General features: G+C 74.1%; 50 protein-coding genes (1 of these 50 cut by a window edge). 32 read left to right on the top strand and 18 right to left on the bottom strand.

The genetic code is table 11. The annotated features are described in order from the left end of the window. Positions 1–3 precede the first annotated feature (3 nt). Together ACYVID_RS02215 and ACYVID_RS02210 are read right to left on the bottom strand one after the other, a co-directional pair. Positions 4–480, bottom strand: a complete 477-nt coding sequence (locus ACYVID_RS02215; protein WP_460733979.1) for a GDYXXLXY domain-containing protein — start codon at positions 478–480, stop codon at positions 4–6. A 16-nt stretch (positions 481–496) separates the two neighbouring features. Next, positions 497–1,651, bottom strand: coding sequence for a DUF2157 domain-containing protein (locus ACYVID_RS02210; protein ID WP_460733977.1), 1,155 nt, complete (start codon positions 1,649–1,651; stop codon positions 497–499). A gap of 112 nt (positions 1,652–1,763) precedes the next feature. Here ACYVID_RS02210 and ACYVID_RS02205 point away from each other — a divergent pair, with 112 nt between their 5' ends. Together ACYVID_RS02205 and groL are read left to right on the top strand one after the other, a co-directional pair. After that, complete coding sequence (locus ACYVID_RS02205) at positions 1,764–2,633, top strand: ATP-grasp domain-containing protein (RefSeq protein WP_460733975.1); 870 nt, start codon at positions 1,764–1,766, stop codon at positions 2,631–2,633. A gap of 204 nt (positions 2,634–2,837) precedes the next feature. After that, complete coding sequence (gene groL / locus ACYVID_RS02200) at positions 2,838–4,466, top strand: chaperonin GroEL (RefSeq protein ID WP_460733973.1); 1,629 nt, start codon at positions 2,838–2,840, stop codon at positions 4,464–4,466. 289 nt (positions 4,467–4,755) lie between these two features. On the opposite strand, the gene ACYVID_RS02195 is transcribed toward groL, so the two are convergent. Next, entirely contained in the window at positions 4,756–5,793 is a 1,038-nt protein-coding gene (locus tag ACYVID_RS02195; protein WP_460733971.1) for a DUF2786 domain-containing protein, read from the bottom strand. 593 nt (positions 5,794–6,386) lie between these two features. On the opposite strand from ACYVID_RS02195, the gene ACYVID_RS02190 reads away from it, so the two are divergent. Then, the gene (locus tag ACYVID_RS02190) at positions 6,387–6,950 is read left to right on the top strand and encodes a nucleotidyltransferase family protein (RefSeq protein WP_460733969.1); all 564 of its coding nucleotides are present in this window, start codon (positions 6,387–6,389) and stop codon (positions 6,948–6,950) included. Between the two features lie 86 nt (positions 6,951–7,036). After that, on the top strand, positions 7,037–8,056 hold the full coding sequence (locus ACYVID_RS02185) for an aminoglycoside phosphotransferase family protein (protein WP_460733967.1): 1,020 nt from the start codon (positions 7,037–7,039) through the stop codon (positions 8,054–8,056). Between the two features lie 189 nt (positions 8,057–8,245). Here the strand turns inward: ACYVID_RS02185 and ACYVID_RS02180 are convergent, their stop codons facing one another. Next, a complete protein-coding gene (locus tag ACYVID_RS02180) occupies positions 8,246–8,611 on the bottom strand; it encodes a DUF3253 domain-containing protein (RefSeq protein ID WP_460733965.1) in 366 nt (121 codons plus the stop codon). Positions 8,612–8,721: 110 nt separating this feature from the next. Between ACYVID_RS02180 and ACYVID_RS02175 the strand changes: the two genes are divergently transcribed. The 12 genes from ACYVID_RS02175 to ACYVID_RS02120 all read left to right on the top strand — a co-directional run bounded on the left by ACYVID_RS02175 (position 8,722) and on the right by ACYVID_RS02120 (position 24,511). Then, positions 8,722–9,654: an AAA family ATPase gene (locus ACYVID_RS02175; RefSeq protein WP_460733963.1), complete on the top strand. Its 933-nt coding sequence runs from the start codon at positions 8,722–8,724 to the stop codon at positions 9,652–9,654. A 10-nt stretch (positions 9,655–9,664) separates the two neighbouring features. Next, positions 9,665–10,786, top strand: coding sequence for a vWA domain-containing protein (locus ACYVID_RS02170; RefSeq protein WP_460733961.1), 1,122 nt, complete (start codon positions 9,665–9,667; stop codon positions 10,784–10,786). Further along, positions 10,779–11,903, top strand: a complete 1,125-nt coding sequence (locus tag ACYVID_RS02165; RefSeq protein ID WP_460733959.1) for an XdhC family protein — start codon at positions 10,779–10,781, stop codon at positions 11,901–11,903. Before ACYVID_RS02170 ends, ACYVID_RS02165 begins: the two co-directional genes overlap by 8 nt. A gap of 550 nt (positions 11,904–12,453) precedes the next feature. Continuing rightward, a complete protein-coding gene (locus ACYVID_RS02160) occupies positions 12,454–13,293 on the top strand; it encodes an alpha/beta hydrolase family protein (protein ID WP_460733957.1) in 840 nt (279 codons plus the stop codon). A 177-nt stretch (positions 13,294–13,470) separates the two neighbouring features. Then, entirely contained in the window at positions 13,471–14,703 is a 1,233-nt protein-coding gene (locus ACYVID_RS02155) for a sigma-54-dependent transcriptional regulator family protein (RefSeq protein WP_460733955.1), read from the top strand. 323 nt (positions 14,704–15,026) lie between these two features. Then, positions 15,027–15,515 carry a (2Fe-2S)-binding protein gene (locus ACYVID_RS02150; RefSeq protein WP_460733953.1) on the top strand — a complete coding sequence of 163 codons (489 nt, stop codon included), beginning with the start codon at positions 15,027–15,029 and terminating at the stop codon, positions 15,513–15,515. Continuing rightward, positions 15,512–17,977, top strand: coding sequence for a xanthine dehydrogenase family protein molybdopterin-binding subunit (locus ACYVID_RS02145; protein ID WP_460733951.1), 2,466 nt, complete (start codon positions 15,512–15,514; stop codon positions 17,975–17,977). Before ACYVID_RS02150 ends, ACYVID_RS02145 begins: the two co-directional genes overlap by 4 nt. Then, positions 17,974–18,828, top strand: a complete 855-nt coding sequence (locus tag ACYVID_RS02140; RefSeq protein ID WP_460733949.1) for an FAD binding domain-containing protein — start codon at positions 17,974–17,976, stop codon at positions 18,826–18,828. Before ACYVID_RS02145 ends, ACYVID_RS02140 begins: the two co-directional genes overlap by 4 nt. Before the next feature lie 7 nt (positions 18,829–18,835). Beyond that, on the top strand, positions 18,836–19,630 hold the full coding sequence (locus ACYVID_RS02135; RefSeq protein ID WP_460733946.1) for an SRPBCC family protein: 795 nt from the start codon (positions 18,836–18,838) through the stop codon (positions 19,628–19,630). A 128-nt stretch (positions 19,631–19,758) separates the two neighbouring features. Then, positions 19,759–21,489 carry a DUF2207 domain-containing protein gene (locus ACYVID_RS02130; RefSeq protein ID WP_460733944.1) on the top strand — a complete coding sequence of 577 codons (1,731 nt, stop codon included), beginning with the start codon at positions 19,759–19,761 and terminating at the stop codon, positions 21,487–21,489. A gap of 74 nt (positions 21,490–21,563) precedes the next feature. After that, positions 21,564–22,124, top strand: a complete 561-nt coding sequence (locus tag ACYVID_RS02125) for a LemA family protein (RefSeq protein WP_460733942.1) — start codon at positions 21,564–21,566, stop codon at positions 22,122–22,124. Between the two features lie 455 nt (positions 22,125–22,579). Further along, the gene (locus ACYVID_RS02120) at positions 22,580–24,511 is read left to right on the top strand and encodes a PA domain-containing protein (protein ID WP_460733940.1); all 1,932 of its coding nucleotides are present in this window, start codon (positions 22,580–22,582) and stop codon (positions 24,509–24,511) included. An 85-nt stretch (positions 24,512–24,596) separates the two neighbouring features. On the opposite strand, the gene ACYVID_RS02115 is transcribed toward ACYVID_RS02120, so the two are convergent. Beyond that, positions 24,597–25,223, bottom strand: coding sequence for an alpha-ketoglutarate-dependent dioxygenase AlkB (locus ACYVID_RS02115; protein WP_460733938.1), 627 nt, complete (start codon positions 25,221–25,223; stop codon positions 24,597–24,599). Between the two features lie 177 nt (positions 25,224–25,400). Between ACYVID_RS02115 and ACYVID_RS02110 the strand changes: the two genes are divergently transcribed. Continuing rightward, positions 25,401–26,120 (top strand): GntR family transcriptional regulator, encoded by a 720-nt coding sequence (locus ACYVID_RS02110; RefSeq protein WP_460733936.1) that lies wholly within the window; start codon positions 25,401–25,403, stop codon positions 26,118–26,120. 157 nt (positions 26,121–26,277) lie between these two features. On the opposite strand, the gene ACYVID_RS02105 is transcribed toward ACYVID_RS02110, so the two are convergent. After that, complete coding sequence (locus ACYVID_RS02105) at positions 26,278–26,628, bottom strand: hypothetical protein (RefSeq protein WP_460733934.1); 351 nt, start codon at positions 26,626–26,628, stop codon at positions 26,278–26,280. A gap of 37 nt (positions 26,629–26,665) precedes the next feature. Here ACYVID_RS02105 and ACYVID_RS02100 point away from each other — a divergent pair, with 37 nt between their 5' ends. Continuing rightward, complete coding sequence (locus ACYVID_RS02100) at positions 26,666–26,947, top strand: DUF4031 domain-containing protein (protein ID WP_460733932.1); 282 nt, start codon at positions 26,666–26,668, stop codon at positions 26,945–26,947. Positions 26,948–26,999: 52 nt separating this feature from the next. Here the strand turns inward: ACYVID_RS02100 and ACYVID_RS02095 are convergent, their stop codons facing one another. Further along, positions 27,000–27,680 carry an HD domain-containing protein gene (locus ACYVID_RS02095; protein ID WP_460733930.1) on the bottom strand — a complete coding sequence of 227 codons (681 nt, stop codon included), beginning with the start codon at positions 27,678–27,680 and terminating at the stop codon, positions 27,000–27,002. Positions 27,681–27,776: 96 nt separating this feature from the next. On the opposite strand from ACYVID_RS02095, the gene ACYVID_RS02090 reads away from it, so the two are divergent. Then, positions 27,777–28,154 (top strand): nuclear transport factor 2 family protein, encoded by a 378-nt coding sequence (locus ACYVID_RS02090; RefSeq protein WP_460733928.1) that lies wholly within the window; start codon positions 27,777–27,779, stop codon positions 28,152–28,154. A gap of 45 nt (positions 28,155–28,199) precedes the next feature. Here ACYVID_RS02090 and ACYVID_RS02085 read toward each other — a convergent pair whose 3' ends face one another. From ACYVID_RS02085 to ACYVID_RS02055, 7 genes are all read right to left on the bottom strand, one after another. Beyond that, complete coding sequence (locus ACYVID_RS02085) at positions 28,200–29,129, bottom strand: hypothetical protein (protein ID WP_460733926.1); 930 nt, start codon at positions 29,127–29,129, stop codon at positions 28,200–28,202. A gap of 205 nt (positions 29,130–29,334) precedes the next feature. Then, positions 29,335–30,642 carry a carboxypeptidase-like regulatory domain-containing protein gene (locus ACYVID_RS02080; protein WP_460733924.1) on the bottom strand — a complete coding sequence of 436 codons (1,308 nt, stop codon included), beginning with the start codon at positions 30,640–30,642 and terminating at the stop codon, positions 29,335–29,337. Positions 30,643–30,744: 102 nt separating this feature from the next. Next, positions 30,745–32,832: a HelD family protein gene (locus ACYVID_RS02075; protein WP_460733922.1), complete on the bottom strand. Its 2,088-nt coding sequence runs from the start codon at positions 32,830–32,832 to the stop codon at positions 30,745–30,747. A gap of 41 nt (positions 32,833–32,873) precedes the next feature. Beyond that, on the bottom strand, positions 32,874–33,767 hold the full coding sequence (locus ACYVID_RS02070; RefSeq protein WP_460733920.1) for an oxygenase MpaB family protein: 894 nt from the start codon (positions 33,765–33,767) through the stop codon (positions 32,874–32,876). A gap of 99 nt (positions 33,768–33,866) precedes the next feature. Continuing rightward, positions 33,867–35,066, bottom strand: a complete 1,200-nt coding sequence (gene serA, locus ACYVID_RS02065; RefSeq protein ID WP_460733918.1) for a phosphoglycerate dehydrogenase — start codon at positions 35,064–35,066, stop codon at positions 33,867–33,869. 267 nt (positions 35,067–35,333) lie between these two features. Further along, entirely contained in the window at positions 35,334–36,989 is a 1,656-nt protein-coding gene (locus tag ACYVID_RS02060) for a DNA repair helicase XPB (RefSeq protein ID WP_460733916.1), read from the bottom strand. 88 nt (positions 36,990–37,077) lie between these two features. Further along, positions 37,078–39,333 carry a helicase-associated domain-containing protein gene (locus ACYVID_RS02055; protein ID WP_460733914.1) on the bottom strand — a complete coding sequence of 752 codons (2,256 nt, stop codon included), beginning with the start codon at positions 39,331–39,333 and terminating at the stop codon, positions 37,078–37,080. Between the two features lie 69 nt (positions 39,334–39,402). On the opposite strand from ACYVID_RS02055, the gene ACYVID_RS02050 reads away from it, so the two are divergent. The 5 genes from ACYVID_RS02050 to ACYVID_RS02030 all read left to right on the top strand — a co-directional run bounded on the left by ACYVID_RS02050 (position 39,403) and on the right by ACYVID_RS02030 (position 46,050). Next, positions 39,403–40,221, top strand: coding sequence for a PP2C family protein-serine/threonine phosphatase (locus ACYVID_RS02050; protein WP_460733912.1), 819 nt, complete (start codon positions 39,403–39,405; stop codon positions 40,219–40,221). After that, positions 40,218–41,528, top strand: a complete 1,311-nt coding sequence (locus tag ACYVID_RS02045; protein ID WP_460733910.1) for an FHA domain-containing protein — start codon at positions 40,218–40,220, stop codon at positions 41,526–41,528. The genes ACYVID_RS02050 and ACYVID_RS02045 overlap by 4 nt, the downstream gene beginning before the upstream one ends. Then, entirely contained in the window at positions 41,525–42,829 is a 1,305-nt protein-coding gene (locus ACYVID_RS02040; protein ID WP_460733908.1) for an RDD family protein, read from the top strand. The genes ACYVID_RS02045 and ACYVID_RS02040 overlap by 4 nt, the downstream gene beginning before the upstream one ends. A gap of 223 nt (positions 42,830–43,052) precedes the next feature. Beyond that, a complete protein-coding gene (locus tag ACYVID_RS02035; RefSeq protein WP_460733906.1) occupies positions 43,053–45,428 on the top strand; it encodes an immune inhibitor A domain-containing protein in 2,376 nt (791 codons plus the stop codon). Between the two features lie 172 nt (positions 45,429–45,600). After that, complete coding sequence (locus ACYVID_RS02030) at positions 45,601–46,050, top strand: SRPBCC family protein (protein ID WP_460733904.1); 450 nt, start codon at positions 45,601–45,603, stop codon at positions 46,048–46,050. Between the two features lie 176 nt (positions 46,051–46,226). On the opposite strand, the gene ACYVID_RS02025 is transcribed toward ACYVID_RS02030, so the two are convergent. Next, positions 46,227–48,362 carry a S8 family serine peptidase gene (locus ACYVID_RS02025; RefSeq protein ID WP_460733902.1) on the bottom strand — a complete coding sequence of 712 codons (2,136 nt, stop codon included), beginning with the start codon at positions 48,360–48,362 and terminating at the stop codon, positions 46,227–46,229. A 139-nt stretch (positions 48,363–48,501) separates the two neighbouring features. Between ACYVID_RS02025 and ACYVID_RS02020 the strand changes: the two genes are divergently transcribed. The 3 genes from ACYVID_RS02020 (at position 48,502) to ACYVID_RS02010 (ending at position 50,421) form a co-directional block, all read left to right on the top strand. Then, entirely contained in the window at positions 48,502–49,155 is a 654-nt protein-coding gene (locus ACYVID_RS02020; RefSeq protein WP_460733900.1) for an HAD family hydrolase, read from the top strand. Continuing rightward, complete coding sequence (locus tag ACYVID_RS02015; protein WP_460733898.1) at positions 49,152–49,883, top strand: M50 family metallopeptidase; 732 nt, start codon at positions 49,152–49,154, stop codon at positions 49,881–49,883. Before ACYVID_RS02020 ends, ACYVID_RS02015 begins: the two co-directional genes overlap by 4 nt. 142 nt (positions 49,884–50,025) lie before the next feature. Further along, positions 50,026–50,421 carry a cold-shock protein gene (locus tag ACYVID_RS02010; RefSeq protein WP_460733896.1) on the top strand — a complete coding sequence of 132 codons (396 nt, stop codon included), beginning with the start codon at positions 50,026–50,028 and terminating at the stop codon, positions 50,419–50,421. A 126-nt stretch (positions 50,422–50,547) separates the two neighbouring features. Here ACYVID_RS02010 and ACYVID_RS02005 read toward each other — a convergent pair whose 3' ends face one another. After that, the gene (locus ACYVID_RS02005) at positions 50,548–52,008 is read right to left on the bottom strand and encodes an MFS transporter (protein ID WP_460733894.1); all 1,461 of its coding nucleotides are present in this window, start codon (positions 52,006–52,008) and stop codon (positions 50,548–50,550) included. A gap of 136 nt (positions 52,009–52,144) precedes the next feature. Here ACYVID_RS02005 and ACYVID_RS02000 point away from each other — a divergent pair, with 136 nt between their 5' ends. Next, positions 52,145–52,924 (top strand): DUF3027 domain-containing protein, encoded by a 780-nt coding sequence (locus ACYVID_RS02000; RefSeq protein ID WP_460733892.1) that lies wholly within the window; start codon positions 52,145–52,147, stop codon positions 52,922–52,924. An 80-nt stretch (positions 52,925–53,004) separates the two neighbouring features. Here the strand turns inward: ACYVID_RS02000 and ACYVID_RS01995 are convergent, their stop codons facing one another. Then, a complete protein-coding gene (locus ACYVID_RS01995) occupies positions 53,005–53,622 on the bottom strand; it encodes a class I SAM-dependent methyltransferase (RefSeq protein WP_460733890.1) in 618 nt (205 codons plus the stop codon). Further along, on the bottom strand, positions 53,619–53,915 hold the full coding sequence (locus ACYVID_RS01990) for a DUF2530 domain-containing protein (protein ID WP_460733888.1): 297 nt from the start codon (positions 53,913–53,915) through the stop codon (positions 53,619–53,621). Before ACYVID_RS01990 ends, ACYVID_RS01995 begins: the two co-directional genes overlap by 4 nt. A gap of 71 nt (positions 53,916–53,986) precedes the next feature. On the opposite strand from ACYVID_RS01990, the gene ACYVID_RS01985 reads away from it, so the two are divergent. The 4 genes from ACYVID_RS01985 to rpsG all read left to right on the top strand — a co-directional run. Then, complete coding sequence (locus ACYVID_RS01985) at positions 53,987–55,444, top strand: NCS2 family permease (protein ID WP_460733886.1); 1,458 nt, start codon at positions 53,987–53,989, stop codon at positions 55,442–55,444. A 97-nt stretch (positions 55,445–55,541) separates the two neighbouring features. Next, the gene (locus ACYVID_RS01980; RefSeq protein WP_460734029.1) at positions 55,542–56,831 is read left to right on the top strand and encodes an MFS transporter; all 1,290 of its coding nucleotides are present in this window, start codon (positions 55,542–55,544) and stop codon (positions 56,829–56,831) included. A gap of 217 nt (positions 56,832–57,048) precedes the next feature. Further along, positions 57,049–57,423, top strand: a complete 375-nt coding sequence (gene rpsL / locus ACYVID_RS01975; protein ID WP_028636428.1) for a 30S ribosomal protein S12 — start codon at positions 57,049–57,051, stop codon at positions 57,421–57,423. A gap of 1 nt (position 57,424) precedes the next feature. After that, positions 57,425–57,671 carry the 5' portion of a 30S ribosomal protein S7 gene (gene rpsG / locus ACYVID_RS01970; RefSeq protein ID WP_300641672.1) on the top strand. It continues 224 nt past the right edge of the window, so only the first 247 of its 471 coding nucleotides appear in the window; the start codon lies at positions 57,425–57,427; its stop codon lies beyond the right edge, outside the window.

Raw genomic sequence — 57,671 nt, 5'->3', positions numbered from 1 at the left:
TGCTCATCCCGCGACGAGGTCGACCAGCACGGCGTGGCCCCGGGAGTCGATCCTGACCGTGGCGGTCCCGGTGCCCGCGGCGAGCGCCGCCTCGAGCCGCCTGGCCTCGTCGTCGGAGGTGAACCACGACTCGATCCCGCACGAGAGCCGCCACCCGCCCTCGCACGCGAGGTAGGGCCCGTGGTCGGGGCGCTCGGTCACCATCGCGGTCGAGCGCCAGGTCCCGTCCTCCTGCTGCTCGAGCAGCAGGAAGACCTCGCCCTCGACCGTGCGGCGGGTCTCCAGCTGCAGGTCGGGGTAGTCCAGTTGGGTGTAGGCGCCGCGGAACGGGTCGACCGGGTCCAGGCCCGCGACCCGGAGGAGGTACTCCTCCCCGGTCGCGTACGCCGAGAGCCGCGGCGCGACCGCGACGCCGACGAGCACGAGCTGGACCACCGCCACGAGGGCGATGCGGGTAGGCCTGCGCTGGGTCGTCGTCATCGCTGTCCTCCGATCCTCACAGCGCCTCGGCCAGGCGGCGCCGGCCCCGGTCGACGGCCAGGCCGGTGCCGACCAGCACCACGCCCAGCACCAGGAACAGCCAGGCGCCCTCGAGCACCGGCGCGAAGACGGTGAACGCCTGCAGCGTGGTCACGACCACGAGCGCGGCGGTGGCCAGGACGGTCAGGCGGCCGCTCGGGCGCACCGTCCCGTCGACGGCGAGGGCGATCGCGGCCCCGGCGCAGAGGGTGATGCCCAGGACGGCGTGGGTGACGTCGGCACCGTTGAGGTCCGCCGTCCCGTCGGCACTTGCCTCCCACAGCACCAGGCCGACCGACCCGGCGAGCGCGGCGGCGCCGATGCCCAGCTCGGCCCGGTCCAGGGCCGTGCCACGCGCCAGCCCCGCGGCACCCAGCAGCCCGGCCGCCGCGAGGAGCCCCCAGGTGCCGGCGCCCGGTTCCCAGTCCTCGGCCACGACCGGCGGGAAGGCGCCCACGGTCACGGCGACCAGCACCAGCAGGGCGCCGACCTCGCGCCAGGCGGTCGCGAAGGCCGGCAGCCACCGGGCGTGCAGGGCGGCGACGGCCAGCGCCGCCAGCCCGTACCCACCCAGCGAGACCACGAACGCCAGCCCGGACCAGGCGGTCTCCAGGCTCGCCCACAGCACGTAGACCGTGCCCGCCGTGACACCGACGAGCAACGGGAGCAGCGCCTCCACGGCGTACGCGTGGACGAGTGCGGCCGCCGCCCAGCAGCCCACCAGCAGCGGCTCGTACGCCGGCACCTGCAGGGTCTGCGCGGACTGGAAGACCAGGGCGCCGACCAGGAGCGCGGCGAGCAGGCGCACCGTCCCGACCAGGGGCGGCGGGGCCGACCGGCTCGCCAGCACCTCGGCCCCGACCAGCGCGGCCAGCCACACGAAGGCGACCGCGACGACGCGTACCGTCGGCGACAGCGACTCGATGTTCGCCGCGACCAGCCAGATCACGCCGACGCCCACGAAGAGGCCGCCGATCGCGGTCAGCAGGCGCACCACCGGCAGGCGGCGGGTCGAGGCGGCGTACCGCCCCAGGATGGCCTCGGACTGCCGCGCGTCGATGGTCCCGTCGCCCTGCCACAGCCGGACCTGGTCCTCGAGCCACTCCAGGCGCGCGGACGAGATGGTGGTCATGGGTACAGCATGGCGCCGGAGGGCCTCCCGGTGCGGGAGTCGTCGTGCTCGGGTCGGGGGGACCTCGGTCCCCAGCAGGGGGCGGGTCGAGCCGGCTCCTAGGGTGGCGCGCATGCCCACCGTGCTGCTCGCCACCTGCTCGCTGCTCCCCGACGGCGAGGAGGCCGGGCACCTGCTGGTGCCGGCGCTGGCCGAGCACGGGATCGACGCCCGCTGGGTGGTCTGGGACGACCCGGCCGTGGACTGGGCCAGCGCGGACCTGGTGGCGGCGCGCTCGACGTGGGACTACCACCGCCGCCTGCCGGAGTTCCTGGCCTGGGCGCGGGCGGTGGAGGCGCAGGTGCCGCTGCTCAACGGGGCCGACGTCTTCGCCTGGAACGCCGACAAGTCCTACCTGCTGGACCTCGCCGACGGTGCCCTGGCGGTGCCGGTCGTGCCGACCCGGTTGCTCGAGGACCGGGACCTGGTGCCCACGCTGCGGGCCACGATCGAGGAGCTCGGCACCGTGCTGGTCAAGCCCCGCACGGGTGCCAACGGGCTGGGCGTGGTGCTCGCGGAGTCCGTGGCCGACCCGCGGCTGGAGCACCTCACGGCCGGGCCGTGGGTCGTGCAGCCGGTCGTCGAGTCGGTGCGTACCGAGGGGGAGACCTCGGTCTTCGTGCTGGGTGGTCGCGCGACCAGCCAGGTCGACAAGGTCCCGGCCGACGGCGAGGTGCGCGTGCACGAGGCGTTCGGGGGGCGCTCGCGCCCGGTCGAGCTGCGCGCGGAGGCGGTCGAGGTCTCCCTGGCGGCGGTCGCTGCCGCCGTACGTCGGCTGGGACGGGAGCTTCCCTACGCCCGGGTCGACCTGATGCGGCTGGCCGACGGCACGCTCGCGGTCAGCGAGCTGGAGCTGATCGAGCCCGGGCTCTACCTCGACGTGCACCCGGACAACGCGCAGCACTTCGCCGCCACCGTCGCGGAGGCGCTGGCCGCCCGCTGAGGCGGGGGAGGCGTTTGCACTCGCCGGGTGCGAGTGCTAAACATGACGGTGGCACTCTCCTCATGAGAGTGCCAAGACACCCCGGTCCGGGGAGTCGAGGTCGCACCCCATCGGCGGGAAGGGTCCGTCGGTGGCGCGGCCGTCCGTCGCGGGCGACTGACCGGACCTCCACAACTCTTATGTTGCGAGGAGATCGCAGGAGTTATGCCGAAGCTGATTGCATTCGACGAGGAGGCCCGCCGCGGCCTCGAGCGGGGCATGAACACCCTCGCCGACGCCGTCAAGGTGACCCTCGGTCCCAAGGGCCGCAACGTCGTGCTCGAGAAGAAGTGGGGCGCCCCCACGATCACCAACGACGGTGTGTCCATCGCCAAGGAGATCGAGCTCGAGGACCCCTACGAGAAGATCGGTGCCGAGCTCGTCAAGGAGGTCGCGAAGAAGACCGACGACGTCGCGGGCGACGGCACCACCACCGCGACCGTGCTGGCCCAGGCCATGGTCCGCGAGGGCCTGCGCAACGTGGCCGCCGGCGCGAACCCGATGGGGCTCAAGCGCGGCATCGAGGCCGCCGTGGCCGCCGTCTCCGAGAAGCTCCTCGGCATGGCGACCGACATCGAGACCCGTGAGCAGATCGCGGCCACCGCGACCATCTCCGCCGGTGGCGACACCACCGTCGGCGACGCCATCGCCGAGGCGATGGACAAGGTCGGCAAGGAGGGCGTGATCACGGTCGAGGAGTCGAACACCTTCGGCATCGACCTCGAGCTCACCGAGGGCATGCGGTTCGACAAGGGCTACATCTCGGCGTACTTCGCGACCGACATGGAGCGCATGGAGGCCGTCCTCGAGGACCCCTACATCCTCATCGCCAACCAGAAGGTCTCCAACGTCAAGGACCTGCTGCCGATCCTCGAGAAGGTCATGCAGTCGGGCAAGCCGCTGCTGATCATCGCCGAGGACACCGACGGCGAGGCGCTGTCGACCCTGGTCGTCAACAAGATCCGCGGCACCTTCAAGTCCGTCGCCGTCAAGGCCCCGGGCTTCGGTGACCGTCGCAAGGCCATGCTGCAGGACATCGCGATCCTCACCGGCGGCCAGGTCATCTCCGAGGAGGTCGGCCTCAAGCTGGAGAACACCGGCCTGGAGCTGCTCGGCCAGGCCCGCAAGGTCGTCATCACCAAGGACGAGACCACCATCGTCGAGGGTGCCGGCGACGCCCAGCAGATCGAGGGTCGGGTCAACCAGATCCGCGCCGAGATCGAGAAGTCGGACTCCGACTACGACCGCGAGAAGCTCCAGGAGCGCCTCGCCAAGCTGGCCGGCGGCGTGGCCGTCATCAAGGTCGGCGCGGCCACGGAGGTCGAGCTCAAGGAGCGCAAGCACCGCATCGAGGACGCCGTCCGCAACGCGAAGGCTGCCGTCGAGGAGGGCATCGTCGCCGGCGGTGGCGTGGCGCTCATCCAGGCCGCCGCGGGTGCCTTCGACAAGCTCGAGCTCGAGGGTGACGAGGCCACCGGCGCCACCATCGTGCGCCTGGCCACCGAGGCCCCGCTCAAGCAGATCGCGATCAACGCCGGCCTCGAGGGCGGCGTCGTGGCGGAGAAGGTGCGCAACCTGACCCCGGGCCACGGCCTGAACGCCGCCACCGGCGAGTACGTCGACATGCTGAAGTCCGGCATCATCGACCCCGCCAAGGTGACCCGCAGCGCGCTGCAGAACGCCGCCTCCATCGCGGCGCTCTTCCTCACCACCGAGGCGGTCGTCGCGGACAAGCCCGAGAAGGCTGCCCCGATGCCCGGCGGCGACGGCGGCATGGGCGGCATGGACTTCTGAGTCCCGCCGCTCGTCCTGGCTGACGAGCACAGCAGCACCAGAGAGGCCCCGGCCGCGTGAGCGGTCGGGGCCTCTCGGCGTCAATGCGTCCGCGTGTCGTGGGGTTGTGCCCCTGGGCGAGCGCTCCGGCGCCCGCCCAGGGGCACGACCCGGACTCGTCACGGACCTCGGGCAATGCGCGCAGCAGCTCCTCGGGAAGCGTCAGCACCGGCTTGCCCGGCTCCTCGGACATCCGGGGTGCGTGGGGGCGACGCGGGCCGGTGGGAGCGGGGTGCCGCCGCGCCCTTGCTCAGCTGTCCCGGAGCCGACCCGACGTGAGCTCTGCCTGATCGGCCGCAAGACGGCCACTGGTCGCGCCGGCATGGTCGTACCCACCGCGGAGGCGACCGCTCGACAAGGTGCCGTACTCGCGAGCGACGTGCGCGTCGATCGCCTCCTCCTGCGACCGCAGCACCGGCAGGTACCGAGCCGAGTCGGCGCGGGTGCCCGCCATGACGTGCGCGTTGGTCTCCTCGAGCCGCTCACCGATGCGGATCGCGTACGAGCGGAGAAAGGTCGCTCGGAAGCTCGGGGACCGCGTGCGCGCGTTGGCGCCGCCCGCGCTTCCCGCTTCTGTGAGCGCTCGTTGCGCCTGGACCAGCAGCGAGGTGAAGAGGAGCTCGACAGCCGTTAGGTCTGCCGGGAAGCCGACGACCTCGCTCATGTCGAGACCGCTCAGGGCGACGGTCCGGCACCGGGTCTGGGTGGCGACCATCTGCAGCAGGAGGGACTTGGCGTCGACGTACGGCGCCTCGATGGCGATCCTGACGGTGGCGGGCGAGCCGACGGGCCGCCCGATGTCGAGCGCCGCCTGGTCGATCGCGTGCCGGGTCATCAGCTCCTGGGCCTTGGCGGTCAGTGCCGCTGCCTCGGCCTCGAACTCGGTGGACTCAGCCTTCGCCAGGAGGCCGCGGACCTTGTGCAGCGCGGGGTCGGAGGCGCTCTGACCCAGCTGTGCTGAGGCAGGGCTCCCGGGCGGCGGGATCAGCGCGCGGAGGGCTGGCAGGGCTCCCAGCCTGATCAGGAGCTCGCCGGTGCGGAGGTAGGCCGTCGCGCGGTCCAGACGGCACCGGTCGCGCCACGACGCGAACCACCGGGAGTGCGGCGCCGCCTCGCCGAGCTCGTCCACCTGGTCCTGCCAGCGGGGGTCGACCAGACGCGTGCCGTGCTGGCGGAGGTGGTGGTCGAGATGACGGCGCAGGTGGATCGCGACGAGACGTCCGGCGACGTGGTGCTGCCGTCGGGCGATCCGATGGATCTCCGCGGGCTGCCACCCGTGCGCCACCATCGCCTCGACCTGGTCCGCGACCAGGAGCTCGGCGACCTCGTCGGCTGCAGCGACCGGCAGCTCCGCCAGGGCTGCCAGGAGCTGGGGTCGAGGCGTCGAGCGACCGAACGAGCTCGCGTCCCCGAGGATCCGTGTCCAGAGGTGCAGCGCCTTGTCTCGTGCGTCCGGCGACCCGGAGGTCGGTCCCGACCGCGGCGCACCGTGCGGGTCGCCGAAGGGTGTTGCAGGCGCGTCCTGGCCCGCGGAGGGCGAGGGTCCCCGGGGGGCGCCGAAGGGGGACGGTGGCCCGTCCTGGTTGCTCGGCCGTGATCGCGCGGCGTGCTGGTCCCGCGCGCGCTGTCGTGCGCGGTCCTTGCTCCTCGCGGCCCTGCGCGACTGGCTGTTCCTGCCCATCTCGGCTCCTCCCGACCGGACGAGCCTAGGGATGGTCGAGGCCCTCGGGTGGCGCTCGTCCACAGGTCCTCTGGCTTCGGCTGCGAGGAGAGCGCGGTCCCGGGGTCGAAATGCGGGTCGAGGTGGGAGTCGAGGCCCCAGGACGCGGTGGGGCGCGAAGCTGCACCTCGACCTCCACCTCGACCCGGCATGATCGGGGCGTGCCCGCCGGACTGCTGCTCGCCGCCGGGGCCGGTTCCCGGATGGGGCGGCCCAAGGCGCTGGTGCACGACCAGCGCGGATCCTGGCTGCAACGGGCCGTCGCGGTGCTGCGCGAGGGCGGCTGCCACCCGGTGGTCGTCGTGCTCGGTGCCGCACCGGAGGCGGCCGACCTCCTGCCCGACGGGGTGCGGGCCGTCCATGCTGCCGACTGGTCCGAGGGCATGGGTGCCTCGCTCCGAGCAGGGCTCGCCGAGCTCGAGGACGGCACCGCGACGCAGGTCGTGGTCACCCTGGTCGACCTGCCCGACTTGGTGCCGGCCGTCGTACGACGACTGGTGGACGCCGCGGGGCAGGTCGGTCCGGCGGCGCTCGCGCGGGCGGCGTACGACGGGGAGCCGGGCCACCCCGTGCTGATCGGCCGCGACCATTGGGCGGGCGTGCGGGACGTCGCCCGGGGCGACCGGGGCGCGCGCGACCTGCTCGCGGCCGGCGACGTGCTGCTCGTCGAGTGCCGCGACCTCGCCGGTGGCCAGGACGTCGACGCCCTCCCTCCCGCGCCGTGACCGGTCCCGCCGGTGCCGGCCCGGCCGGTGGCCGGCCGCGGGCGGGCCGTGGTCCTGGTGCTGCCCAGGGCGGTGACGAGCCGCTGGTGGGCGCCCGCGTCACGGTCGCCCGCGGGCCGCGGTTGCAGCCGCTGACCCGCGGCCGGGTCGAGCGCCTGGGCGAGGCCGGTCGGGCCTGGGTCGCCGACCTGCCCCGCGTCCTCGACGAGCTTGCCGGGCGCTGGGGTCTCGAGCTGGGCCGTGGCCTGCCGGGCGGCTCGGCGTCGTACGTCGTCGGGGCGACCACCGCGGACGGCGAGCGACGCGTGCTCAAGGTGCCCACGCCGGACCAGGCGCGCGAGAGCCAGGTGGCGGACGTGCTGGTGCGGGCCGAGGGCCGCGGGTACGTCCGGCTGCACGCCCACGACCCCGGCACCGGGGCGCTGCTGCTCGAGCGGCTCGGGGACCAGCTCGAGCGGACCCCGCTCCCGCCCGAGGAGAAGGTCCTGCTCCTCGCCGACACCCTCCGCCTCGCGTGGGCCGTGGGTGAGACCGAGCGGGCAGGACGTGCGCCGGACGTCCCCGTGCCCGACCCGGAGGAGGCCGAGCGGGCAGGACGTCCGGGAAGGACCTGCCCGCTCGGCCTCCCGGAGCCAGTGGACAAGGCCGCCAGCCTGTCCCAGCAGGTGCGGCAGCTCGACCAGAGGCTCGGGCACCCGACCGACCCGCTAGTGCTGCGGGCCGCCCTCGACCACGCCGAGCGGTTGGCCGGGTGGACCGGGCCGACCGTCGTCGTCCACGGCGACCCGCATCCCGCCAACCTCCTGCGCGCCCCCGACGGCCGGGGCAGCGGCTGGGTGCTGGTCGACCCTGACGGCTTCCGCTGCGACCCGGCGTACGACGGCGGCGTGGTGCTCCGCGACTGGAGCACCCACCTGCGGGGTGCCGACGCCCGGCGCACGCTGCGCGCCTGGTGCGGTCTGGCGGCCGACCGCACCGGGCTCGACGCCGACCGGGTCTGGGCCTGGGCCTACCTCGAACGTGTCTCCACCGGGCTGTTCGTCACCTCGCTGGGCGCGGAGCGGCTCGGGCGGCCGTTCCTGGAGTCGGCGCGCGGGCTGCTCTGACGGCGTCGATCGACCACTGTGGGGCGTCCTCGTTCAACCAGGTTGAACCGGAACACCACACAGTGGTTCCGGCGCGGCGCCGCGCCGTGCCGGCCCCGCCACCGACCCGCCAGCAACCTGCTCGACCAGCGCCGAGTGAGCGTCGAACCAGCGCCGAGTGAGCGCCGAACCAGCGCCGAGTGAGCGGGCTCAGCGCACCCGGCGCACCCGGATCGGCCCCTTGGCGGTGGAGGGGTCCACGACCTTCCCGCCCTGGGTGATCTCGACCTCGCCGGCCGCGACGAGCCGGCGGGCGGCGCGGCGGGCGGGCTCCATCAGCTCGCGCCAGTCCTCGCCGCCGACGGCGCGGGCCGCCTCGGAGGGGCAGATCGTCGCGTCGGCGGCCCGGCGCGAGAGCAGGTCGCGGATGGAGGTCTCCAGCGCACGGTCGGTGTCGGAGACCTTGTGCCGGCGGCAGGCGTCGGAGCAGTAGCGGACCTGGTCCCAGTCGCGCTCCCACTTCTTGCGCCACTCGATGGTGCGGCCGCAGGAGACGCACACCTTCGGCTCGGGCACGCCCGCCGACGTACCGGCTCCCTCACGCCCACCGCCTCGCTGCCTGCCCACGCCTCGAGGATGCCGCGCACCCAACCCCCGACCAACACCCCGATGTCTAGCCTGAGCCCATGCAGGTCGACAGCAGCCCGGGCGACAGGCCGGTGGGCAGTCCGGTGGGCAGTCCGGTGGGCGGCCCCGCGAGCAGCGCGGAGGTCGCCGAGCACCTGGCCGACACCGGCTACCTCTGTGACGAGGCGCTGGCGACCGTGGTGTTCCTGGCCCGGCGGATGGGGCGGCCGCTGCTGCTCGAGGGCGAGCCCGGCACGGGCAAGACCGCCCTCGCCGAGGCGCTGGCCCAGGTGCAGGGCGTCCCGCTGCTGCGGCTGCAGTGCTACGAGGGGATCGACGCCAGCCAGGCGCTCTACGACTGGGACTTCCCGCGCCAGGTGCTGCACCTGCGCGTCCTCGAGGCCGCTGGCGGCGCCGACGCCGAGCAAGCCGAGAAGAGCCTGTACGACGAGCGGTTCCTGCTCGCGCGCCCCGTGCTCGCCGCGCTGCAGCAGGCGCCGTCGGTGCTGCTGGTCGACGAGGTCGACCGGGCCGACGACGAGTTCGAGGCGTTCCTGCTGGAGGTGCTCTCGACCTACCAGGTCTCGATCCCCGAGCTGGGCACGATCCGCGCGGCCGAGCCGCCGCTGGTGGTGCTGACCTCCAACCGCACCCGCGAGCTGCACGACGCGCTGAAGCGCCGCTGCCTCTACCACTGGGTCGACCACCCCGGCCTGGAGCGCGAGGTCGAGATCGTCCGCACCCGCCAGCCGCAGGTGTCCGAGGCGCTGGCCCGCCAGGTGGTCGGAGTGGTGCAGCAGCTGCGGGGCGACATCGGGCTGCAGAAGCCACCGGGCGTCGCCGAGACCCTCGACTGGGCGCGGGCGCTGCACGAGCTGGGCTGCACCGAGCTCGACCTGGCGACCGCGGCCCGCACGCTGGGCGCGCTGGTGAAGTACCGCGAGGACGCCGACCGCGTGAAGCACGCCCTCGACCGCATGCTCGTGGCCTAGGCGCGCGACGATGACCCAGGTGGTGCACGACGCCGACGAGGTGCTGCTGGCGTTCGCGCGCGCGGTCCGGGCAGCCGGGGTGCCGGTGACCCACGACCGGTCCGCGTCCTTCCTCGAGGCCACCTCGCTGGTCGGGCTCGGCGACGTCGCGGCGGTCCGGACGGCCGGGCACGCCACGCTCTGCGCCGGGCCCGACGACCTGCACCGCTTCGACCAGGTCTTCGAGGCGTTCTTCGACGCCCGGGCCGGTCTGCCGCGCACCCGGCCGGCCACGCCCGGCGCGACCAGCACCGCGACCCTCCCCGAGGCCGAGGACGAGCAGGACGGCGACGGCGGGGCGGAGGACACCGACGCGGTCGTGCGGGCGCGGGCCAGCGCCGAGGAGGTGCTGCGCCACCGTGACGTGGCCTCGCTGGACCCGGCCGAGAAGGCGCGGCTGGCCGCGATGTTCGCCGGCCTGCGCGTGCGGGCCCCCCAGCGGCGTACCTCCCGCCACCGGAGGTGGCACCGCGGCCAGGTCGACGCCCGCGCCACCGTCCGCTCCAGCCTGCGCCGCCTCGGCGAGCCCGGCAAGATCGTCCACCGCCGACGCGCGACCCGCCCGCGTCGGGTGGTGCTGCTCGTCGACGTCTCCGGCTCGATGAGCGGGTACGCCGACGCCTTGCTGCGCCTGGCGCACCGGCTGACCCAGGCGCCCGGTGCCAGGGTGGAGACCTTCACGGTCGGCACGCGGTTGACCCACCTGACCCGTGCCCTGGCCACCCGCGACCCCGAGCGCGCGCTGGTGGCGGCGGGCGAGGCCGTGCCGGACTGGTCCGGCGGCACGCGGCTGGGGGAGACCCTCCAGGTGTTCCTCGACCGGTGGGGCCGTCGCGGCACCGCCCGGGGCGCGGTGGTCGTGGTGTTCAGCGACGGCTGGGAGCGTGGCGACCCGACGCTGCTCGCCGAGCAGGTCGCCCGGCTTCACCGGGTCGCCCACCGGCTGGTCTGGGTGAACCCCCACCGGGGCAAGACCGGCTACGAACCCCTGCAGTCGGGGATCGTGGCGGTGCTGCCCCACGTCGACGACTTCCTCGCCGGGCACAGCCTGGCGACCTTTGCCGAGCTGTGTGAGGTGATCGAGCGTGCGTGAGGTCCTGCCCGAGCTGATGCGCTGGTGGGAGGCCGGCGAGACCGTCGGCGTCGCCACGGTCGTCGCGACCTTCCGCTCCGCCCCGCGCCCGGCGGGCGCCTCGATGCTCCTGGGCCCCGACGCCTCCGCGGTGGGCTCGGTCTCCGGCGGCTGCGTCGAGGGCGCGGTCTACGAGCTGGCCGGCGAGGTCGTCACCTCGGGCGCCCCGGTGCTCGAGCGCTACGGCGTCTCCGACGACGACGCGTTCGCCGTCGGACTGACCTGCGGCGGCATCCTCGACGTCTACGTCGAGAAGGTCTCCCGCGAGACCTTCCCCGAGCTCGGCGAGATCGCCGCCGACATCGAGGCCGGCCGCCCCGTCGCCCTCGCCACCGTCATCGAGCACCCCGACCCCGCGGTCCTCGGGCGCCGGCTGGTCGTGCGCCCGGGCGAGCCGCTGTCGGCCTCGCTCGGCTCCTCGCGGATGGACGACGCGATCCACGACGACGCCCTCGGCCTGCTCGCCACCGGCTCGGCGGCGACGCTCACCTACGGCACCGACGGCGAGCGCCGCGGCGAGGGCATGCGGGTCTTCGTGTGGGGCTTCGCCCCGAAGCCGCGGATGCTGGTCTTCGGCGCCATCGACTTCGCCGCCGCGGTCGCCCGGGTCGGCTCCTTCCTCGGCTACCACGTCACCGTCTGCGACGCCCGCCCCGTCTTCGCCACCGCCTCCCGCTTCCCCGACGCCGACGAGGTGGTCGTCGACTGGCCGCACCGCTACCTGCGCGCCGAGGTCGAGGCCGGCCGGGTCGACGCCCGCACGGTGCTGACGGTGCTGACCCACGACCCGAAGTTCGACGTACCCCTGCTCGAGGTCGCCCTCCGCCTCCCCGAGGTCGCCTACGTCGGCGCCATGGGCTCGCGCCGCACCCACGACGACCGGCTCGAGCGGCTCCGCGAGGTCGGCCTGGGCCCCGACGAGCTCGCCCGGCTGCACAGCCCGATCGGCCTCGACCTCGGCGCCCGCACCCCCGAGGAGACCGCCATCTCCATCGCCGCCGAGATCATCGCCGGGCGCTGGGGCGGCAGCGGCGAGCCGCTCGCCGCCACCACCGGGCGGATCCACGGCGAGGAGTGAGGTCGCGCGGCGTGGCCGGGTTTGTCGGCTACCCGACGAACCCGGCCATGCGACGACGGAGCTTCGCCGTGGAGCTCCCGGGTCCCGACGTCACCCGACAAACCCGGTGTGGCCGGGTTCGTCGGGTCCCCGACAAACCCGGCCATGCGACGACAGAACTTCGCCGTCGAGCTCCCGGGTCCCGACGTCACCCGACAAACCCGGTCGGACGTCCTTGACCCCACCCGCCACAGTGGACCCATGACGCCCAGCTTCGGGCCACGCCGGCGCGCCGCGCACCGGCGGAGCACGTACGCCGCCGCGCTGCTGTTCCTCGCCCCGCTCGCCGCCTGCAGCACCGGCGGGGGGCGAGCCCGCGGCGGAGCCGCCGGCGCCCGCGCGCACCAGCACCACGACCGGCCCGTCCCAGTCGCCGACCGGCGGCCCCATCCAAGACGCCAGCGACGACTCCTCCACCGGCTCCACGGACGCGGACGGAGGACAGGTCGACACCGATCCCGACACGACCAGCCTCCCTCCCGTCCGCGACCGGACGAGCCTGCCTACCCTCATGCGCGAGGACGTCCGCGGCGGCGGCTTGAGGACCACCCGGCAGCTGGCGGAGACCGACCGCTGGACCGGCTTTGCCGCGACGTACCAGGTCAACGGGGCCACCGTCTCCGGCGAGCTGCTGGTGCCGAAGGGAGAGGGCCCGTTCCCGGCGCTGGTGCTCAACCACGGCTACATCGACCCCGACGTCTACGTCCTCGGCCAGGGCATGAGCCGCGAGCAGGAGTGGTTCGCCGCGGCCGGGTTCGTCGTCCTGCACACCGACTACCGCGGCCACGCCGGGTCCGACCCGGTCGCCGACCAGGACCGCGAGAGCCGGCTGGTCTACACCCGCGACGCCATCGGCGCGGTCAAGGCACTGCAGCGGATGGCGTACGTCGACGCCGACCGCACGGCGTACGTCGGGCGCTCCATGGGCGGCGGCGTGACCCTCAACGCGCTCGTCGCCGAGCCCGACCTGGTGGACGCGGCGGTCGTCTTCGCCTCGGTCAGCAGCAGCTTCGTCGACAACCTGCGGCAGTTCACCGAGCCCAACCGGCCCGACGGGGCCCGGGCCTTCTACGCCCGGCACGGCACCCCGCAGGGCAACCCGCGCTTCTACGACGGGCTCTCCAGCCGCACCTACTTCGACCGGGTCGAGGTCCCGGTGCTGCTCCACCACGGCACCGCCGACGACACCTGCCCGATCGCCTGGTCGCGCGAGACCGACCGGCTGCTCACTCGCGCCGGCGCCGACTCCACGCTGGTGGAGTGGCCGGGGGAGGGGCACGCCTTCGGGCCGCGGTTCGCCGACTCCATGCGCCGCACCGTCGCGTTCCTGCGCCGTCACCTCGACGGCTGACCCGGCCGGCCCTCGCGCAGCTTCAGCGGCCGGCCGCTGAAACTGACGGTGGGACGATGATGTTTCAGCGGCCCGCCGTCACATCCAGCGGCCGGCCGATGAAACTTCCGCGCAGCGGACCTCGACCGCCCGCACGAACTGTGACGCCCATCACCGACCCGGTGCTACGTTCACGCCATGGAAGCGGACCTGCGGGCTCGCCGCGTCGACGCCGTGCGGGCGTGGACCTCGTTCGTCGAGCGCGGTGACGGTGCCGAGAAGCTCGTGCGCCCGGAGATCTGGTCGAGCTGGACCCGCTCGGAGCAGACGATCAGCCCCGAGGTCGCCTACGCCCCGCTCGACGACGAGTCCGAGACCGAGGCCTACTGGCGCGAGTCGCCCCTGCAGACCGCCGTGGAGCGGGTGGAGGAGGACCTGCGCCGCACCTGCGAGGACGGCGACCTGGTCGTCGCGGTGACCGACCCCCAGACCCGCATCCTGTGGACGTACGGGGGCCGCACGATGCGCCGCAAGGCCGAGTCGGTCAACTTCGTGGCCGGGGGCCGCTGGGACGACCGCTCCGCCGGTACCAACGCCCTCGACCTGGCCAACCGGCTCGACCGGCCGCAGATGGTCTTCAGCGCCGAGCACTACGCCTCGATGGTGCACAACTGGGTCTGCTGGGCCGCACCCGTCCACGACCCCGCCACCGGTGTGCAGCTCGGCGTCCTCGACCTCTCCACCACCTGGGACCGGACCCACCCGATCGGCCTGGCCACGGCCCAGATCATGGCCCGCCTCATCGAGCAGGCCCTGCCCGCCAGTGCCGCCCCGCTCGGCAGGACGCCCGGCCTCGACGGCAGCCAGCCCGGCCTGGTCCTCTCGGTGCTCGGCACCGCCGAGGCCCGGCTCGACGGGCAGCGCCTCCTGCTCAACCGCCGCCAGTCCGAGATCCTCGCGCTGCTCGCCCTGCACCCCGAGGGCCTGTCCCTGGACCGCCTCCACGCCGCGGTCTACGGCGACCACGCCGTCACCTTCTCCACGCTCAAGGCCGAGGTCTCCCACCTCCGCGCCGCCCTCGGCGGCCAGCTCTCCTCCCGCCCCTACCGCCTCACCATGCCGGTGGCCACCGACGTCGACCACGTGCTGTCGATGCTGCGTCGCGGTCGGGTCAGCCAGGCCGTCGAGGCGTACGGCGGCGACCTGCTGCCCGGCACGGACTCACCGGCCCTGCAGGAGCTCGGGGAGTACGTCGCCGTCGCGGTCCGCGAGGCCCTCCTGGCCGACCCCGAGCCCGAGGCCGTCGCCCGCTACAGCGACCTCGCGCCGTACGACACCGAGGTCGTCGAGGCCGCCCTCGCCCGCCTCGGCGGCCGCGCCCACCCCCTCGTCCCCCTCCTCAAGGGCCGCCTCGCCGCCGCCCGGACCTGAACCACACCCACCCCAGCGTCCCCGCACGCCGCAATCCGAGCCGGGTGCCGAGGACACATCCGAGGGACGCGGACGGACGACCACGCCCCCACCCCGGCGGTGGATGGATGGGCCTGGCCCCCCTGGAGCGACGAAGGAGCGGAAGGGGTGGATCTCCGCCGCCGGGGTGGGGGCGTGGGCGGTAGTCCGCGACCCTCGACCCCGACCGGGAGTACGCGGAGAGGACCCACCAACCGAGCCCCACCCCCACACCAACCCACCACCAACCGTCCGCTCCTAGCGTGAGCCGGGTCACACCCATCCACGTTCCCCTTGGAGAGTCCATGACCCGGATCAGCCTCACCGTCGACGGCGCCAAGGTGGCCGACGACGTGGAGCCGCGCATGCTGCTGGTGCAGTACCTGCGCGAACGTCTCGGCAAGACCGGCACCGTCGTCGGCTGCGACACCAGCAACTGCGGCGCGTGCACCGTCCACCTCGACGGCACCAGCGTGAAGTCCTGCAACGTCCTGGCCGTGCAGGCCGACGGCTGCGAGGTCACCACCATCGAGGGCCTGGCCCAGGACGGCGAGCTGCACCCGGTGCAGGAGGCCTTCCGCGAGTGCCACGGCCTGCAGTGCGGCTTCTGCACACCGGGGATGATCATGCAGAGCGTCGCCCTGCTGAAGGACAACCCGAACCCCTCCGAGGAGGAGATCCGGCTCGGCCTCGAGGGCAACCTGTGCCGCTGCACGGGATACCACAACATCGTCAAGGCCGTGCAGCACGCCTGCGGTCAGGGCGCCGGTGCGCAGCAGGAGGTGACCGCATGACCGCCGTCCAGGAGCCCACCGTCGAGCGCGAGATCGGCCGCGAGCGCCGCCGCAAGGAGGACCAGCGCCTCATCACCGGGCGCACCCGCTGGACCGACAACATCAACCTGCCGGGGATGCTGCACCTGGCGATGGTCCGCAGCCCCTTCGCGCACGCCAAGATCGTCTCGATCGACACCACCGCGGCCAAGGACGCCACCAACGTCGTCGACGTGCTGACCGGCGCCGACCTGGGCGAGGCCCAGGGTGCCTGCATCAACGCCTGGGCGATCACCGAGGACCAGGTCACCCCGCCGCACCTGCCGATGCCGAGCGACCGGGTCGCCTTCGCCGGCGAGGTCGTGGCGGTCGTCGTGGCCCGCACGGCGGCCGAGGCCCGCGACGCCGCGGAGCTGGTCGACGTCGAGTACGAGCAGCTCCCGGCCGCGCTGGACCTCAAGGAGGCCGCGACCGACGCGGTGCTGGCCCACCCGGACCTCGGCACCAACAAGTCGGCGTTCTGGAAGTTCGACTCCGCCGAGGCCGGCACCGGCGGCGACGTCGACGCCGCGATCGCCAGCGCCCGCGACGGCGGCATCGTGATCGAGCGGGAGTACCGCCAGCAGCGCCTCATCCCCGCCTTCATGGAGCCCCGCTCCGTGGTGGTGGACCCGACCGGCGAGCAGATCACCGTCTGGTCGGCCACCCAGATCCCGCACATCCTGCGCTTCGCGATCGCCGCGACCACCGGGGTGCCGGAGTCGAAGATCCGCGTGATCGCCCCCGACGTGGGTGGCGGCTTCGGCGGCAAGCTGCAGCAGACCCCGGAGGAGATGATCGCCTTCGCGGTCGCCCGTCGGATCGGCAAGCCGGTGAAGTTCACCGAGACCCGCAGCGAGTCGCTCATGACCGCCCACCACGGGCGCGACCAGTGGCAGAAGCTGACGCTGGCCGCCGACAAGGACGGCAAGGTCACCGGCCTCAAGGTCGAGCTGCTGGCCGACCTCGGCGCCTACGTCGCGATCGTCGGCGGCGGCGTGCCGGTCCTCGGCGCGTTCATGTTCAACTCGATCTACAAGTTCCCGGCCTACCAGTTCAACTGCCAGACCGTCCTCACCAACAAGACCTGGACCGACGCCTACCGCGGCGCCGGGCGGCCCGAGGCGACGTACGCCATCGAGCGGATGATGGACGAGCTGGCCGCCGAGCTCGGCGAGGACCCGATCGAGGTCCGCCGCCGCAATTGGATCGACGCCTCGGAGTTCCCCTTCACCACCGTCGCCGGCCTGGAGTACGACTCCGGCGACTACGAGAAGGCGACGCGTCGCGCCATGGAGATGCTCGGGTACGACGAGCTGCGGGCCGAGCAGCAGCGGCGCCGTGACGCGGGCGACCGGGTGCAGCTGGGCATCGGCGTCTCGACGTTCACCGAGATGTGCGGCCTGGCCCCGAGCCGGGTCCTGGGCCAGCTCAACTACGGCGCCGGGGGCTGGGAGCACGCCAGCGTCCGGATGCTCGCGACCGGCAAGGTCGAGGTCGTCACCGGCGCCTCGGCGCACGGGCAGGGCCACGAGACGGCGTTCAGCCAGATCGTCGCCGACCGCCTCGGCGTGCCGTTCGACGACGTCGAGGTGCTGCACGGCGACACCCAGATCTCCCACAAGGGCCTGGACACCTACGGCTCGCGCTCGCTGGTCGTGGGCGGCGAGGCGCTGGTCAAGGCCGTGGACAAGGTGATCGAGAAGGCCAAGCCGCTCGCGGCGCACCTGCTCGAGGCCAACGTCGAGGACCTGGAGTACGTCGGCGGGCGCTTCGGCGTGCGCGGCACCGACCAGGGCGTCACGATCCAGGAGCTCGCGGGGGCGGCGTTCGCCGCGCACAACTACCCCGAGGACATGGAGCCGAGCCTCGACGCCGAGGCGACCTACGACCCGGTGAACTTCAACTACCCGCACGGCACCCACCTGTGCGCGGTGGAGGTCGACACCGAGACCGGTCAGGTCAGCATCCGCAAGTACGCCTGCTGCGACGACATCGGCAACATCATCAACCCGCTGATCGTCGCGGGGCAGGTCCACGGCGGTCTGGTCCAGGGGATCGCGCAGGCGCTGTGGGAGGAGGCGGTCTACGACGACTCCGGCACGCTGGTGTCCGGGTCGTTCACCGACTACCTGCTGCCCACGACGGCCGACACGCTGTCCTTCGAGGTCGACCACACCACCTCGCCCTCGCTCACCAACACCCTCGGCACCAAGGGCGTCGGCGAGGCCGGCACGATCGCCTCGACCCCGGCCGTGGTCAACGCGGTGGTCGATGCCGTGCGCCACCTCGGCATCAACGACATCCAGATGCCCTGCACCCCGCAGCGGGTCTGGAAGGCCATCCAGGGCGCCGGCTCCGGCGGCGCGACCCCGGGTGCGGCGATGCCGCACTTCAGCGAGGACCAGCCCGGTCAGGACAGCACGGAAGGAGCGGGCGCATGATTCCCGCACAGTTCGACTACCTCGCCCCGACGACCGTCGACGAGGCGCTGGCCGCGCTGGCCGAGCACGGCGACGACGCCAAGATCCTGGCCGGGGGGCAGTCGCTGCTCCCGGTGCTGCGGATGCGGCTCAACGCCCCCGAGATGGTCATCGACCTCAACAAGATCCCCGAGCTGCGCGGGGTCCGTGACGACGGCGACCACCTGGTCATCGGCGCGATGACCCGGCACAGCGACATCGCCATGGACCCCCAGATCGGCGAGCACGCGGCGCTGCTGCAGAAGGCCGTGCACCACCTGGCCGACGAGCAGATCCGGCACCGCGGCACGTTCGGCGGGGCGCTGGCCCACGCCGACCCCGCCGGCGACATGGGTGCTCCGGCGCTGGCGCTGGGGTGCGAGTTCGTCATCGCCGGGCGCGACGGCGTCCGCAACGTCGCGGCCGACGACTTCTTCGTCGACCTCTTCGAGACCGCGATCGGCGAGGACGAGATCCTCACCGCCGTCCGGGTGCCCAAGCACACCGGGTGGGGCGCCCACTACGAGAAGTTCGTGCGGGTGGCGCACCAGTGGCCGATCGTCGCGGTCGCCGCGGCGGTCAAGGTCGACGGGGGCACCATCACCGAGGCACGCGTGGGCCTGACCAACATGGGCTCCACGCCGCTGCGGGCCCGCGCGGTCGAGGACGCGTTGCGGGGCCAGCCGGCCACCGAGGACGCCGTCCGCGACGCGGCGGCCCGGGCGGCCGAGGGTGCCAACCCGCCCTCGGACCTCAACGGTGACGCCGAGTACCGCGCCCACCTGGCCACGGTCCTCACCCGCCGCGCCGTGCTCACGGCGGCGGGGGTCTGAGGCCGGCGTGGAGCTCCAGCACCGCTTCACGGTCCCCCTCGGCGTCGAGGACACCTGGACCCACTTCGAGGACATCGCGGCCCTCGCCGAGTGCTTTCCCGGGGCGGTCGTCACCGGTGTCGAGGGGGACTCCTTCTCCGGCACGGTCAAGGTCAAGCTCGGCCCGATCGCCCTGCAGTACGCCGGGTCCGGGACGTTCGTGGAGAAGGACGACTCCGCCCACCGCTTCGTGGTCGAGGCCAAGGGCAAGGACAAGCGCGGCAACGGCACGGCCGGGGCCACGGTGACCCTCGTGATGAGCGGGGACGCCGCCTCGACCGACGTGCAGGTCGACACCGACCTCAACGTCACCGGCAAGCCGGCGCAGTTCGGCCGCGGGGTGATGCAGGACGTCTCGGACAAGCTGCTCGGGCAGTTCGTCTCCTGCCTGGAGCAACGGCTGGCCGCACCCGAGCCGGCCGCTGACACGGACGGGGACGCGGCCGCGGGGCCGGCCACGACGGCTGCGGGGGCGCCGTCGGTCGTGGCCGGCTCCGGGTCGGCTCCGGCCGCCGACGAGACGCCCATCGGCTCCAGCGCCGCCGCTGCGGTCGCCGGCGCCGGGTCGGGGGCGGGCTCCGGGGCGGCCGCCGGCGTCCGTCCGATCGGGAGCGCGCCGTCGCGATCGGCTCCTGCCGGCGACGACGCGCTCGACCTGGGGGCCACGGTGCTACCGGTGCTGCTGCGCACCTACGGCCCCAAGATCGGCGCGGGCCTGGGGGTGCTGCTCGTGCTGGTGCTGCTGCGGCGCCTCCTCCGCTGACCGGAGGACCCGGGGGTGGCGGGACCGCGGTGGACCGCGGTCCCGCCCGCCCCTGGCCGTCCGTCCCCGTCGTCGGCCCGCGTCACGGAGCGCTGACGCGCAGTCCCGCCGCCCCCTAGTCTGCGGACGTGACCCGCATCGTCGCGTCCCTGCTGGGCCTGCTGCTCCTCGCGGGCGTCGTCGCGGCACCGGCGCTGGTCTACGGCGCCGAAGACGGTGGTGGCGGCGACGAGCCGACCTCGATCAGCTCCTACGACGTCGCGATGACCGTGCGCGCCGACGGCACCGCCTCGGTGCGCGAGACCATCGTGCTGCAGGTCAGCACCTCGGACCGCCGCGGTATCTTCCGCTTCTTCGACCGCGCCGACTCGCCGGTCGACGGCGGCCGGGTCCGCCCCCGCGACGTCGAGGTGACCCGCGACGGCGCCGAGGAGCCGTGGGTCACCGAGTCCTCGGGGGCCGGTCGCTACCTGGTCTGGCGGATCGGGGACGAGGACGTCTTCCTGACCCCCGGGGCCCACACCTACCGCCTCACCTACGAGCTGGCCGACGTGCTGGGCGAGGGCCCCGACGGGCGCGCGCGGCTGTCGTGGGACGTCGTCCCCGGCGGCTGGGCGCAGGCGATCCAGCGCGCCCGGATCCGCGTCGACCTCCCCGCGGGGACGGTCGGCGCGGTGTCCTGCGACCAGGGCCAGGGCCTGGCCGGAGGGTGCACCGCCACCGGCGGGCAGGGCGGCGACACCCTGTCGGTGGTCACCGGCCCACTGGCCCCCCGCACCCCCGTCACGCTCACCACCGACCTCGACCTGCCGGCGCCGGCGCTGCAGGAGGCACTGCCCTGGGCGCCGCGCTGGGACCCCGTCCTGGGCATCCGGCCCTGGCTGCTCGTCCTCGTCGCGCTGGCCGCGCTGGCCGCGCTCGCACTGGGAGCGGTGCTGGCGCAGCGTGCCCGCGAGCTGCGTCCCGGGCTCCCGCTGGTCTACGCCCCGCCCGAGGGCCTCGGACCGGCCCAGGCCTACTTCGTCGCCCACGAGCAGGTCGGTCGTCAGCGGTTCGTGGCCTCGTTGCTGCACGCGGCCGAGCAGGGGGTGGTGCGGCTGGTGCCGCACGAGGACGGCTGGACCGTCCACCGGGACGGCACCGACGCGGAGGCCGCCCTGGACCCGGTCACGCAGCAGGCGATCTCGGTCGTCCCCCAGGGCGGGTCGTTCACCTTCCGGAAGAAGGACGTCTCCGCGGGTCGCACCCTGAAGTCCCACCTCGACACCTTCGAGGACGCCGTCCGCGACTGGGGCCGGGACTCCGGTCACGTCGTGCCCGCAGGGCTCGGTGGGCTGGGCGTCCTCCTGGTCCTCTCCGCCGGAGCGGGGGCGGTGGCCGCGGCGTGGTTCGCCCCCGGCCCGGCCGTGCTCGGGCTCGTGCCGGGCGGCTTCGCCGCCGCCGCGCTCCCGCTGCTGCTGCCGGGCTCCGGCACCCGGCGTACGTCGTCGGGCCGGGCGCTGTGGTCGGCCGTCGGCGGCTTCGAGCGGGTCCTGTCGACACCGTCGAGCAAGCAGCGCTTCGACTTCTCCGGCCGTCGCGACCTCTACACCGCCTACGTCCCGTGGGCGGTGGCCTTCGACTGCGCGGAGGAGTGGTCGCAGAAGTACCGCGTCGAGGTCGGCGAGGACCCACCCGCGCCGTCCTGGGCGGGGTGGTACGCCGGGAGCGCGGGCTCGACCTGGACCGACCGGATCGTCGACGACCTCGACGCCAGCATCGGCTCGGCCATCTCGGCGTACGACGCCACCCAGTCCTCCTCGTCCGGCGGGGGCGGGGGAGGAGGCGGCGGTGGCGGTGGGGGCGGCGGCTCCTGGTAAGCCGTGCCCCGACCGCGCGTGCACGTCGGTCGGGGCGCCGTGACAGCGCCCGTCGACCGCGGCAGGATGGCGACGTGATCGTGCTGCTGGTCCTCCTCACCCTGCTCCTGGCCCTGGCCGCCCTGGTGGTCGTCGGCTTCAACCGGCTGCGCACCGCCGACGTGGCCGCGCAGGAGGCGCTGGGCGGGATCGACGTCCAGCTCACGCGCCGCGCCGACCTGGTGCCGAACCTCGTGGAGACCGTGAAGGGGTACGCCGCGCACGAGCGCGAGGTGCTCGAGGAGGTGACCCGCGCCCGGGCCGGGCTCGCGGCCGCCGCCGGCTCCGACGACGTCGCGGCCCGCGCGGCCGCCGACAACCTGCTCGAGCAGGCGCTGGGCCGGCTCAACGTCGTCGCCGAGGCCTATCCCGACCTCAAGGCCGACCAGACCTTCCTGGAGCTGCAGCGCCAGCTGGCCCAGACCGAGGACCAGGTCGCCTTCAGCCGGACCTACTACAACGACGCGGTGGGCACGCTCAACACGCTGGTCGCCACGATCCCGTGGATGTTCTTCACCGGCATCGCCTCGGTCGGCAAGCGGGAGTTCTACGACGCCCCGGCCTCCCACGACGCGCCGCCCGCCGTCAGCTTCTGAGCCCGCCCCTTCGGCGGCAGGCCGCCCGCACCGGGCTCAGTCGAGTACGGCCTCGAGGGTGACCAGCAGCAGCGTCACGGCGATGACCCACAGGGCGATGACCCACAGCCGGCCGTCGCGGGCTCGCCGACCCGGCGCTCGTACCTGGTGCACGGCCCCTCCCTCTCCGGGCACGTGGCCCTGAGGGGTCTTTTTACTCCTTTACCTTCCCCGTGGCGAGCGGTTTCGCCACGGATCCCGTCCTGCCACTCGCCGCGAGGTCACGCAACGGTCACGGCGCGTCCGGCTTCATACCGTTCCTGCCGCGGATCGTCCTGGTTCGGGGCCCGACCCGAGGACGACCCTGGCCAAAGCGCTGGTCGCACGTTAGGTTCGTCCGACGCCACTCCGGGTGTGGCTCAGGTCACACGTGGTTGTCGCGCACCCCATCGGCTCGACCCTCGAAGGATCACGTGTTGAAGAAGAAGCATCTCGGGACCGTCGCCTGCGCCGCCCTGGCGCTCTCGGTCCTCGCCCCCATGACCGCCTCCGCACACCCCGAGCACGGCGAGAACCAGACCGAGCAGTTCGCCGGCGAGGGTGTCGCCGGCCCCGGCTACAAGCAGCACGGCGAGGTCTCGGGCCACCTGCCCGCGGTCAACCGCGACATGCGCGTCGTCGGTGCCGCGACCGTCAGCAACCCCAGCGGCGCCGAGTCCGGCCGCGGTCGTGTCGCCGACGTCTCCGCCTACGGCGACTACGCCTACCTCACCTCCTTCCGCACCGACAACTGCCTCGGCGGCGGCGCCTGGGTGGTCGACATGAGCGACCCGAAGAACCCGGTCGAGGACGAGTTCCTGCCGACGACCCCGGGCAACTACGCCGGCGAGGGCTCGCAGGTCTTCACGCCGAAGTACGGCCCGTACGCCGGCAAGCAGCTCTTCCTGCACCAGAACGAGACCTGCGACGCCGAGATCGCGGCCGAGGCGAAGCCGGACGGGCCGAACCTCGGCGGCATCAACATCTGGGACGTCACCGACGCCGACGCGCGCACCCTGCTCGTCGAGCACGCCGGTGACTACACCGACGGTGAGGAGACCCGGGAGAACCCGACCTCGGTCCACTCGATGTTCGCGTGGAACTCCTTCGTCGACGAGAGGGTCTACGCCGTCCTCGTCGACAACGAGGAGGCGGCCGACGTCGACATCCTCGACATCACCGACCCGACCGCCCCGGTCATGGTCAACGACAGCCTCGACCTCGCCTCGAAGTTCGGCGTCGCCCAGGAGAACCCGGACAACCTGACGTCGGTCTTCAACCACGACATGACCGTCAAGCGGGTCGGCGGTCGTTACGTCATGAACGTCAACTACTGGGACGGCGGCTACGTCCTGCTCGACGTCACCGACCCCACCCCCGACGGCGTCTCGCTGATCGCTGAGTCCGACTTCGCCGCGCTCGACGAGGAGCGCCTGGCCCGGGGCGAGGAGATCAGCCCCGAGGGCAACGCCCACCAGTCCGAGTTCTCCCGCAACAACAAGGTCCTGGTCGGCACCGACGAGGACTTCAACCCCTACCGGGTCTTCGCCTCCATCACCTCCGGCGAGTTCGACGGCTACGAGTTCTCCGCCGCCTCCGCCAGCGACACCCCGGCGCTGACCCCCGAGACCCCGATCTCGGGCACGCCGACCAACGTCGGCCTGGCCTGCGAGCCGCTCGAGGCCGTCGAGGGCGGGATCGCCCTCATCGAGCGCGGCACCTGCGCCTTCCAGGTCAAGCTCGACAACATCACGGCCGCCGGTTACGACAGCGGCATCGTCTTCAACAGCGCCGCCCCCGGCTGCGAGGGCTTCATCAACATGCTGGCCGAGGATGAGGAGACCGAGTTCGTCTTCGTCCAGCGCTCGACCGGCCTGCGCCTGCTCGGCGTGGCCACCGAGGGTGACGCCGCCTGCACCACCGCCAGTCCCGCTGGCGCCGAGTCCGCCTCGGTCGACATCTCCGCGGTCTTCGACGGCTGGGGCTACGTGCGGATGTTCCGCACGGACTTCACCGGCAAGCCCGGCACCGCGGGCTCGATCCGCCAGGTCGACACCTACGCGCTGCCGGAGTCCCAGGAGCGGGCGTACGCCGAGGGGTTCGGTGACCTGTCGGTGCACGAGGTCGCGATGGACCCGCGCGAGGGTCGCTCGCTGGCGTACCTGTCCTACTACTCCGGTGGCGTGCGCGTCCTGGACTACAGCAAGGGCAAGCTCCGCGAGGTCGGCGCCTTCATCGACGAGGGCGGCAGCAACGTCTGGGGCATCGAGGTGCACAAGATGGCGGGCAAGACCTACCTGCTCGCCAGCGACCGCGACCGCGGCCTCTACATCCTGAAGTACACCGGCAAGAAGGGTGGTCGCGGCTGACGCCACGACGCTCTGGACCACGGACAGGGCCCCGGTGCTGCGGCACCGGGGCCCTGCTCCGTCCCGCGTGCGGACGCCGCGGCGCTCAGAAGACGTTGAACGGGCGGAACTGCACCGAGAGGCGTGGCCCGGAGTGCGCGACCTTGGGCACCGCGTGCTCCCACGTGCGCTGGCAGCTGCCCCCCATGACGAGCAGGTCGCCGTGGCCCATCTCGAAGGCCAGGCTCTCCCCGCCACCACGCGGGCGCAGCAGCAGCCGCCGCGGGTCGCCGACCGAGACGATGGCCACCATGGTGTCCTGGGTCGACCCGCGACCGATGGTGTCGCCGTGCCAGGCGACGCTGTCGCGTCCGTCGCGGTAGTAGCAGCAGCCGGCGGTGCGGAAGGGCTCGCCGAGCTCCTCGGCGTAGTGCGCGCTGAGTGCGTCGCGGGCCTCGGTGAGCGCGGGGTGGGGGAGCTCCTCGCCGATCATGTAGGTGTGCACGAGCCGGGGCACGTCGACCAGCCGGTCGTACATCTGGCGCTTCTCCGCCCGCCAGGGCACCTGTGCGACGAGGGCGGCCATCACCTCGTCGGCGTCGGGCAGCCACGAGCGGCGTACGTCGACCCAGGCCCCGTGCGCGAGCGGGTGCCGCTCGAGGTCGGCGAGGGAGTCGGCCAGCGCCACACCACCGGTGGCCTGCTCGGCGAAGAGGGTGCTCTGGAAGTCCACGCGACCAGGGTACGCCGGGCATCGAACACGTGTTCGACGCGGGGGGCGGCGTGTCGAGCAGCGCCTGCCTCTCCTCGGGCGCCCGTGGCCCGAGGGTGCCATCCGGACCTGGCACGTCCGGGCCGGTTTTAGGCGTTCGCCCCCGGAGTCCGCGCGGACCTGTCTAGTCTGCTCGGCGTGGAAGAGGTACTAGTACCCGACGGGCGGGCGCTCAAGCACGTCCAGGTGCGCGAGTACGTCCGCAGCCTGGTCACCGGCTCGGCGCCCGGCTCGCCGGCGCCCTCGGAGCGCGAGCTGGTCCAGCACTTCGGCGTCGCCCGGATGACGGTGCGCCAGGCGATGGACGCCCTGGTCGTCGAGGGCCTGCTGGAGCGGATCCCCGGGCGCGGCACGTTCGTGGCGCGGCCGAGGCGGATGGCCAGCCGGATCACCGGCTACACCGAGGACATGACGCGTCGCGGGATGCTGGCCGAGAGCCAGACCCTGCTCGCCCGCCGCGAGCAGGCCGGGCCGGGCGTCGCCCGCGCGCTGGCGCTCACCGAGGGCGACGCGGTCATCCACTGGCGCCGGCTGCGCCGCGCCGACGGAGTGCCCATGTGCATCGAGGACGCCTACCTCAACGAGGTGCTGCTGCCCGGCTTCCTGCAGCAGGGGATGCCCACGAGCCTCTACGACTCCCTCGAGGCACGCGGGCTGCGTCCCACGTGGGCCGAGGACTCCATCAACGCCGACAAGGCCACCGCCGAGGAGGCGACCCTCCTGGAGATCGAGCCGATGAGCGCGGTGCTGCGGCACTCGCGCCGGGCGATCTCGGGGGAGAAGGTGGTCGAGGTGTCGCGCTCGGTCTACCGCGCGGACCGGTACACGCTCTGGGTCCAGCTCGGGACCGACGGCTGACGGGGACGCGCCAGCGGACCCGTCGTCCGGTGGTCGAGCAAGCCGCGCGACCGAGGAACGAGGTCGCGACCGGCGTGTCGAGACCCTCGTCTGGTCGGGGAGGCATGAGCCCGGCGAGCCGGGGACGCGCCAGCGGACCCGCCGAGCCGGGTGACCCTCACATCCTCGGCAGGCTCCCCAGCGGCGCGACCGGCTTCCCGCTCTCCTCGCAGACCCACACCGGGTCCGGGCCGCCCAGGTCGGGGCTGATGTGCACCATGTGCTCGGCCTCCTCGTCGCACCAGTCGCACACGGGCCAGCGCCCGACGGTGTCCACGAGCGCGTCCTGCACGTCCTGGGCGACCAGCCCCGCGACGTACTGCGCCCCCTCGGGCCACTGCTCGGCCCACCAGGTGCGCGCCGAGACGGCCTCCTCCAGTGCCGAGACCGCGTCGGGGGTGGCCCGGCGTCGGGCCTCGAGGTCCGCGAGCACCCGGGCCCGGGCCTCGAAGAGCAGTGCGACGTCCACCCACCCATGAGTAGCACAGCCGCATAGGCTCGTGCGCGTGGCGATCCTCATCGACCCGCCCCAGGTGCCCGGGCACGGCCGGTTCTGGTCGCACCTGGTGAGCGACACCTCGCTCGAGGAGCTGCACGCCTTCGCCGCCTCGATCGGCCTGTCGCCGCGGGCCTTCGAGCGCGACCACTACGACGTGCCGGACGAGTGGTACGGCGCCGCGGTCGCCGCCGGCGCCCTCCCCGTAGCCAGCCGCGACCTGGTCTCCCGGCTCCTCGACGCCGGGCTGCGGGTGCGGAAGGGGACCGGTCCGGTGGGCGAGCGGGGGTAGTCCGAATCATTTCTGATGCTGGACGCGCCGCCAGCATCAGAGATGATTCGGACTACCCGACCTCGACCCCTCCCAGCGCCGCCAGCTCCGCGGCCAGGTTCGCCCGGGCGGCAGCCTCCCACCGGTCCCGGGCGTGGTCGGTGCGGAAGAGCGTCGGCCGCCCGGCGAGCGAGGCCAGCACCTGGGCGCGGCCGCGGCGGAAGGTCTCCTCGTCGAGGTGGGTGTACTCCTCGCGCACCCCGGCGACGTACGCCGCGTAGCGGTCCTGCCCGGCGGCGAGCACGGCCAGGTCGGCGTCGGAGAGCACGCAGCCCTCGACGTCCTCGGGTGCGGGGTCGTGGGTCTCGGTCATCCGCACGAGCCGGGCCACCTCGGCCGCGACCGCCTCCCCGACGTACGACGGCAGCGACCGCTCCGCCCAGGCGGCCGAGCGCTCCTCGGCGTCGCGCTCCCCGTCGTAGACCGCGTCGTGGAACCACGCCGCCAGCAGCACCTGCTCGCGCCTGAAGCCGATCCCGGCCGAGGCCAGCTCCTCGACCCGGGCCAGCACCTCCGCCAGGTGCCGCAGGTCGTGGTAGCCGGGTCGGTCCCAGGCGGCGAGCAGCTCCTCGCGCAGGTCGTCGGCCCCCACGACCGGCCACCGTGACCGCAGCTGCTCGACCAGGTCGGGCCCCGTGAGGTCGGGGTCGTCAGGGGCGTCGTCGGGTGGCACGGATCTGTCCGGGTCGGGCATCGGCCCATCCAACCCGGCCGTCCCATCGCGCGCTAGTGTGCGGGCAGGTAGAACACGTTCTCGCCCCGGCCGGGGCGTCCGAGCAGGGGAGTCACCATGGCTGCGAGCACCGACAAGATCCGCGAGGTCGTGGAGGCCTACGTCCGCCTCGTCGCCGAAGGCAAGGCCACCGAGGTCGCCGACCTCTACGCCGACGACGCCACGGTCGAGGACCCGGTCGGCACCGAGGTGCGTCGCGGCCGCGAGGCGATCCTGGAGTTCTACGGCGGGCTCGAGGGCCTGGAGGCCAGCACGACCCTGCAGCAGGTCAAGATCGCCGCGGGCGAGGCCGTCTTCTCCTTCGAGCTCGTCACCAAGGTCGGCGACAAGAGCTACACGGTCGCCCCGATCGACCACATGGTCTTCGACGAGGACGGCCGGATCACCGCGATGCGGGCCTTCTGGGACCCCGCCACGGACATGTCGGTCAGCTGACCGGGGACTGACCCGCGGCTGACCGGACCCGGTCCGAGCCCCGGCTCAGACCCGGGTGGCCGGCAGCGCCATCGCCACCGCGCCGCCGCGCGGCAGGTCGTGCCGCGCCGGTCGGGGGCGGCGTGCGCCGTGCGGCAGCACGAGCGTGCCGAGGTCGACCAGCGCGCCCTCGGCGCACGCGAGCCCGCGCAGCACCCGCCGGTCCACGACCGCGCGGTCGGGGCCGGACTTCACGACCAGGCTCAGCCCGCTCGAGGCCGGCAGGTCGCCGCCGACGACGAACCGCCCGCCGTGGTCGGCGCGGCTGCGCGCCAGCAGCGTCCCGCGCGCGTCGCGCAGCTCCACCAGGGCGGCGTACGCCGGCGCGCCGGTGCTCGGGTCGACGACGGTGCCGGTGAAGGCGGCCCCGACCACCAGCTCGGCGGCGCCGGAGCGCGAGACGGGGGTCGCGGGCTCGACCAGGCCGAGCGCCACCTCGGTGGGCACCCCGACCTGCGGCTCGACCAGCACGGGCACGGACTGCCAGGCGCCCTTGGTGGCCCGGACGAGGTAGGTGGTGGTCGGCAGGCCGGCGAGGGTGAAGGCCCCCAGGCCGTCGGCGCGCACGGTGAAGACCCGGCCGTCGGCCGCGGTGGCGGTGACCGTGGCGAAGCGGGCGCGCTGCTCCTCGGCGGTCGCGACCCGTCCGCGGAGCACGGCGCCGCGGTCGAGGACGACCTCCGTGGTGGTGCGCCAGCCGACGCGCACCACGACCTCGACCCGGGTGGCGGCCAGGCGGGTGGGGTCGGCGACCGAGCGGTCGTCGGTGACCTCGAGGGTCCAGCGCCCGGCGGGCAGGAAGAGGTCGGTCTCGTGGTGCCAGACCCGCCGGTGCCCGACGAGCCGGCCCTCGGCGTACCACGCCACGCGGGCCACGCAGGTCGAGGCGGCGAGGAGCCGCAGTCGGACGGTGCCGCGGTCTGCCCTGCGCTTCATGGGTGCCTCCTCGTGTGCGTGGTCGGGGTGGTGCCTGGTCGGTGGTGGTGGTCTGGTCGCGAACGTAGTCCGGCGCGGAGCGCGCCCCACCCGCCTGTCGGGCACCCCTGGCCCACGGGGGTGGGTGACGGCGCGGCACCGATCGGTCAGGTCCGTGGCCCGTCCGGGCCAGGCCGGTCGGCGGGTCAGGCGGGTGGAGCAGGTGTCAGGCGGCGGGGTCGGCGGCTTCGCAGTTCGGGTCGTTCTGCGGGAAGCCGTCCTGCTGCTCGACCGGGAGGTAGGGCAGCAGCACCTCGCCGAGCTGGGTGGTGGTGCCGACCTTGAGCGCGACGCCTGCCACCTCGGTGCTGCCGAACTTGCAGCGGTAGGGCTTCTCGCCGAGGTACGCCGAGCCGTTGGTCGGGTCGGGGTCGACGACGGCCGTGACCCCGGTCTGGGTCAGCAGCTGCCCGCCGATGAAGAACTGCCCCGTGGAGTCCGAGCGGGCCGTCCCGAGCAGGCGGCCGTCGGCGGCGAAGAGCCGGACCCGCGCTCCCTCGAGGTCGAGCTCGGGGTGCTCGGCGTCGACGACGTACCCCTGCACCGACGCGGCGGCCCTGGTCCAGGTGAAGACGCTGACCAGGTCGGCCCCGCCGTTCCCCGGGACCTTGGCGCCGTCGATGGCGCCCTCCTGCGGGAGCCAGCTGCCGACCCCGGGGGCGACCATGCGGTACTTCCCCGGGTAGAGCCCCGCGAAGACGGCCTTGCCTCGCCGCGCCTTGACCGTCCAGAACTGGCCCGTGGCCTTGCTGACGGCGGTCACGAACGCGGTCTCGCGCATCGTCTCCCCGCCGGCGCGCAGCCGGACCTGGAGCTTGCCGGCGCGCTGGTTGAGCGCGATGGCCGTGTTGGCGCGGTCGCCGGGGCGCAGGCCCCGGACGAAGGTGCTGCGGCCGACCCAGGTCTTGGTGCGCTCGTAGGTGAAGACGGAGTAGCTGCCGGTGGGCAGTCCGCCGATCGCGAACTGGCCCTTGCCGTTGGCCTTGGTCTCGAAGGACTGCTCGTTGCTGTTGGCTGCCACGACCCGGGCGCCGCCGGCGGGCTTCCCCCCGGCCCGGACCGTGCCGGTGATCGCAGCGCCCGGCTGCATCCGCACGTTGCGCTGCACGAAGTCGCCGGAGCGGACGCGGACCTTGAGGTCGGTGGGCGCGAACTTGTCGACGTTGTAGGCCGGGCGCTCGTCGGTGAACTGCAGGTAGTAGGTGCCCGGGGCCAGCGAGATCGAGTAGATCCCGTTGGTGACCTTGCGCGAGCCCAGGAAGCGCCAGTCGGCGTCGAACCAGCGCATCTTGACCGGGAAGCCGCCCGGACGGATCTCGCCGGTGACCGTGCCGCGCCCGCCCTCGGCAGCACGCGCCGTCGGCGCCGGGACGGTGACCGCACCGAGGGCGGCCAGCACGGCCAGGACGAGCGCGAGCACGGTCGCCACCGCGGTGCTGCGGGCGGCGGTGCCGGTGACGGTGACGGTCCCCATGTGGTGCTCCGGGCGGGTCGGCGGCCGTCCTGGTGACGACCGCGTTGCACCCACCGTAGGGAGGCGACCTTCAGCGCTGCTCAAGATCGCCTCAAGGTCGTCTCAGTTCTCCGGGCGGACCCCGGGAGCGGTCGCCGGGGTGGTCGCGGGCGGCGGGCCCAGCTCGACCGGCAGGTCCGAGGCGTGCAGCACCAGCAGGCTGGTCACGGCGCGGGTCAGGCAGACGTAGAGCCGGCGCAGCCCGGTGAGCCGGTCGTGCTCGGCCGCCACGACGTCCGCGGGCTCGAGCAGCACGACGTGGTCGAACTCCAGCCCCTTGGCCAGGCCCGCCGCCACCACCTCGACCCTGGCCTCGACACCGACCTCGACACCGAAGTCGTCGCTGGCCTCGCTGCGCCCGAGCACCCGGTGGTCGAGATCCCCCAGCGCGCGGGAGACCTCCTCCACCAGCGCGTCGGGTACGACGACACCGACCGACCCCTCGCGCTCCAGCACCCGCGCGAGACGACCGGGCAGCTCGGCGACCGGGTCACCCACGCGGTCCACCACCAGCTCACCGCGCGCCCGGCGCACCGACGTCGGCGGGGCCAGGCCGGGGGCGACGTGGGGGAGCAGCCCGGCGGCGTACTCGATCACCTGACCGGGGACCCGGTAGCCGCGGGTGAGCTGCTCCACGTGCGCGTCGGCCTTGCCGAGGTGGGCCAGGGCCTCCTCCCAGGACCGAGCGCCCCACGGGGTGGTGGCCTGCGCGAGGTCGCCGAGGACGGTGACCGAACCGGTGCTGGAGCGGCGGGCGAGCGCGCGCAGCATCATCGGCGAGAGGTCCTGGGCCTCGTCGGCGACCAGGTGGCCGACCGAGCCGGTGCGCTCGACCAGGTCGCGCAGCTCGTCGAGCAGCACCGCGTCGGCCAGCGTCCAGCGCGCAGCCCCGGCGCTGCGGGGAGGGTGGTCCCACAGCAGCGCGCGCTGCTCGTCCTCGTCCAGCAGGCCGTCGGCCGCCGCGGCGAGCGCACCGGCGTCCGAGAGCAGCCGGTGCAGCAGCCGGGCCGGGTCGACCGACGGCCACAATGCCTTCACGCAGGCCTTGACGGGGGCGCTGCGGGCGACGGCGTCCTGCACCCGGTCGTCGGGGGAGTCGCCCGCCTCCTCCATCCGCAGCAGCATCCGGTGGGCGAGTGCCTGGCCCAGCATGGCGCCGGCCGCGGCGTACCGCACCCCGCGCGTGCGCAGGCCGTCGAGCACCTCCTCCACCTCGTGGACCGGGACCCGCCACCGACGCGCGCCACGGGGCACCACGAGCGCCTCGCTCGGCGTGCCGATTCCCGACCACACCGCGCGGCGCAGCACCTCGGGCATCCGTGCGTCGCCCTTGAGCGTGGCCACGGCGTCGGGCTCGACCGCCCGCACCCCCCTGCCCGCGGGCAGCGGTGCCGTCACCAGCTCCTCGATCGTCGCCTGGGTCGCCTCGACCTCGCCGAGCGCCGGCAGCACGTCGCGGATGTAGCGCAGGAAGCTCGCGTTGGGTCCCACCACCAGCACGCCCTGGCGGCTCAGCTGCTCGCGGTGGGCGTAGAGGAGGTACGCCGCGCGGTGCAGGCCCACGGCCGTCTTGCCGGTCCCCGGCGCACCCTGCACGCAGATCGACCGCGACAGGTCGGCGCGGACGATCACGTCCTGCTCGGGCTGGATGGTGGCGACGATGTCGCGCATCGGGCCGACGCGCGGACGCTCGATCTCGGCCTCGAGGATCGCGCTGTGCCCGGCGGCCCGCCCGCTCGCCAGCGGCTCGTCCTCGAAGCCGGTCAGCTCCCCGCGCTGGAACCCGTAGCGCCGCCGCAGCCCCACGCCCAGCGGCTCGGTGCTGCTGGCGCGGTAGAACGGCGTGCTCACCGGAGCCCGCCAGTCCACCACCAGCGCGTCGCCGTCGGGGCCGGTGACGTGCCGGCGCCCGATGTGGAAGGACTCGCCCTCGTGCCCGCCGCCTGCGTAGTCGAGGCGGCCGAAGAACAGGGGCACGGTCGGGTCGTCGGCCAGCTGCTTCATGCGCAGCGCGAAGGTGGACTCCAGGAACTCCCGGCTGACCCAGTCCGCGGCCGCGCTGCCGTCCATCGACGCCGTCCGCTCGCGCATCCGGGCCAGCTGTCGCCGCGACTGCGCCAGGTGCTCCTGCTCGCGGGCGAGCTCGGACACGGTTCCTCCCGGTCGGTCGGCGTCAGGGCGAACCCCGCACCCTAGGACGCGGTCGCGTCGACCTCCACCGGTTTCTGCTCCACCGCGGGCGCCGCGCTCATCGCCCACCGGATCGTCCCGGTCGCCGCACCTCCGAGCACCTTCACGACGGTGCGCTCGGTGACCGGCATGAGCGGCAGCCGCAGCGGCAGCCGCGTCCACGCCGGCAGCAGCCCCACGGCCGCGGCCACGAGCACCGCGTACGCCGGCCGCGCGACCAGCGGGACGGGCGGGCGCAGCACGACGTACCGCACGGCCTCGCGCGCCTCGGGCGTCGCGCGCAGCTCGGGGCGGTAGGACGCCAGCGCCTCCTCGAGCTCGGCCTCGGTGGTCGGCGGATCCAGCACGCCCAGGCGGCGGCCGACCTCGGCGATCTGCGCGACGTACTCGTCGCGGCCGGCCTGGTCCAGCGGCCGCGCGCCGTAGACCTGGTGGGCCAGCAGGAACGAGTGCGCCTCGGCCACGTGGACCCAGCGCAGCAGGTGCGGGTCGGAGGCGGCGTACGGCGTGCCGTCGGGCATCGTCCCGGTGACCTTGGCGTGGATGCGCCGCACCGCCTCGCACGCGGCCTCGGCGTCCTCCTCGTGCCCGAAGGTGGTGACGGCCAGGAAGGTGCTGGTGCGCGCCAGGCGGCCGAGCATGTCGCCGCGGAAGCCGCTGTGCTCGGAGACCGCGCGCATCGCGGCCGGGTGCATGGTCTGCAGCAGCAGGGCCCGGATGCCCCCGACGAACATGCTGGCGTCGCCGTGGACCCGCACGATCGCGCTGTCGGGCTCGAACCAGCGCGGCCCGGGGCGGCCGTGGATGCGCTCGCGCTGCCGCGGACCGTCGGGCCCCGCGACCCGGGCGAACACCGCGGCGCCCAGCCGGTCGCGGGTGGCGTCGAGCAGCTTCACGGGGTCGAGCCTAGGAAGGGGCGCCAAGAGGGGTAGTCCGAATCATGTCTGATACCCAGCGCGCGCCGAGGATCAGAAATGATTCGGAGTACCCCGCGCTCAGGCCTCGAACCCCCGCACCCACAGGCAGTGCTCGGACTCGCCCAGGCTCGCCAGGACCTCGGTGGGCAGCGGGCCGTCGACGTCGGTGACGACGTACCCCTGCTCGCCGGTGGTGGCGAGGTACTGCCCGGTGACGTTGACGCCCGAGGCCGCGACCAGCGCGTTGACCTCGGCGAGCACGCCGGGGACGTTGTGGTGCAGGAAGCCGACCCGGGTTCCGGTGTGCAGCTGGGGCGCCATGACGGCCGGCAGGTTGACCGACAGCTCGGTGCGGCCCTCGAGCACGAAGCCGGCGAGCTTGTTGGCGACGAAGTGGCCGATCTCCTCCTGCGCCTCCTGGGTCGAGCCGCCGACGTGCGGGGTGAGGATGACGTTGTCGAGGCCGCGCAGGGGCGACTCGAACGGGTCGCCCTGGGCCTTGGGCTCGACCGGGAAGACGTCGAGCGCGGCGCCGGCGATGTGGCCCGACAGGATGTGCTCGCGCAGCGACTCGGTGTCCACGACCATGCCGCGGGCGGCGTTGATGAACAGCGAGCGCGGCTTCATCTTCGCGAACTGCTCGGCGCCGAAGAGCCCGGCGTTGCCGGGGCGGCCGTCGACGTGCAGCGACACGACGTCGGCGCGCTCGAGCAGCTCGTCGAGGGTCTTCATCCGCTGGGCGTTGCCGTGCGCGAGCCGGTCTGCGGTGTCGAAGAAGATCACCCGCAGGCCCATCGCCTCGGCGAGGTTGGAGAGCTGGGTGCCGATGTTGCCGTAGCCGACGATGCCCAGCGTGCGACCGCGGATCTCGTGGCTGCCCTTCGCCGACTTGTCCCAGACACCGGCGTGCATCTTCTCGGTCTTCTCCGGCAGCCGGCGCGCGAGCGAGATGATCTCGGCGATGACCAGCTCCACCACGCTGCGGGTGTTGGAGAACGGCGCGTTGAAGACCGCGATCCCGCGCTCGGCCGCGCCAGCTAGGTCGACCTGGTTGGTGCCGATGCAGAAGCAGCCGACCGCCAGCAGGTCCGGGGCGTTGTCGAGGACCTTCGTGGTGACCGTGGTGTTGGACCGGATGCCCAGCAGGTGCACGCCCGGCAGCCGCTCGACCAGCTCGGCCTCGGAGAGGGAGCCCTGGAGCAGCTCGACCTCGAAGCCGCGGTCGGTGAGGACCTCGACGGCCAGCGGATGGATGTTCTCGAGCAGCAGCGCCTTCACCCGTCCCAGGGTAGGCGCGCGCCCCGGACCGGCCGAACCGACGACGTACGGCGGACAGCGGCGGGGCCCCGGCGCACCGGCGCAGGGCCCTGGGAGGCTCAGCCGTCGAGCGCCGAGACGTCCCTGGAGGACGCCTCGACCCCGTAGGGCCTGCTGCGCGCCGCCCGGCACGCGCGGCGGCCGCGTTGTCGTCGACTCGTCGGGACTCCGTCCCGCCTTCGCTCCTCCGCCTTGCCGACGCACGCGCCGGACGACGCTCGCGACGGCCTACAGGGTCGAGACGTCCTCCGCGTCGACGATCCGGTAGGCGTAGCCCTGCTCGGCCAGGAAGCGCTGGCGGTTCTGGGCGAAGTCGGCGTCGACGGTGTCGCGGGAGACCACGGTGTAGAAGCGCGCCACCTTGGCGTCCCCCTCCGTGGCGGAGCCGGGGCGCAGCAGCCGGCCGAGCCGCTGGGCCTCCTCCTGCCGGGAACCGAAGGAGCCGGAGACCTGGATGGCGACCTCGGCGTCGGGCAGGTCGATGGAGAAGTTGGCGACCTTGGAGACCACGAGCGTGCGCTCCTCGCCGGAGCGGAAGGCGTCGAAGAGGCGCTGGCGCTCCTTGACGCTGGTCTCGCCCTTGATGACGGGGGCGCCGAGGGCCTCGGCGAGCTCGTCGAGCTGCTCGATGTACTGCCCGATCACCAGCGTCGGCTGCCCGGCGTGCCGGGCCATGAGCGACTTCACCACGTCGATCTTGCGGTGGGTGCAGGAGGCCAGCCGGTAGCGCTCCTCGGGCTCGGCGGTCGCGTAGACCAGCCGCTCGCCCTCGGGCAGCGTCACCCGCACCTCGACGCAGTCGGCCGGGGCGATCCAGCCCTGCGACTCGATGTCCTTCCAGGGCGCGTCGTACCTCTTCGGGCCGATGAGGGAGAACACGTCGCCCTCGCGGCCGTCCTCGCGCACCAGCGTGGCGGTCAGGCCGATCCGGCGCCGGGCCTGCAGGTCGGCGGTCATCCGGAAGATCGGCGCCGGCAGCAGGTGCACCTCGTCGTAGACGATCAGGCCCCAGTCCCGCGCGTCGAGCAGCTCCAGGTGCGGGTAGACACCCTTCCGCTTCATCGTGAGCACCTGGTACGTCGCGATGGTGACCGGCCGGATCTCCTTGACCGCGCCGGAGTACTCCCCGATCTCGTCCTCGGTCAGCGACGTACGCCGCACGAGCTCGTCCTTCCACTGCCGCGCCGAGACGGTGTTGGTGACGAGGATCAGCGTGGTGGCCCGGGCGTGCGCCATCGCGGCCGCGCCGACCAGCGTCTTGCCCGCCCCGCAGGGCAGCACCACGACGCCGGACCCGCCGTGCCAGAACGACTCCGCGGCGTCGCGCTGGTAGTCGCGCAGCTGCCACTCGTCCTGCACCAGGTCGATCGGGTGGGCCTCGCCGTCGACGTACCCCGCGAAGTCCTCGGCCGGCCAGCCCAGCTTGAGCAGCGCCTGCTTGAGGTTGCCGCGCTCGGAGGGGTGCACCGCCACGGTGTCGTCGTCGATCCGGTTGCCCAGCATCCCGGCGACCTTCTTGGCGCGCAGCACCTCCTCGAGCACCGGCCGGTCGTTGCTGACCAGCGTCAGTCCGTGCGTGGGGTGCTTCTCCAGCCGCAGCCGGCCGTAGCGCGCCATCGTCTCGGCGACGTCGACCAGCAGCGAGTGCGGCACGGCGTACCTGCTGAACTCCAGCAGGGTGTCGACCACCTGCTCGGCGTCGTGCCCGGCGGCGCGGGCGTTCCACAGCCCCAGCGGCGTGAGGCGGTAGGTGTGGACGTGCTCGGGCGAGCGCTCCAGCTCGGCGAACGGCGCGATCGCCTTGCGGCACTCGGACGCGCGGTCGTGGTCGATCTCGAGCAGGAGGGTCTTGTCCGACTGGACGATGAGGGGGCCGTCGGTCACCGGATGAGTTTACGGAGGGGCTGGGTGAAGCCTCGTGCGGGCGGGCCGTGGCCGGGTTCGTCGGGTAGCCGACAAACCCGGGCGAGCCTCACCCGGCCGGCCGGACCGACGTGATCCGGTGCACGGCGAACACCCGGGTGTCGTCGGCGCGGTGGTCGCGGGCGGTGAGCCGCCCGCCCTCGACGGAGAGCGGGTCGACGACCCGGTCGGAGCGGGAGCCGTGGTTGTCGACGTACCCGATCACCACCGACGCCCCACGCTCGACCGCCTCCCGCAGCGCGGCCAGTGAGCCCGACGGCGTGAGCGAGGGTGCGTCGGCGGGGCGGGAGGCCGCCGCCGCGTCCCCGGCCCGTACGGCGGTGACGACCGCCGCGACGCCGGCGGTCTCCCGGGCGGCCCGGGCCCCTGCCGGTCGCCGTTCGCGGGGCACGCGGGCCCGCAGCTGGTCCGGGCGCGCGACCCGGACCGTGCCGTCGGGCGCCTCGACGACCGGGGCGGCACCGAGCTCGCGCAGCCGGGGGAGCAGCACGTCGATCGGGGTGTCGGAGATCAGGACCGTCGGGGCGAGCCGCCGCAGCCCCAGGGTGCGGGCCTGCGGGTGGTGGAGGATCTCGGTCAGCGCCGACTCGTCGTCGGCGCGCAGGAACGCCTCGGCGTGCCCGACCCGCACCGAGCCGAAGGTCCGCGCGGTGTCGTCGACGAGGTAGGTCAGCGGCTGCGGCACCGGCGTCCGCGACACCGACCCCAGGAAGTCGTGCACCTCGACGGCGGTCCAGCCGAGGTCGAGCGCGCGACGCACCGAGCCGGGGGTGAAGCGGTAGACCGTCGCCCCGCCGCGGGACTCCACGTCGGCCAGCACCTGCAGCCGCCGCGCGAGCGTGGACTCCAGCGGGCCGGGTGCGACCGCGGTGAGGTCGGCCTGGACGAGCACGTGGTCGACCGGCGCGGGCAGCAGCGGGTCGAGCAGCGGTGCGGCGTCCTCGCCGGCCAGCAGCGGCCGGGCGAACGAGGCGAGCCCGCCGAGCCCGGTGACGCCCAGGACGGAGGCCTCTTCCAGGGCCCACAGCACCTGGTCGGAGCGGGTGCGGGGGCGGCGCGGGCGCAGCCAGGCGACGCGGGCGACGACTCCCGGCACGCCCGTGCCGGTGGCCAGCACCTCCCCGGCCGGCAGCGCGCCGACGACCTCCAGCGTCAGCCGCCGGGTCTCGACCTGGTGCACCCCGGTGAGCTCGGGGACCAGGGCGTTCCAGGTCTTGCCGGCGGGGTCCTTCTGGCCGACCAGGGCGGGCAGCCGGGGGGAGTCCAGCCACGCGCGGGCCAGCACCTCCCACCGCTCGGCGGCGTCGCGGGTCACCCAGCGGTCCAGCTCGTCGGTCGGCAGCCAGGCGGGGTCGCCGTCGGGGCCGGTGCCGACGGCGAGCAGGCCGGCGGCGTGGGCGACCTCCACGACCAGGGCGGTGGTGCGCTCGTCGACCTGCAGCAGGGTCGCGGCCGCCTTGAGGTCGCGCACCGCCAGCCCGCCGCTGCGCAGGATCGAGGGCGGGGCCGTGCCCCAGTGGTCGAGCAGGAGCTCCACCCGGCGTACGACCTCGAAGGCCGCGCCGGCCGCCACCTTGTCGACCAGCGACTGGTCGCGGGCCGAGGTCGGCACCTCGGGCAGCTCGTCGACCGGCTCGAGGGTCGTGCGTCCGCCGCGCAGCACCAGCCCGACCTCCCCGGGCAGCACGACGGTCCCTCCGCCGCGGGGCACGAGCAGCCGTCGGGAGAGCAGCTCCTCGGCGGGGGTGCGGGCGTCCGCGGGGGAGACGGTGTGCCGCGAGGAGTCGGTGGTGGCCTCGCCGCCGTGGCCCAGCACGTGCTCGAGCAGCACCCTGGCCTCGGGGGAGATCTCTGCCAGCCGCGACTCGACCTCCGGGACCGTCAGGGGCTCCGCCGAGCGGGGCTTGAGGCCGCTCGCCCCGGCGGTGGGTCCGCCGACCAGCAGCTCGGCGACGCCGGTCAGCGCGCGCAGGCCTCCGGTCGACTCCCACGCCAGCGCCGTCTCGAGCAGTCGGCCGAGCGCCCGCTCCACCGAGGAGGGCTGCGCGTGGACCATCGGCACGAGCTCCGCGGGCGTGGTTTGGCCGGCGACGACCAGGGCATCTAGGACGCAGAGCTCGACCCGCGACAGCTGGTCGAGGGCTCTGGTGAGCGAAGCACGGGTGGCGGACCGAGAGGCCAGCTGCCCCGAGTCTTGAGGGGCAGGCGTGGCGAGGTCCGGACGCGCGAGCAGGAGACGCGACAGCTGCTGGTCCGACCACGCGCGCAGCTGGTCGGCCAGCGACCGGTACCCCTCGCCTGCCATCCGCTCCACGCTACCGGGCCTCCCGAGCCACCCTGGCCACCCTGCGCGCGCGCTCGTGGGAGCGCGCGGGTGAGACAGGTCGAGCTGCACCACGGCGCGGCCACCGACGTCGGGCTGGTCCGCGAGGTCAACGAGGACGCCGTGCTCGCCGCACCCCCCGTCTTCGTCGTCGCCGACGGCATGGGTGGGCACGAGGGCGGCGACGTCGCCAGCGCCATCGTGGTCGAGGAGTTCGCCGCGATGGCCGAGCGCGGCTACGACCCCGCCCGCGCCACCGAGGTCGTCGCCCGCACGCTCGAGGCCTGCCGCGACCGGATCGAGGCGTACGCCGAGCAGCAGCGCGCCGCCGGCGTCGGTCCCTTCCACGCGGGCACCACCGCGGTGGTCGCGCTCATCGCCGAGCACGAGGGCCAGCCCGCCTGGCTGCTGGCGAACATGGGCGACTCGCGCGCCTACCGCTTGCACGGCGGTCGCCTGCACCAGGTCAGCGTCGACCACTCGGTGGTGCAGGAGCTCGTGGAGACCGGCGTCATCACCGCCGACGCCGCCGCGGTGCACCCCGAGCGGCACGTCATCACCCGCGCCCTGGGCGGCACCGAGCGCTCCGAGGCCGACTACTTCCTGCTGCCGCTCGGCTCGGTGGAGCGGCTGGTGCTCTGCAGCGACGGCATCTCGGGGATGATCGACGACGAGGAGATGCGGGGCATCCTGGACTCCGTCCCCGACCCGCGCGACGCCGCCGACGCCCTGGTGGCCGCCGCGCTGGAGGCCGGCGGTCGCGACAACGCCACGGTCGTCGTGGTCGACGTGGTCGGGAGCGCCGAGTCCTCCTACGACGCCGAACGCCAACGCCTGAGCCTGCAGCAGAAGCTGGGAGCCCTCCCGTGACCGACGCCGCCCCCACGCCGCGCACCTACCTCCCGGGGGAGTGGTACGCCGTCCTCGGCCCCTCCCTCGTCCTCGCCCTCCCGCCCGACCGGCGCGACCTCGCCGCGGCCGCCTGGGCCGCCGTCGACGCCGGTGCCGGTGCCGAGGAGCTGCTCGACCTCGTGCTCGCCTCCGGGCTGCGCGACCTCGCCGGGCTGGCCCTGGTCAGCACCGACGACGACCGCACCCGGGTGCTGGTCCGCGGCCAGGCGGTCTGCCTGCTCGTGGCCGGTGGTGAGGAGACCGTCGCCGACGGGCGCGGGCTCACGACCTGGGCCGAGGTCGGCGTCGACCGGGTCGAGGCGGTCAGCCTCGAGCTCGGCCCCGGCTCCGGTGGCGAGCCGCTCCTGGCCGCCGACGCGCTCGTGCGCGCCTCCCGGGTGCTGTGGCCGACCGAGGCCGCCCCCGGGCACGCGCCGGGCAACGCCTCCGCGCCGTCGTACGCCGCCGGCCGGCTGCCCGGGTCCACGGACCCCGCCTCCGAGCCGTCCTCCCTGCTCGCCTCGCCCGCCCCGCCCGCTCCGGTCGTGGCCGTGGCGGCCGGCTCCGCCCGGGCCCCCGAGCCGGTGCTCGACCCGGATCCGGAGCCGGACACCGTCGACCAGGCCGTGCCCGCCCCCGACGTCCCGGTGGTGGACCCCGTCGCCGACCCCGCGGCCGACCCGAGGGGCGACGGGGACGACCGCGACGAGGACGCGCTCGAGACCGCCCCCTTCGCCGGGATGCCCCCGGCCCCGGCCGTCCCGCCGGTGCCCGAGCCGTGGACCCCTCCTGCCCCGTCGGCCCCTGCACCCTGGAGCCCGGGCGCCGACGACCACGACGGCCGCACCCAGGACGGGTCGTGGGACGTCTCGGAGTTCCAGCGCCGACCGCACGGCATCCCCGGGCAGCCGGAGGGCCCGAGCGTCACGTCCCGACCCGTGGCGGTGCTGCAGCTCTCCAGCGGCGACCGTGTGGAGGTCGACCGCGTCGTGATCCTCGGCCGCGCCCCGGAGGCGCGGCGCTTCTCCGCGACCGAGCAGCCCCGGCTGGTCACGGTGCCCAGCCCGCAGCAGGAGATCTCCTCGACCCACCTCGAGGTCCGGCCCGGCACCGGCGCCGACCACGGCAGCGCGGTCGTCACCGACCTCGGCTCCACCAACGGCACCGTCCTGGTGCAGCCCGGGCTGCCCGCGGAGTCCCTCAAGCCCGGCATCCCGGTGCAGCTGCTCCCCGGCGCCGTCATCGACCTGGGTGACGGGCTGAGCATCACGGTGGCCCGCCCGTGAGCGCCGTCGCCGCCCGGACCCCTCAGGCCGGCCGGACCACCCCGGCCGCCCGGTCCGCGCTGGCCGCGCCCGACGCCTCGCCGGGCGGGCTCGAGCCCCGCCTGCACGCCTTCGCCGTCGACCGCCTCGTCGACCTCGGCGTGCCCCTCGCGCTGGGCGGGGTCCTCGTGACGACCGGCCAGGGAGCCGGCGTCGTCGTGGGTGCGGTCCTCGCGGCGGTGCTCGTCCTGCTCCTCGCCCTCGCCGGTCTGCTCGGCACCCGTGGCACCAGTCCCGGCCTCGCCCTCACCGGGCTGCGGCTGGTGCGGGTCGACGACCTGGCGCCGGTCGGCTTCGGGCCGGCCCTGAAGCGGCAGACCGTGCTGCTGCTCGCCGGCGCCCCCACCTTCGGCATCGGCTGGGCCACGCTCGCCTGGACCGCGCTCGCCGACCCCGAGGGGCAGCGCCGCGGCTGGCACGACCGGCTCGCCGACTCCCTGGTCGTCGACCCCAGCCCTGCCCCGGTGGCCGAGGTCGCGCCCGAGCTGCCGCAGCAGATCGTCAACCTCACCGCCATGCGGCTCGCGCCGCCGGAGCCCGCGCCGGTGCGCGCCCGCCCGACCCGGACCGGCCCGGCGGTCCCGGCGGCGGGCGGGCTCGCCGCACCCGGCACGCCCGCGGCCCCGGCTCCTGCGGCTGCTTCCCCTGCGGTGGTGCCCCCGGCTGTCGCGCCCCCGGCGGCCGGCACCGGGACGCCCGCGGTGACCCCGGCACCCGAGGCCCCCGCAGCGGTCCGCCGCCCGGGGCGCCGACGCGCCGGCGTACCCACCTCGGCGCAGCCGCCCGCTCCGCAGCCGCTCGCCCCCCAGGTCCCCGGTCCGCAGACGCCCGGCCCGGCCGACCCGGCCCCGGCCGCGCCGACCAGCGCCGCCCCCGCACGGCACGACCGGCCCGACGCCGCCCCGGCCGGGAGCGGTCCGAGCGGAGCCAGCGGCTGGACCGTCCGCCTCGACACGGGCGAGGAGCTGCCGGTCGACGGGCTGACCCTGCTGGGCCGCGGCCCCCAGGCGCGCGCCGGCGAGAGCGTCTCGCGCCTGGTGCCGCTGCAGTCGGGCGACATGTCGGTCTCCAAGACCCACGCCCAGCTGCAGCTCGCCGACGACGGCACCCTCGTGGCGATGGACCGCGGCTCCACCAACGGCTCGGTCGTCGTGCGTCGCGGCGTCCCGCGGCACCTCTCCCCGGGGCGTCCCACGACCCTGCTCGACGGCGACGTGCTGCGCCTGGGCGACCGCACCCTCCAGGTCTCCCGGCGCGCCTGACCGGCCGCAGCGGGAGCCGGACGTCGACGGACCTGTCCCCGACGGATCCGTGGCCGTGACCCCTCCGCGGCGACGGATCACGAAGCAGTAACGATGCGGTGTGGCTCTTCCCCCACCCGGGGGCTGTGAGGTCGGCTCTCCTCGTTCCCGCGGACCAGGACCTGGTCCTCGAGGAATCCGGGCTCCGCACGTTGCGGACGCCTGTCTCGGGAGAGGGAGAAACATGAGCAGGATGAGGCTCGCCACGATCGCGAGCGCCTCGCTCGTCGCCGCAGCCCTGACGGTGCCGCTGACCGCGGCCACGTCGAGTGCCGCACCCCAGGCGACCGGCGCGGACAGCAGCCACGAGGACCAGCACGAGAGCCACGTGCTGCGGATGCCGTGGCAGGAGAAGTACGACGACCTGCGCAAGCAGGGCATCGAGCAGCGCCTGCGCCAGGGTGGCAGCGGCAGCGTCGAGCGGGTCGGGCGGGGCGCGTTCGCGCGCGTCGCCGAGACCGGCACCGACCGCGTGTTCGTGGTGCTGGCGGAGTTCGGCCAGACCAGCCACTCGGCCTTCCCCGCGGGGGAGTCCGACGCGCAGCGCACGGAGGGACCGCTGCACAACGAGATCCCCGAGCCCGACCGCAGCGTGGACAACTCCACGCTGTGGGAGGAGGACTACGACCAGTCCTACTTCGAGGACATGTACTTCAACCGGATGCGGACCTTCTACGAGGAGCAGTCCCTCGGCACCTACTCCGTCGACGGCGACGTCACCGAGTGGGTCAAGGTGCCCTTCAACCAGGCCCGCTACGGCCGTGACCTGTGCGGCAGCATCGCCTGCGACAACACCTGGTTCCTGGTCCGTGACGCCCTGGCGGTCTGGACCCAGGGCCGCCTGGACTCCGGCTGGTCGATGCAGCGGATCCAGGACTACCTCAAGACCTTCGACGTCCAGGACCGCTACGACTTCGACGAGGACGGCGACTTCGACGAGCCCGACGGCTACATCGACCACTTCCAGGTCGTGCACGCCGGCGGCGACCAGGCCGACGGCGACCCGGTCTACGGCGAGGACGCCATCTGGAGCCACCGCTGGTACGCCCAGGTCGAGCCCGTCGGCACCGGTCCCCAGGGTGGTGGCCAGTTCGGTGGCGTCGACATCGGCTCCGGAGGGGTCTCCGACCCCGACGGCGCTGCGCTGGAGATCCCCGACAACCCCACCGGCGTGTGGGTCGGTGACTACACCATCCAGCCCGAGAACGGCGGCCTGTCGGTCTTCGCCCACGAGTTCGCCCACGACCTGGGGCTCCCTGACCTCTACGACACCTCCGGCAACACCGGCGGTGCGGAGAACTCCACCGGCTTCTGGACGCTGATGTCGCAGTCGCGAGGCACGGCCAGGAAGGACGCCGGCATCGGCGACCGGCCGATGCCCTTCGGTGCCTGGGAGAAGTTCCAGCTCGGCTGGCTCGACTACGACGTGGCCCGCGCCGGGCGCAGCTCCAAGCACTTCATCCGCCCCGGCCAGTCCACGAAGGGCAAGGAGCACAACGCCCTCATGGTCCTGCTGCCGGACAAGGAGGTCACCACCGAGCTCGGCGACCCGTGCGCCACGTGCGGTGGGTCCTACTACTTCTCCGGCTCGGGCAACGACCTCGACACCACGATGACCCGCGAGGTCGAGGGCGGCGGCGAGCTGGCCGCCCAGGTCCGCTACTCCATCGAGGACGGCTGGGACTACGCCTTCCTCGAGGTCACCACCGACGGCGAGACGTGGGAGAGCATCCCCACCAGCGTCTCGTACGCCGAGGAGGACCAGGGTGGGGCCAACCCCGACGGCACCGGCATCTCCGGCACCAGCGACGGCTGGGTCGACCTGACCGCCACCGTGCCCGCCGAGGCGACCGCCGTCCGGTTCCGCTACCTCACCGACGTGGCGCTGGCGCTGCCCGGCTTCCAGGTCGACGAGATCACCCTCGACGGCGAGTCGATCGGTACCGCGGAGGGCGGACCTGACGGCTGGAGCCTGGACGGCTTCACCACCACCGACGGCACCCAGGTCGAGGAGTACCTCAACGCCTACCTCGTCGACAACCGCCAGTACGTCGGGCGCGACAAGCTGCTCAAGAGCGTCTACCACTTCGGTGACGCCGAGGAGGAGCCGACCAACGTCGACCTGTACCGCCAGGGAGCCGGCGCGCTCATCTCCTACTGGGACACCTCGTTCACCGACAACAACGTCGGCGACCACCCCGGTGGCGGACTGGTGCTCCCCGTCGACGCGCACCCGGAGTTCGTGCACACCCCGGACGGCGACCTCGCCCGCCCGCGCACGTCCTCCTTCGACGCCGCGTTCGGCCTGACCCGGACCAAGAAGCAGGTCATCGACTGGCTCGGCGAGCCCTTCGAGCTCCCGGCCATCGCCCCGGTCCGCACCTTCGACGACACCCTCGACTGGTGGTTCGACGGTGACGAGCACGGCACCGACTCACACCCCGGCCGCTACCAGCAGGGCTGGAGCTCGGTGGACGTGCCCAAGACCGGCACGACCATCACGGTGAAGAAGGTCAAGAAGAACGGCGTCATGGTGCTGAAGGTCGGCCGCTCGAGCTGACCCGGTCCCCGCACCACCTGCACGACCCGCACCACCTGCACCACCCCGCAGCCCCGTCGGTCCCCGTGGCCGGCGGGGCTGCGGCGTACGACGGGGGCGACCGGTCCGGACGGGCACTCGTCCGGGTGGGGGGCCTGGCGCCCCGGCCGCACCTGTCGTAGGTTCCGGCGCCATGGAGCACAGCGCGGACTTCCACCACGTCGAGACCCTGCGGACCACCGCGTCCCCCGAGCGGGTCTTCGCGCTGTGGAGCGACCCCTCGACCTGGGCCAGCTGGGACCCGCCGGTCGAGCGGGTCGTGCTCGACGGACCGTTCCGCGTCGGCACCTCCGGGACGATGGTGATGGCCGGCGGCTTCGAGATGGCCTTCGAGCTGGTCGAGGTCCGCCCCGACCACGGCTACCTCGACGTGATCCGCATGGGCGAGCTCGAGATCCGCATCGACCACGTCGTCGAGGCCACCGACGGCGGCTCGCTCGTCACCGTCACCACCGACATCACCGGCCCCGGTGCCGAGGGGATCGGCGGCATGGTCACCGCCGACGCCCCCACCGCCGTCGCGGCCCTGGTCGCGATGGCCGAGTCCGCCCCCGCCGGCCAGGACCCCGTCCCCGCCACCTGACGCCGACCCGTCGCCAGGTCTCGTGCGACCCGTCGCCAGGTTTCGCGCGACCCGTCGCCAGGTCTCGTGCGACCCGTCGTTGGTCGAGGTGTGAGGAGCGCCAGCGACGAGCCACGAGACCCCACTGCGGTCACGTGTGGTTCGCCGCGCTCGCACCTCGGTCAGCGGCGGGCACCTCAGCGCGTGACGAGCAGCGGCAGCCGGGCCCGGGTGCCGTCGCCGGTGCGCAGCAGCACGGCACCGTCCTCCTGCGAGCCGTCGCCGAGGCCGATCCGCACCGTGATCCGGTGGCTCTCGCCGGGTCCGAGCACGACCGCAGCGGGGAGCACGCTGACGGGCCGGCCGTCGAGGCCGACCACGAAGGTGGAGACGTAGCGCGGCCGCGAGCCGATGTTGGTGACGGTGCGGGTCACCGTCCCCTGGCGACGTACGACGAGGGCCGGGGTGTTGAGGCTCGCGCGCCGTCCCTCGAGCCAGCGGCGGTAGTCGGCCGGGTCGAGCCCGAGGACCAGGCCGGGGGACGACACCGACTGCTGCCGGACCCGACCGGCGCCGGCGCGCAGGACGCCCACGGGCAACGGGTCGGCCGTCGTGACGAGCGCGCTCCGCACGGCCGAGGCCGACCAGCCGCGCTCGGCGCGCAGCCGCGCCGCGACCCCGCTGACCCAGGCGGCCGAGGCGGACGTGCCGGTGAGCAGCTCCCAGCCGCTGCCGTCGGGGACCGCGCCGAGCACCCCGTCGCCCGGGGCGACGACGTCGGGCTTGGGGTGGGCTGCGGTGGGGTCGCCGGTGCCGGACCAGGCGGGCACCTCCGGCGCTGCGTCGACCACGGGGCGGGGGACCAGCACGACGGCGCCGCGCGGGTGCCGCGCCGCCCACGAGCGGAGCCGGCTCGCGTCGGCGGCGTCGAGGTGGACGGTGGGCACGGCGTGCAGGTCGGCCTCGAGCGCGCCGGTGGCCCCGCCGGTCTCGGCGAGCACCATGCCGACGCCGTCGGCGGCCGCGACGGCCTGGGACTTGTCGACCCGCCCGACGCCGCCGCGGTCGCAGAGCACGATCCGGTCGGCCACGAGGGCGGTGTCGAGGGAGCCCGGGACGCAGCGTCGCGCCTGCTCGCGCGTGGCTCCCGGCGCGGCGGCGTCGGCGCCCCGCACCAGCCGGGCGCGGGGCGAGCGCTCGGTGGCGGCACTCGCGCCGACGAGCCGGGTGCCGCCGCCCAGGCGGACCTCGCCCTCGCGTCGCGGACCGGTCACGGCGCCCACGGTGGTGACCCAGGGCGCGGCGTGCGCGGTCCCCCCGGCGCCGCCGTTGCCGGCCGCACCCACGACCACGACGTCGGCCTCCGCGGCACCGAGCAGGGCGAGCGCGAGGGTGTCCAGCTCGGCCGGCCCGCCGACCGACAGGTTGAGCACGTCCACGCCGTCGGCGGTCGCCCGGTCGACGGCGGCGACCAGGTCGGCCGTCGAGCAGCCGTCGTCGTCGGGGTCGGGAGCGGTCCAGCAGGCCTTGTAGACGGCGAGCCGTGCCTGCGGCGCGACCCCGGAGTAGCGGCCGACCTCCTCACCGCGCAGCCGCACGGCGACGTCGGCGTTGCCGGCGGCGATCGAGGCGACCTGGGTGCCGTGCCCGGTGTCGTCGAGCGGGGACAGCCGGGCGGAGCTCGCGAGCCGGTCGGTGCCGAAGCCCTCGACGAACCACGCGCCCGCCACCACCTTCTCGGTGCACCAGCCCGGGCCCCAGCCGGGCTCGGTGCGGCAGTCCGCGGCCGGGCCCGACGGCGAGCGGCCGAGCCGGGGGCTGGCGGCGAAGAGCGGGGAGTCGGGGTCCAGGCCGGTGTCGACCAGGCCGATCACGGTGCCGGCGCCGCCGCGGGCCGAGCCACCGGGGCTGAGCCGCGCCGGGTCGCCCGTGCCCCCGCGGCCGGCGAGCGGGCGGACCCGGTCCGCCTCCACGCGCGCGACCCCCGGTTCGACCGCGAGCGCGGCGGCCTGGTCGTCGGTGAGCTCGACCGCGAGGCCGACCAGCGCGGTCTCGAAGCGGTACGCCGGGGGCGGGGCGTCCACCGCGTCGAGCACCGCGTCCTGCCGGGCCCGCAGCTGCAGTGCGGCCAGGTCGCGGGCCAGGCCCGGTGGGGTGCCGGCCAGCCCGGGTCCGTCGAGGGTGACGAGGTAGAGGTCGCGACGCTCGTCCGCGGCGGCCGACGCCCCGGTGAGCAGGGCGGTCGGGGCCGTGAGCACCGCCGCCAGGCCGACCGCGAGCCCGGTCGCGAGGGCGCCCCGGAGCCCGCGGCGTGGCAGGCGGTGCGGGTCCACGGTGCTCTCCGTCGTACGTCGGCAGGGCGGGCACGCCGAGACGCACGGTGCCCGAGCGCACCATTGTGACCGATGGGTCCACGGGCGTCCCGCGGTCGACGGTTCCCGCCGGCGAGGGGTCCCTGCCTAACCTGGGCCTGTGAGCGCCGGACCGACCCCCCCGACCGGGCCGGTCGTCGGATTCGACCTCGACATGACCCTGATCGACACCGTGCCCGGCTTCGCCGACGTGCTGCGGGCGCTCGGTCGCGAGCTGGGCGTGGACTTCCCGGTCGAGCAGATGACCGAGCGGCTCGGACCGCCGCTGGAGCACCTCCTCGCCGGGCACCTGCCCGAGGAGCAGATCGGCCCGGCGGGGGACCGGTTCCGGGCGCTCTACCCCGACCACGCCATCACGTCGGTCCCTGCGCTCCCGGGTGCCCACGCCGCCCTCGACGCGGTGCGTGGCCACGGCGGCCGGGTCCTGGTCGTCACCGGCAAGTTCACCCCCAACGCCCGGCTCCACCTCGACCACCTCGACCTGCGCGCGGACCGGCTCGAGGGCTGGGTGTGGGGCGTCGGCAAGTCCGAGGTGCTGCGCGAGGAGGGCGCCGGGGTCTACGTCGGCGACCACGTCCACGACGTCGAGGGCGCGCACGCCGCCGACGCGCTCAGCGTCTCGGTGCTCACCGGTGGGTGCACCCGTTCCGAGCTGCTCGACGCCGGCACCGACGTGGTGCTGGAGTCGCTGCTGGAGTTCCCGGACTGGCTCGACGACCACGTGCGCGACGGGCTCGGCGGGCTCGCCGGGTGAACGACCCGGCCCGCGACGCCTGGTCGCGTGTCTGGACCGACCTCGGCTCCCGGCAGCCGCTGCCCGGGGCCACCACGGTGCTGCTCCTCGGGGCGGTGGCCGCGGTCCTCGTGGTCTGGCCGCTCACCTGGCCGCGGGTGCGGCTCGGCGTCACGCTCGTCCACGAGGCCGGGCACGCGCTCGTCGCCCTGCTGGTCGGCCGGCGCCTCCAGGGCATCCGGCTGCACTCCGACACCAGCGGCGTCACCCTCTCCCGCGGTCGCCCGCGCGGGCCCGGCATGGTCGCGATGCTCGCGGCCGGCTACCTCGCGCCCGCCGCCCTCGGCCTCGGCGCAGCGCTGCTGCTGGCCGACGGCCGGGCGCTGCTCCTGCTGTGGTCCCTGGTCGTGATGCTCGTCGGCGTCCTGCTGTGGATCCGCAACGCCTTCGGGCTGCTCGTGGTGCTCGTGGTCGGCACCGCCGTCGCCCTCGTGACCTGGTACGCCGGAGCACGGACCCAGACCGCGGCGGCCCTGCTCGTCACCTGGCTCCTGCTGCTCGCGGCACCCCGCCCGCTCGTGGAGCTGCTCGTGGCCGGTCGGGCCGGCCGTCGCGGCTCCGACCCCGACCAGCTCGCCCGGCTGACCCGGGTGCCCTCGGTCGTCTGGACCCTGCTGCTCCTGCTGGCCAGCCTCAGCGGCCTGGTGGTCGGCGTCGCGACCCTCGCGCCCGACCTGGTGCGCCGCTGAGCCGCTGCGCGGGCCGGCCGTCCGGGCACGGTGCGGCCCCCGTCGTACGGATCCCGATGGTGGCCCCACCACCCGCCTGCATATCCTTGCCCGGCTCCGGCCGCACGGCCGCGGCCCCACCCCCGAACGAGGAACGAGTGCAGTGCCGACTGGCAAGGTGAAGTGGTACGACGCCGAGAAGGGCTTCGGCTTCCTGTCCCAGGAGTCCGGTCCGGACGTCTACGTGCGCGCCGAGGCGCTGCCCGAGGGCACCACCTCGCTCAAGGCCGGGACCAAGGTCGAGTTCGGCATCGCCCAGGGGCGCCGCGGCGACCAGGCGCTGCAGGTGCGCGTCCTCGACGCGCCCGCCTCGGTCAGCCGCAACCGGGCCGAAGCGAAGCGCAAGAAGCCCGACGAGATGGTCACGATCGTCGAGGACGTCATCCGGCTGCTCGACGCCACCTCCGAGGCCTACCGCCACGGCCGGCACCCCGACAAGGCCGCCGGCGCCCGCACCGCCAAGGTGCTGCGCGCCCTGGCCGACGAGCTCGACGGCTGATCAGCCCGATCGCGGTGGTCGCGGTCGGTGATCGCGTCACCCGGTCTCGACACGCGGGTCGCGGCTTCGTCCCTCAGCCGCGCCGCTCGCTCGACCACCGACGACGGGTCCGCTGGCGCGGCCCCGTCACCCCGCGACCGGCACCGGACCGCCCCGGGCAGCCGCGCGCTTGCTGGCGAGGACGAAGACCGTCCACGCCGCCAGCACCGCGAACGCGACGCCGAGCCCCAGGCGCGCCGGCTCGAGCGGCAGCGCGATGCCGACGAACCCGCCGATGACCCACGCGAGCTGCAGCGTGGTGTCCGAGCGCGCGAACGCCGAGGCCTGCACCCGGGTCGGTACGTCGCGCTGGATCGTGGCGTCGAGGCAGAACTTCGCCAGCGACTGCGTCAACCCGGCGAACAGGCCCAGCAGCACCAGCGGCAGCACGCCGTAGAACAGCGTCGCCACCAGCGCCAGCGCGGCATCGGCGAGCAGGGCCAGCACGACGGTCACCGAGGGGTTGATCCGCTTCAGCAGCGAGGCCGCGGCGACCCCCAGGCCGTTACCGGCGCCGGCCGCGCCGACGACCAGGCCGATGAGCACCTCCGCCGACAGTCCCGACGGTGGCGGGTTCTCGCGCAGCAGGAAGGCCATGAACATCAGCAGGAACCCGCTCATCCACCGCGGCCCGCAGTTGGCCCGCAGGGCGAACGCCACCGCGCTGGGGATGCGGGTGCGCGGCCGGCGCCCGGTGCGCGCGGCGGAGTCGCCTGTCAGCACGAGGTCCTCCTCGCCGGCCGAGGAGTCGACCTTGTCCGGCAGCCGGATCGCGAAGACGGTCGCGGCCACGAAGAGCACGAACGCGTAGCGCAGCGACCACTCCGAGCCGGCCAGCGAGGCGAGGCCGGCCAGCGGTGCGGAGACCGAGGCCCCGACGATCCCCGACAGCGAGACCCGCCCGTTGGCCTTGACCAGCGTGAACCCGTCGGGGAGCAGTCGCGGCACCGCGGCGGCCCGGGTGACGCCGTACGCCTTGGAGGAGACCAGGACGCCCAGGGCCGCGGCGAACAGCCACGGGGAGTCCCCGGTCGAGATCGCGCCGGCCAGCGCCCAGCACAGGAAGGCGCGCAGCGCCATGGTCGACCCGATCGCCCACCGGCGACCGTGGGAGAAGCGGTCGAGGAACGGCCCGATCAGTGGCGCGACGATCGCGAACGGCAGCATCGTCAGCCCCAGGAAGAGCGCCACCTGCCCGCGCGCCTCGCCCGAGGGCACCTGGAAGAACAGCGACCCGGCCAACGAGATCGCGACCGCGGCGTCGCCGGCGGTGTTGAAGAAGTGCAGGTAGATCAGCCGGTTGAGCCCGGAGTCCTCCGCGCCTTGGGCGCCCGCCGCGCGGCGCGCCTGGGTGCCGACGTACGCCGTCGCGCGACCCGTCGCCCGGGCGACCGTCGCCGCGCCGCGACCCGTCGCGCGCGCGCTGGTGCCGATCCCGCGGCCCACCGCCCTGGCCCGCCCGCCACCCGCCTGCGACCCCGGGGACGTCCCGGGTCCGGTGCTGCTGCGGTGCTCGGCGCCGGGCTGGCCCTCGGACGGCGTCGTCATGCGCCCATCCTGCCTGGTGGCACCGACCCCGCCGGGCGAGGGACACGGCAGGTGGCGCCGCGCGGCCCGGCACGGCACACCCGCCGCGGCGGGGCGACCTGGCACGCCCGGACCGGACCGGGCATGATGACCCGCCGTGACCACCATCGCCCGTGCCAAGCCCGACTCCGTCGCCGTCGCGGCGGTCGACGTGGCCCGCGAGGCGCTGCTGGCCGACGTCGACGACCCGCGTGACATCGGCGAGCACCTCGGCCACCTGGTCGAGGGCGAGCGCGTGGTGACCCACCTGTTCGCCTGCACGCGCCGGGGGTACGTCGGGTGGCAGTGGTGCGTGACGGTGGTCCGCGCCTCCCGGCAGAAGCACGTCACCGTCGCCGAGGTCGTGCTGGTCCCCGGTGAGGGCGCGATCGTGGCGCCGGAGTGGGTGCCCTACCGCGACCGGGTCCGCCCCGGTGACATGAGCCCCGGCGACCTGCTGCCCGTCGACGACGACGACCCGCGCCTGGTCCCGACCTACTCCTTCGGCGACGACCCGCTCGACCCCGACGACAAGGCGCAGGTGCGCCAGGTCGCCAAGGACCTCGGCCTGGGCCGCTCCCGCACCCTCTCCCCGGAGGGCCGTGACCTCGCCGCCCAGCGGTGGTACGACGGGGACCAGGGCCCCTCGGCCCCGATCGCCCAGGCCGCGCCGGACCAGTGCACCAGCTGCGGCTTCCTCCTGCGCATCGCCGGCCCGCTGTCGGAGATGTTCGGTGTGTGCGCCAACGGCGACGCCAACGACGACGGCCGCATCGTCTCCCTCGACCACGGCTGCGGTGCCCACTCCGAGGTCCGGCTGGCCAAGCGGCACGAGCCCCAGCCGCTGCCCGAGCCGGTGGTCGACGACCTCGACGCCACCCAGATCGAGACGTTCTGAGCCGAGCTCGCTGGTCGAGCAGCGAGCGCCAGCGAGCGTCGTCGAGACCCGGTCGCCGACCGCGACCACAGCGAGCCGGATCAGCCTGCGGACAGGATGAACACGGCGTACTCCCCGTTCGCCGGGTGCAGCTCGTAGCTCCCGAACCGCGCGTCCACCCGCAGCCCCGAGGCCTCGACGTCGGCCACGAACTCCTCCGGCGGGTAGGACCGGGCGTGCTCGGGCCCACCGACCAGGTGGAAGCCGACCAGCACCCGACCGCCCGGTGCCAGCCGCGAGCGCAGCAGTGACAGCACCTGCCGCTCGGTGTCCTCGGCGAGGAAGACCATCACGTTCCCGACGACCACGACCAGGTCGTACTCGCCCGGCCGCCCGCCCAGCAGCTCGTCGGAGAGCCCGAGCACGTCGCTGTGCAGCAGGTCGATCCCGGCGTACGTGGCCCGCGCCTGCTCCACGAGCGCACCGTCCGGCTCCAGGCCCACGACCCGGTGCCCGCGTGCGGCCAGGGCGGCGGTGACCCGGCCCATCCCGGCGCCGACGTCGAGCACCCGGCCGCCCCGCGGCAGCAGGGTGTCGGCGAGGCGGGCCTCGCCGTCGACGTCCTGGCCGGTGGCGACCAGCTCGGCGAACTTGCGACCGAAGCCCTGGGCCGCCTCCGGACCGGCGAGCTGCCAGCGGGTGGGCGGGAGCGTGGTCACGCCTCCTGCTCCTCGGCGCGCATGCGGTCGCGCGCCCGGCGCCGCCTGCGGCAGTACTCCACGCCGAAGAGGCCGAGCGCGAAGCCGGTCAGGCACATCCACAGCCACCAGGTGCGGTCGTTGTCCTGCAGCGTGCCGTAGAAGGGCAGCAGCGCGAGGAACCCCAGCAGGAAGAGCCCCGAGCCCACCTGGACCGTGCGGACCCCGTCGACGTCGAGGGGGTCGACGTCCGCGACCAGGTAGGTGCGGTTGCCGATCTCGTGCTGGGTCGGCTGCTCGTCGCGCAGGTCCACGGCGGCGACTCTACGCGGCGACCGCATCCCCCCTCGACGCGCCGCTCGCGGCTCTGGTTGGCTGTGGGCCCGTGAGCAACGGGACCGCCGTGACCGGCACCAACGCCCTGGACCGCTACTTCCTCATCACCGCCCGCGGCTCGACCGTGGGACGCGAGGTGCGCGGCGGCATCGTCACCTTCCTCACGATGGCCTACATCATCGTGCTGAACCCGCTGATCCTCGGCTACGTGCCCGACTCCACCGGGGCCTACCTGGGCGGCGGCACCGGCAACGGCGAGAACCTCCCGGCCATCGCCGCCGGCACCGCGCTGGTCGCCGGCCTGCTGACCATCCTGATGGGCTCGGTCGCGAAGTTCCCGCTCGCGCTGGCCACCGGCCTGGGTCTCAACGCCTTCGTCGCCTTCTCCATCGCGACCCGCTCCACGTGGGAGGCGGCGATGGGCCTGGTCGTCCTCGAGGGGATCGTGATCCTCCTCCTGGTGCTCACCGGTTTCCGGGCAGCGGTCTTCCACGCCGTGCCCACCCAGCTCAAGGTCGCCATCTCGGTGGGCATCGGCCTGTTCATCGCCCTCATCGGCTTCGCCGACGCCGGCTTCGTCCGCCCCGGCGCGGGCACCGTCACCCAGCTCGGCGCCACCGGTCAGCTGTCCGGCTGGCCGGTCCTGGTCTTCTGCCTGGGCCTGCTGCTGCTGATCGCCCTGTGGGCCCGCGCGGTCAAGGGCGCGATTCTCCTCGCGATCGTCGTCACGACCATCGGCGCCTTCGTCCTGGAGGCGGTCCTCGACCTGGGTGCGCGCGCCGAGGACAACCCCGGCGGCTGGGCCCTGACCGTGCCGAGCTTCGACGGGGTCGTCGACGTCCCCGACTTCGGCACGCTGTTCCAGGTCGACCTGTTCGGGGCCTTCTCCGCCGGCGCCGTGGGCGTGATCGGCGCGATCCTGCTGGTCTTCTCCCTCATGCTGGCCGACTTCTTCGACACGATGGGCACGATGACCGCGATCGGCGCGGAGGCCGGGCTCAACGACGAGGAGGGCGTCCCGCCGCACACCGAGCGGATCCTGGTGGTCGACTCGGTCGCCGCGATCGCCGGTGGCCTGGGCGGTGTCTCCTCCAACACCTCCTACATCGAGTCGGCCTCGGGCGTGGGGGAGGGCGCCCGCACCGGTCTGGCCTCGATCGTCACGGGGGTGCTGTTCCTGCTCTCGACGTTCTTCGCCCCGATCGTCAGCGCGATCCCCTCCGAGGCCGCGGTCCCGGCGCTGGTCCTGGTCGGCTTCCTGATGATGCAGCAGGTGACCGGGGTCGACTGGTCGGACCTGGAGATCGCGATCCCGGCCTTCCTCACGATCGTGCTGATGCCGTTCACCTACTCCATCTCGGTCGGCATCGGCGCCGGCTTCGTCTCCTACGTGCTCATCAAGCTGGTGCTCGGCAAGACCCGCCAGGTGCACCCGCTGCTGTGGGTCGTGGCCGGGCTGTTCGTCGTCTACTTCGCGATCACGCCCCTCACCGACCTGCTCACCTGACCCGGGCCCCAGGCGCGGGGCCCACAGCGGGAATGGTTGACGCCGTCCACCGGTTGACCGGTAGACACCCCAGCCACCCCCGCCCGCAGGAGACGACCTGAGCCCCACGTTCCGCGCCCTGTCCCAGCCGAACTACCGGACCTACGCCGCCGGCGCGCTGGTGTCGAACGTCGGTACCTGGATGCAGCGGGTGGCGCAGGACTGGCTCGTGCTGGTCCTCACCGGGTCCGGTGCGGCGCTCGGGATCGTGACCGGCCTGCAGTTCCTGCCGTTCCTGCTGCTCTCCCCGTTCGCCGGGGTCGTCGCCGACCGGGTCCCCAAGCGCTGGCTGCTGCAGGTCACGAACATCGGCATGGCGGTGCCGGCGCTCGTGCTGGGTGTCCTGGCCGTGACCGGGACCGTCGAGATCTGGCACGTCTACGCCCTGGCACTAGTCCTGGGCGTTGCCTCGGCCTTCGACGCCCCGGCGCGACAGTCCTTCGTCTCCGAGCTGGTCGGGCCCGACGACCTCACCAACGCCGTGGGCCTGAACTCCGCGAGCTTCAACTCCGCCCGCATCATCGGTCCGGCGCTGGCCGGCCTGCTGATCGCGGCCTTCGGTGGGGGAGTGGTGGGCACCGGCTGGGTCATCGTCCTCAACGGGCTGAGCTACGTCGCCCCCGTCCTGACCCTGCGTGCCCTGGACGGCGCCGCCCTGCGCACGCCCGACCGGGTGCCGCGGCGGCCCGGCCAGGTCCGCGAGGGCGTCGCCTACGTGCGCGGTCGACCCGACCTCCTGCTGATCCTCGGGATCGTCTTCTTCGCCGGCACCTTCGGGCTCAACTTCCAGATGACCTCGGCGCTCATGGCCACCGACGTCTTCGACAAGGGCCCCACCGAGTACGGCCTGCTCGGCACCTTCCTCGCGGTCGGCTCGCTGACCGGCTCCCTCGTCGCCGCCCGGCGCGAGCGGGTGCGGCACCGGCTGGTGGTGGGCGCCGCGGTCGCCTTCGGGGTGCTGGAGGTCGTGGCCGGCCTCGCGCCGTCCTACCTCACCTTCGCGCTGCTCTGCCCGCTGCTGGGCCTGGCCGCGCTGACCATGATCACCAGCGCCAACGCGCACCTGCAGCTGCAGACCACCCCGGCGATGCGGGGTCGGGTGATGGCGCTCTACATGATGATCTTCATCGGCGGTACGCCGCTGGGCGCGCCCTTCATCGGGTGGGTCGGCGAGACCTACGGTGCCCGCTGGACGCTCCTGGTCGGAGGGGCCGCGACGGTGCTCGGCACCCTGCTCTGCGCAGCCCTGTTCCTGGGTCCTCGTCGGGTTTTGACCGCCCTGCAGGCGCCCGGTAGCCTCATTCCTCGTGTCTGGGACGACCAGGCCGTTGCGCGTGCGCGGAAGTAGCTGCCGGAAACAGGCCCGGCATCGGCCGCCACGACCAGTCCACCGCCTTCCCGGTTGCGGGGTGGCACCGTGCTGAGGGCGACACGCCCGACCTCGGGGGCGAGCAGCGCGGGTCGAGCAGCACCACCCGACACACGCACGGTGACGAGCAGTCGCCGGCACACCCTGCGGAGCAGATCGCTGCGCAGAGAGTCATGACAAGAAAGGGAACCGCCAGGTGCCCACCATCAACCAGCTGGTCCGCAAGGGCCGCCAGGACAAGGTGTCGAAGAACAAGACGCCTGCCCTGAAGGGGTCTCCGCAGCGCCGTGGCGTCTGCACCCGCGTCTACACCACCACGCCGAAGAAGCCGAACTCCGCCCTGCGCAAGGTCGCCCGTGTGCGCCTGTCCAGCGGCGTCGAGGTCACTGCCTACATCCCCGGCGTGGGCCACAACCTCCAGGAGCACTCGATCGTGCTCGTCCGCGGCGGCCGTGTGAAGGACCTCCCCGGTGTCCGCTACAAGATCATCCGCGGCACGCTCGACACCCAGGGCGTGAAGAACCGCAAGCAGGCTCGCAGCCGCTACGGCGCCAAGAAGGAGAAGAGCTGACATGCCGCGCAAGGGTCCCGCTCCGAAGCGCCCCCTCGACGTCGACCCGGTCTACGGGTCGCAGCTGGTCACCCAGCTCGTCTCCAAGGTGCTGCAGGACGGCAAGAAGCAGGTCGCGCAGCGCATCGTCTACTCCGCGCTCGAGGGCTGCCGCGAGAAGACCGGCACCGACCCCGTCGTGACGCTCAAGCGTGCGATGGACAACGTCAAGCCGGCCATCGAGGTCAAGTCCCGCCGCGTCGGCGGTG

It is taken from the genome of Nocardioides ginkgobilobae (assembly GCF_054781275.1).
This window is presented reverse-complemented; position numbering and strand designations above follow the sequence as displayed.

Bases quoted from the DNA above. Each gene is read 5' to 3' on its own strand.
- ACYVID_RS02215 (WP_460733979.1), bottom strand. From the start codon at position 480: ATGACGACGACCCAGCGCAGGCCTACCCGCATCGCCCTCGTGGCGGTG.
- ACYVID_RS02210 (WP_460733977.1), bottom strand. From the start codon at position 1,651: ATGACCACCATCTCGTCCGCGCGCCTGGAGTGGCTCGAGGACCAGGTC.
- ACYVID_RS02205 (WP_460733975.1), top strand. From the start codon at position 1,764: ATGCCCACCGTGCTGCTCGCCACCTGCTCGCTGCTCCCCGACGGCGAG.
- groL (WP_460733973.1), top strand. From the start codon at position 2,838: ATGCCGAAGCTGATTGCATTCGACGAGGAGGCCCGCCGCGGCCTCGAG.
- ACYVID_RS02195 (WP_460733971.1), bottom strand. From the start codon at position 5,793: ATGGTGGCGCACGGGTGGCAGCCCGCGGAGATCCATCGGATCGCCCGA.
- ACYVID_RS02175 (WP_460733963.1), top strand. From the start codon at position 8,722: ATGCAGGTCGACAGCAGCCCGGGCGACAGGCCGGTGGGCAGTCCGGTG.
- ACYVID_RS02170 (WP_460733961.1), top strand. From the start codon at position 9,665: ATGACCCAGGTGGTGCACGACGCCGACGAGGTGCTGCTGGCGTTCGCG.
- ACYVID_RS02160 (WP_460733957.1), top strand. From the start codon at position 12,454: ATGCGCGAGGACGTCCGCGGCGGCGGCTTGAGGACCACCCGGCAGCTG.
- ACYVID_RS02155 (WP_460733955.1), top strand. From the start codon at position 13,471: ATGGAAGCGGACCTGCGGGCTCGCCGCGTCGACGCCGTGCGGGCGTGG.
- ACYVID_RS02150 (WP_460733953.1), top strand. From the start codon at position 15,027: ATGACCCGGATCAGCCTCACCGTCGACGGCGCCAAGGTGGCCGACGAC.
- ACYVID_RS02145 (WP_460733951.1), top strand. From the start codon at position 15,512: ATGACCGCCGTCCAGGAGCCCACCGTCGAGCGCGAGATCGGCCGCGAG.
- ACYVID_RS02140 (WP_460733949.1), top strand. From the start codon at position 17,974: ATGATTCCCGCACAGTTCGACTACCTCGCCCCGACGACCGTCGACGAG.
- ACYVID_RS02095 (WP_460733930.1), bottom strand. From the start codon at position 27,680: ATGCCCGACCCGGACAGATCCGTGCCACCCGACGACGCCCCTGACGAC.
- ACYVID_RS02090 (WP_460733928.1), top strand. From the start codon at position 27,777: ATGGCTGCGAGCACCGACAAGATCCGCGAGGTCGTGGAGGCCTACGTC.
- ACYVID_RS02085 (WP_460733926.1), bottom strand. From the start codon at position 29,129: ATGAAGCGCAGGGCAGACCGCGGCACCGTCCGACTGCGGCTCCTCGCC.
- ACYVID_RS02080 (WP_460733924.1), bottom strand. From the start codon at position 30,642: ATGGGGACCGTCACCGTCACCGGCACCGCCGCCCGCAGCACCGCGGTG.
- ACYVID_RS02055 (WP_460733914.1), bottom strand. From the start codon at position 39,333: ATGGCAGGCGAGGGGTACCGGTCGCTGGCCGACCAGCTGCGCGCGTGG.
- ACYVID_RS02035 (WP_460733906.1), top strand. From the start codon at position 43,053: ATGAGCAGGATGAGGCTCGCCACGATCGCGAGCGCCTCGCTCGTCGCC.
- ACYVID_RS02030 (WP_460733904.1), top strand. From the start codon at position 45,601: ATGGAGCACAGCGCGGACTTCCACCACGTCGAGACCCTGCGGACCACC.
- ACYVID_RS02005 (WP_460733894.1), bottom strand. From the start codon at position 52,008: ATGACGACGCCGTCCGAGGGCCAGCCCGGCGCCGAGCACCGCAGCAGC.